Here is a 55,778-nt window from a genome sequence, read left to right on the forward strand (position 1 = left end):
CAGGCCCTGGCCGCCGCCGTCCAGGGCATCGAGGCCACCTCACGCGGCGAGGTCGGAGTCCGCTCCCTGCAGGAACACGCAGAACACCTCACCGCTGCGAGAGGTCAGCTCGGAGCGGCCGGTGTCGAGGTGTCGATGGCCAGCGAGACGGCAAGCGCGCCGAGGGCCGTTCCCATCAGGTAGCGCTGGAACTTCAGCCAGGAGGGGCGGCGGGCGAGGAAGACGGAGATGGTTCCGGCCGCCAGCACGATGATCAGGTTGACGGTGAGGGCCACCACGATCTGGACGGAGCCGAGCATGATGCCCTGGAGCAGCACGTTGCTCGCCGTAGGGTCGACGAACTGCGGGATGAGCGAGAGGTACATGATGGCGATCTTCGGATTGAGCAGATTCGTCATCAGCCCCATCGTGAACAGCCTGCGCGGCGGGTCGTGCGGGATCTCCTGGGGGGCGAAGACGGACACACCGCCGGGCTTCAGCGCGCTCCAGGCGAGGTAGGCCAGATAGGCCGCGCCGGCTATCTTCACGGCGGTGTACAGCTCGGGCACCGCGATGAAGACGACCGACAGGCCGAGGTTGGTGGCCACCAGATAGACGAGGAAGCCCACGGCGACGCCGCCGAGGGACACGACTCCGGCGCGCCTTCCCTGGGTGATGCTCCGGGAGACGAGATAGATCATGTTCGGCCCGGGGGTGAGCACCATTCCCAGGGCCACCATCGCGACGCCGAGAACCCCGCTCGCCTCAACCATGGCTTCCCACCGCTTTCCGCCCGGTCCCGCGGGCTTCGTTCAGTACCTCGGAGAGGCTGTGGATGATGTCGTGGAGGAAATGGCGGGTGAGGAGGTCCAGGTTGGGCCGAGGAGCCGGGAAGCGGGGGTCCTCGTGCTCCCAGTCGTCGTCGGTGAGCACGGCCAGGCGGCCGGCCAGGGCCCCGGCGGCCCGGCCCAGCTCCTCGGATGCCCGCCGGGCGTCCTCATCGCGGTAACGCGGCGGAGGCTCCGAGCCTCCGGGTGCCGGTGCGGCCGGCGGGGCGGTTCCGAGGAACGTGTCGATCCGCCGGTGGAACAGGATGCACATGTCGCGTACATGGCATCCGTGTTCCAGTGGCGACCAGGGGAGCGTGCCGTCGTGTCGCCGGGCGGTCCCGGGAGCCGCCAGCACCTGCTGCCAGCGCGCCGCGTACTCCAGGAGCAGGTCCGCGGCCTTCCGCCGGCTGTACGGACGGGAGGTGAAGGCGCATCGGCCGCACCGGGGTAACGGAAGCGGGGGACGGTCCAGCAGTGTGCGTGCCGTGGTGTTCACCGGGCTGCGGCTACCTTCCTGGCGGAGTGTCCTGCGGCTGTCTGCCGGCTGTCTGTCCAGTGCGCCCCGAACCGTCCTGCGTCCAATGCTCGGGGCGATATCGAGTGTATGGCGGATCCCTGATCCGATCAATGCGGGGCATTGCCCTCGGTGCAATACTGTGTTTGGATGCCAGTACGCCGGGGGGAGGATGCCGTGAAGGACTACAAGAGCGTCGCCGACGCGGTCGCCGAGGAGATCAGGTCGGGCCGCCTCAGGGCGGGAGACCGGCTTCCCCCGCAGCGTGACTTCGCCCGGCAGCACGGCATCGCCGGTTCCACGGCCACCCGCGTCTACCGGGAACTCGCCCGCCGGGGCCTCACCGTCGGCGAGGTGGGCCGCGGCACCTTCGTGCGCGCCGCCTCCGGCGCGGTCCCCCCTTCCTCGCCCGAGCCCGCGGACGGCCGGGTCGACCTGGAGCTGACCCACCCGGTGGTGCCCGAGCAGGCCGGGTTGCTCTCCGCCGGACTCGGCAGGCTGCTGCGTCCCGACGCCCTGGGGCCCGCGCTGCGGCCGGTCGGCCCGGACGGCGGCCCCGCCGCGCGCGAGGCCGCCGCCGATCTGCTGATGCGCGGCGGCTGGCGCCCCGACCCCGCGCGGGTGCTGTTCGCCGGGAGCGGTCGGCAGGCGGTCTCGGCCGTCGTCTCGGCGCTGGCCCGGCCGGGCGCCCGGCTGGGCGTCGAGGAACTGACCTACCCGGCGGTCAAGGCGATCGCCGCCCGGTTCGGCATCACCCTCGTGCCGCTGGCCGTGGACGACGCGGGGCTGATCCCCGAAGCCGTCGAGGAGGCCCACGAGGCCGGGCCGCTGCACGCGGTCTACGTCCAGCCGGTCCTGCACAACCCGCTGTCGCTCTCCATGCCCGCGGAGCGGCTGGAGCGGCTGGCGGACATCCTGGCGAGGCTCGGGATCCACGCGATCGAGGACGCCGTGTGGTCCTTCCTCCGAGACGACCTGCCGCCCCTGGCGTCCCGCGCGCCCGAATGGACGATCGTCGTCGACAGCCTCTCCAAGCGGCTCTCGCCGGGGCTGTCCCTCGGGATCGTGGTGGCCCCCGCCTCCGTCGCGAACCGCGTCTCCGTGTCGCTGCGCTCGGGAGGCTGGACCCCCATGCGATTCGCACTGGAGGCGATGTCCCAGTGGCAGGCGGACGGCACGGTGCGGGCGGTCGTACGGGCCAAGCAGCGGGAGGCCGGGGTGCGGCAGGAGATCGCCCGGCGCCACCTGGGCGACTTCGTGACGCGGAGCGCCCCCTGCTCGTACTACCGCTGGTGGGAGCTGCCCCCGGCCTGGCGCGCCGACACCTTCGTCGCCGCCGCCGCGCGGCACGGCATCGGGGTCACACCCGCCGCGGCGTTCTCCGCCGGCCGTCACCGGATTCCCAACGCGGTCCGCCTGGGCCTGGCCTCGCCCGCCCCCGACACCCTCTCCCGGGCCCTCGCCACCCTGGCCGATCTCGCCCGGTCGGCTCCGGCCGACCTCGCCACCGACTGAGGGCGGGAGGTGTCGACCGGAGCCGGAGGAGCCGTCGGGCGGCCTTCCGGACGGATCCCGCGGCGTGGGCGTTGGGCGGCGGAGCGGCGATCCGGAAACCCTCCGGTTTCGGCTCAGTATCCGGGCGGATTCCGCAGGAAAAGGACCTGATATCGGATTGCGGAATCCACTGTTTGGATGCATCAGCCCCATGCCGAATCGAGGAGTGAATCCCGGGCGCAGGGGGGTGAAACCGAAAGGAAAGTGCGGGAAAAGCTGACGGTCCGAGACATATCGACACCTCACCGATGTGATTTTTCCCACGTTTGGTGGAACTCGGTTCCTGTTCGTGAAAACAACCGGACGCCGGCCTCGTGATCCAGATCCGAGAAAGCGCCATATTTATTCGTCCGGCCTCTTTGTGTGGCGGCATGTCAATCCTGTGCATATTCCCCCGGCGATGCCAGCCTGCTTGGCGTCGTAATCGCGCAAAGCGGCAACACGAAGGACGGGCAGATGTGTCGTTATCCTGAAATGGGTGCATCTCCTCGAGAGGTGCGCGTGTGCGACGAGGGGCTGCAGCTGTACCGCGAGGCACTGGAGGCGGGGACCGTATCAGGCGGCGTGCCCGAATGCCTCATCGAGTGCGGCCTTCTGAGGCCGCTGCCGGGCAGGGAGAACTCGTTCGTCCCCGTTCCCCCGAGAGTCGCGGAATCGGAAGTGACCCGTTCGGTGGAGCGCGAAATAGAGCAGTACGAGGGAATCCTGGCGGCTCTGCGTTCCTCTTTCCTCGCCGCGGAAATCGTCTACCGGGACACCCAGCGGCAGGCGGAGCCCTCCATCGAATCACTGAAAGGCGAGAAGGTGATCGGGGAGGCTCTGAGGCTGGCGGTGGAGTCGTGCAGGGAGGAACTGCTGACCGCGCAGCCGGGCGGCGGCCGGCCCCCCGCGCTGCTCGCCGAAGCGCTGCCCCGCGACCTGGCCCTGGTACGGCGGGGCCTGCGGCAGCGCACGCTCTACCAGCACAGCGTGCGCTCGCACCGGCCCACCCTGGCGTACATCGAACGGGTCCTGGCCGAAGGAGCCCAGGTCCGTACGCTGGACGAGATCTTCGAACGTGTCATCATCTGCGATCGCACGGTCGCCTTCATCCCCGGCGCCCCGGAGCGGAAGAGCGCCGCGCTGGCCATCCGCCACCCCGGTGCCATCGACTTCCTCACCAAGGTGTTCGAGCACATGTGGGAGCGCGCGGAACCCGTGTCCGTCTCCATGGACCGGCACCGCCCCGACCTGCTCACCGACTCCGTCCGCAGGACCGTGCTCCGCATGGTCGTGACCGGGCACACGGACGAGAGCATCGCGGCCCGCCTGGGCGTGAGCGCCCGCACCGTCTCCACGCACATCAAGAAGATCTCCGAGGCGCTGGGCAGCCGCAGCCGGGCGGAACTGGGCTACCTCGTCTCCCAGCGACGGCTCCTCGAAGCCGGGAACGCCTCCGCCGGGACCCCGGCCACGCCCTAGCGGTACCGCCCCGGGGTACCCGGCCGCCCGCGGATCAGTACGCCAGGCCGTGTCCGAAGGGGTAGAGGGTGCCGGTGGAGTCGAGGTCCGGGACGGCGACCGGGAGCCTGCCGGCGGGGGAGAGGTCGCCGTAGACGGTGCGGACGGCGGCCCGGAGGGAGGGGGCGCCGTAGGAGTAGGTGGCCAGGTAGGCCGGGACGCCGGGGAAGCGGCGGATGTCGTACGGGTTGCGGACGGCGACGGCGACGACCGGCGTGCCGGTGTCCATCAGGGCCCGGACCAGCCTCGCCTGGGCGGCGCCCTTCTCGGAGCCCGCCGCGGCCGCGTTGACGGAGACGATCACCAGGCCGTGGCCCGCCGCCGCGTCGGCCGCCTCCGTGATGCGGCCCGCGGAGGGGATCGCGCCCGTCTCCAGCACGGTGGCGCTCTGGCCGGGCCGCTCGGCGACGGCGTCGGCGAGGGACCGGGTGGTGCCCACTCCCCAGCCGGTCACCAGGACGGAGCGGGCGCCGGAGGAGAGGGGCAGGAGGGAGCCCTCGTTCCTGACCAGGGTGACCGTGCGGTCGGTGATGGCCTGGGCGTCGGTCCTGTGGCGCTCGGCGCCGACGGTGCGCACGGCGCGCTGCTCGTCCACGTACGGGTGCCGGAAGAGGTCCCGGCGGAGCTTGTGCGCCAGGATCCGCTCGACCGAGGCGTCCAGGCGGGAGACGGGGATCTCCCCGCTGCGCACGGCCTCCAGGACGGCGCCGTAGGCGGTGTCCAGTTTCGGCGCCAGGACGAGCTGGTCGCAGCCGGCCCTGAGGGCCTGGACCGGCGCCACGTCCGGCGGGAACTGGCCCGAGGCGCCCTGCATGTCCAGGGCGTCGGTGACGATCAGGCCCTCGAAGCCCAGCTCCTCGCGCAGCAGCCCGGTGACGATCGGCCGCGACATGGTGGCCGGGACGCCCGACGGGTCCAGGGCCGGGACGACGATGTGGGCCGTCATGATCGTGTCGACCCCGCGCGCGATGGCGGCCCGGAAGGGCGGCAGGTCGATGCTCTCCAGTTCCTCGCGGGTGTGGTCGATCCGCGGGAGGCCGGTGTGGCTGTCGGTGTCGGTGTCGCCGTGTCCGGGGAAGTGCTTGGCGGCCGAGGCGACCCGGCCGCGGTGGTAGCCGCTCACGGAGGCGTCGACCAGGGAGGCGCACAGGGCGGGGTCGGAGCCGAAGGAGCGGACGCCGATGACCGGGTTCTCGGGGTTGACGTTGACGTCGGCGACCGGGGCGTAGTTCTGGTTGACGCCCATCGCCGCCAGCTCCAGGCCGATGATCTCGGCCGAGCGCCGGGTGTCGGCGGTGGACCGGCCCGCCGCCAGCGCCATGTTCCCGGGCAGGAGGGTGGCGGGGTCGGTGAGGCGGTAGACGACGCTGCCGCCCTCCTGGTCGATGGAGACCAGCAGCGGCACGCGGGCGCCCGCGCGGCCCGCGGCCCGCTGGAGGCCGTTGGACAGACGGGCGGTCTGGAGCGGGTCGCGGACGTTGTCGGGGCCGCGGCGGGCGTCGAAGTAGATGACCCCGCCCGGCCGGTACTTGGCGATGACCTCGGCGGGGGTGTCCACGCCGTACAGGGTGCGGTTGCCCGCGGAGACCGTGTCGGCGGCCTGCCCGTAGACCTCGACGACGAAGAGCTGCCCGACCTTGTCCTCCAGGGACATGCGGCGGACCAGGGCCCGGGCCCGGGCACGCGCGCGGTCGGTGCCGGAGCCGGCGGCCGACCCCGCGGCCGCCCCGGTGTCCGCGTTCGCCGGGGAGGAGAGGGCGGCGGAGGCGGTCAGCGCCGCGGTGACACCGAACAGGCCGGTGGCGAGGGCTTGTCTGCGGCTGGGAGTCGCGGGCTGCTGCATCGGGTCTCTCCTCACATGGGCGGACGGAACGGGTGGGGCCGGTGGTGCGCGTGCGGAAGGGACGGCATGTGGGGGTGGATGCCGGAGCCGTGGCGGCCACATCGTTCCAGCGCGCCGGGCCCGCGGCCAGAGGGGTGCGGGACTGTCAGTGGTCGGGCCATTGGCAGAGGTGCGTGGGAGGCGCGGAAGGAGGGCCCGGGAACGGGAGGGTCCGGGGACGGGAAGGTCCGGGGACGGGGTCGGGAGGGTGGAGTCGGAGGGCGGCTTCGGGCGGGGCGGTTCGGGCGGGCCCACTGGGATTGTGGCCGTGGCGGCCGGGGCTGGGCGCGGCGACGCGCGGCGGGGGCACGGCACGGTGCTCCCGGAGGGTGACGCGGGACGCGTCCGTCGCGGCCGGAACCGCGAGTGCGCGCCGGACGCCTCGGCGGCGCCTCAGCAGCCCAGCGGCTTCTCGTACCAGGCCACGTCCCAGTACCGGCCGAACTTCCGGCCGACCTCGCCGTACGTGCCGATGCGGCGGAAGCCGAAGCGGGCGTGGAGGCGTACGGAGGCCTCGTTGGGCTGGGCTATGCCCGCGTAGGCGCGGTGGACGTCCTCGCCGCCGAGGGCGTCGAAGAGGTGCTCGTACAGCAGGGTGCCGACACCCCGCCCGCACGCGTCGGGGGCGAGGTAGACGCTGACCTCGACCGAGGTGGAGTAGGCGGGCTTGGGGCGGAACGGGCTGCTGGTGGCGTAGCCCAGGACGCGGTTCGATTCCGCGTCGAGGGCAACCAGAAGACGGTGGGGGCCGTCCTTGGGGTGGGAGAGCAACCAGGGACGCCTGGCATCGACGGTGAGGGGCTCGATGTCGAATGTGACGGGGGTCTCGCGGACGTAGTGGTTGTAGATGTCCGTCAGATCCGGGAGATCGCCTTCCTCGCCCGCTCTGACCTGGACTTCTCCGCGCTCCGTCATGGCCGGCCCTCTCTGTGTGGCGGCGCAGAATACCGCAAGATCCGGAAAAACGATGCGCGCCGTGGGAATTCTGTCCGGATTGAAGTCGTTGATTCCATCGGAACGGGCACCCGAACCCAGGAGACGCCGGGTGGCTGGACCGCCACCGACCAGTTGTAGACCACGACTCGCAAGGGAGTACGCATGGCAACCCGTGCCGTCGCCCGTCGTCAGGCCGATCCCAACGGCGCTGACGAGGCACGACCTGTACGTACCTCGTCGGCAGGGGATGTAGCGGACCGGGACCTGGTCGGCATGTACCTCGACGAGATCGCCCGCACCCCGCTGCTGGACGCGGCGAAGGAGGTCGAGCTCTCGCTCGCCATCGAGGCGGGCGTGTACGCCCGGCAGATCCTCGAGGGCGAGGTCGAGCCCGTCTCGGAGGACTCGCCGAGCGCGACCGCGACCCGCGAGGAACTGGAGGCCGTGGCCGCCGAAGGCGAGCGCGCCAAGGACGTCTTCATCCGCTCCAACCTGCGCCTGGTCGTCGCCGTCGCGCGGCGCTACCCCCGCAGCGGTCTGCCGCTGCTGGACCTGATCCAGGAGGGGAACGCGGGCCTGGTGCGGGCGGTGGAGAAGTTCGACTACCGCAAGGGCTTCAAGTTCTCCACGTACGCGACGTGGTGGATCCGGCAGGCCATCACGCGGTCGATCGCCGACCAGTCGCGCACCATCCGCCTCCCCGTCCACCTGGTCGAGGAACTGGGCCGGATCCGGCGTGTGCAGCGGGAGTTCAACCGCGAGCACGGCCGCGACCCCGAGCCCGCCGAGATCGCCGAGGAGCTGGGCTCCACGGCCGAGCGCATCACGGACGTGCTGGACTGGGCGCGCGATCCGGTCAGCCTGAACATGTCCGTGGACGACGAGGGCGAGACCCAGTTCGGCGATCTGCTGGAGGACACCTCCGCGACCTCTCCCGAGGACTCCGTGCTCGTGATGCTGCGGCGCGAGGAACTGGAGGACATGATCGGCCGGCTCGACGACCGGACCGCCTCCATCATCCGGGCGCGCTACGGCATCGAGGACGGGCGCGAGCGCACGCTGACCGAGGTCGGCAAGCAGCACGGCCTGACGAGGGAGCGCATCCGCCAGATCGAGAAGCACGCCCTGCTCGAGCTGAAGAAGATGGCCCATGACACGGGCTTCGACGCGGCGGCGTGACGGCGTCCGGCGCGGTGGGGCACACCGCGCCGCGACGGAGCACAACCGAAGACGACCCCTGGACAGGGACCCCGGCGCACCCCCCCCGCGCCGGGGTCCCGCTGTGTCCGGGGCTCGCGGCGCCCGGAGCACCAGCGCGGTGGCGGCGAGGCGGCGTGGTGGGGCGGTGGGACGGGCGATGCCGGGGAACGCCGGGGAACGCCGGGGAACGGAGCCACACCGGTTCAGGGGCGGCGGTAGAGGTCGTGGTACGCCGGGAACACCCCGCCCGGGCCGTCCACGCCCTCCGCGGCCCGTACCGCTTTGACCACCGCCCGCGTCAGGGTGTCGGCCCCGGCCGCCAGCACGTCGTTGACCTCCTCCGCCTCCAGCCGGCGTGCGCCGGTGGACAGGGCGAAGACGGTGTCCCCGTCGGTGAGCAGGTGCACCGGGCGGACCGCGCGGGCCAGCCCGTCGTGGGAGGTGCCCGCCAGCTTCTGCGCCTGGGCGGGGGTGAGCTGCGCGTCGGTGGCCACCACGGCCAGCGTGGTGTTGAGCGGCGGCCGTACGGAGGCGGCCGAACGGCGCTCCGACTCCTGCTGGGCGGCGGCCAGGGACCGCAGCGCCTCGGCGTGCTCGGCTTCGGAGGGGAAGACCGGACGCCTGCCGTACAGCTCGCCGTAGAGCGCGCCGGTGGCCGGGTCCAGAGTCGAGCCCACCGCGTTGACCACGGCCAGCGCACCCACCGTGGTGCCCGAGGGCAGGACCGTGCTCGCGGTGCCCACGCCGCCCTTGAGCCCGCCGGCCACAGCCCCCGCACCGGCCCCGACGTTGCCCTGGGGGACCGGCTCGCCGACGCTCGTACGGGCGGCCGCCTCGGCCGCCTCCCGGCCGAGCGCCGCGTCGGGACGGGCCCGCCAGGAGCCGCCCCGGCCCAGGTCGAAGAGACACGCGGCCGGGACCACGGGCACCACCTGGTCCGGCTCCGGGCCCACGGGGAAGCCCCTGCCGCGCTCCTCCAGCCAGGCCGTCACCCCGCAGGCGGCGTCCAGCCCGAAGGCGCTGCCCCCGGTCAGCACCACGGCGTCGATGCGCTCCACCAGATTGCGCGGGTCCAGGGCGTCGGTCTCCCGGGTGCCGGGCCCGCCGCCCCGCACGTCCACGGCGGCGGTCGCCCCGCCCTCCGGGGCGAGGACCACGGTCGTGCCCGTCAGCCAGCCGTCGCCGATCCGCTGTGCGTGGCCGACCCGCAGGCCCTGGACATCCGTCAGTGCGTCGTTGACCCTCGAGGCGTTCATGGAGGCCATGATCCTCCTCCCGGGCGCGGGCCGGGGCCGCCGTACTCTGGAGGGATGAGCACCCCCGCCACCCCCGGCGCCGCCTCCGGCCACGGTGCCGCGCCCCGCGACCCGGCCTCCGCGCTGGACTTCTCCGACCCGCTGAGCCGGCCCTCGGCCGACGACACCGACCGCGGCTGGGGCGAGCGCCCGGAGGCGGGCGGCGAAGGCGGTGCTGCCGATCTGGCCCGCTTCCTGGACGAGAAGCCACCGCACCATCTGTGAGGCGCTCCGGGGAACGCCCCGGGTCAGGCCTTCCCGGAGGGACCTCCGGACGTACCCCCGGATGTACCGGACGGCCCCTCGGAGCCCGGCCGGGCACCGCCGCCCCCGGAGGCACTGCGCTGTGCCGCCAGAAGGGCGGCGTCGGGGGCGCTGTTGCCGTCGCGCTGGGCCAGCAGCGCGTCGCGGATCTCGATGAGCAGCTCCACCTCGGTCCTCTGGGCCGGAGTCGCGGCCGCTTCCGCCGCCTCCTGGGCGCTCAGCGCGTCCAGCCGCTCCTTGAACTTGTTCATCGGCACGATCATCAGGAAGTAGACGACCGCGGCGGTGATCAGGAAGGTCAGGGCGGCGCTCAGCACCAAGCCCCACTTGATCGCGATACCGCTGACGGCCGCACCGGTCGCCACATCGAACTCGCACGGGCCCTGGAGGCAGGACTGGTAGCGGTCGAGGTCCTTGGGACCGATGGAGCCCACCACCGGGTTGATGACACCCTCCACCACCGAGTTCACGATCTTGGTGAAGGCCGCCCCGATGACGACGGCAACGGCCAGATCGACCACGTTGCCCCGCATCAGGAATGACCTGAACCCGGTCAGGACGCCCTGCTTCTCGCTCAACGGACTGCCTCTCTCCGCACACGTGCTCCGGCCTCCGCCGGGTGAACGCAGCACACGCTGCACGAACTCCGCGCGGGCTGTCCAGTCCGGCCCCCGGAGGGCGGTGGTCAGCACAGTGTCACCGCCAGATGGGAGTGCGCCGCCGCTCCGGCGAGCCGGGCGGCCGTAGGCCGGGGCACCGAGAGCACCACCAGCGCCCCCTCCTGGCCGCCGGAGCCCGCCTCCGGGCCGGAGGCCGGATCCGGTACGGCCGCCACCGGCACGTTCCGGGCGATGGTCCGCGCGCGATCCACCGGACCGGCGTCCGGGGCGCCGGCGGGTGTGGCCAGCACGTCCACCCTGTCCCCGGGGCGCAGCAGTCGCACCGCCTCAGCGTCCGGGATCCGCACCGGGGCGTCCACCGTCGTGCCGTCCTCCCTCTCGTCCGGGGACGCGGGCGGGGCCGGGCCCGCCGGTGCTTCTCCGGACGCGGGCCGGGCCGCCGGGAGCGCGCGGCGCCCGTCTCCGCCCACGTCTCCAGGCGCTCCCCAGAGGGCCGCGCCCGCGGAGACGACGGCCAGCAGCAGCGCCACCGTCCGGAACCACCGGCCCGCCGCCCGGAGGGGGCCGAGGGGGCCCCGCCCGGCACGCACCGGCTCGAACTCCGGCACGGGACCGGCGGCTGGAGGGCACGACGGTGGAGGAGGACAGTGGGGCGTGGAGAGGGAGGGGGACGGAGGGGGAGCGGAGGAAGGACAGGACGACGAGGGCGAGAGGGGTGGGAAGGGCGTGGCAGGGGGTGCGGACTGAAGGGACGAAGAGGACATCGGGGTCACCGCCTTGTGCTGGAAGCACCCCAACGATGTCCGGCCCCGCGGGAATCCGCCGGGCCCTGTGGGCTACCCACCGGTTGTGGACAACTCGCTCACCCACACGAGGCACAGGAACCGCGTAAGCCGCACGAGCAGCACAAGCCGCACGAGCAGCACAAGCCGCACGGCCCCCTGTGTCACCCCGGGCCGTCCCCACCGCCCGCCGCTCCCGCGGCGCCACCGGCCGGCTCCCGGAGAACCCCCTAGGGAAGCTCGATCCCCAGGTTCAGCCCGTCCAGCGCCGTCGCGCAGGCGCAGTCCCGCTCCGCCGGCAGCCCGGCCACCGTGTCGAAGAGCACCTCGCGCAGCCGCCCGACGTTCTGCGCGAAGACCTGGAGCACCTCCTCGTGCGAGACGCCCTCGCCGGTCCCGGCGCCGGCGTCCAGGTCGGTGACCAGCGCCAACGAGGAGTAGCACAGGCCCAGTTCGCGGGCGAGGACGGCCTCGGGGTGCCCGGTCATCCCGACCACCGACCAGCCCTGCGCCGCGTGCCAGCGCGACTCCGCGCGGGTCGAGAAGCGCGGCCCCTCGATCACCACCATGGTGCCGCCGTCCACCGGCTCCCAGCCGCGCCCGCGCGCGGCCGCGACGGCCGCCGCCCGGCCCGCCTCGCAGTAGGGGTCGGCGAAGGACAGGTGCACCACGTTCGGCACCGTGCCGTCGGGCAGCGCCTCGCCGTCGTAGTAGGTCTGGACGCGCGACTTGGTGCGGTCCACGAGCTGGTCCGGCACCACCAGCGTGCCGGGCCCGTACTCGGGCCGCAGACCGCCCACCGCGCACGGCCCCAGCACCCGCCGTACGCCGACCGAGCGCAGGGCCCACAGGTTGGCCCGGTAGTTGATGCGGTGCGGGGGCAGATGGTGCTTGCGGCCGTGCCGGGGCAGGAAGGCCACCCGGCGCCCGGCGATCTCGCCGATGAAGAGGGAGTCGCTGGGCTCGCCGTACGGCGTGTCCACCGCGACCTCCATCACGTCGTCCAGGAACGAGTAGAACCCGGATCCGCCGATGACGCCTGTCTCCGCCTGTGCGCTCATGGCCGAACACACTAGCCCCCGACGCCGCGGCCCCGTGGCGGTGCGTACCGCGACGGGGCCGGGACAGGCGGGTTCCGGCCCCGGGCCGGAGGGCGGGACCGGGTCAGGCCGCCGAGGAGCCGGCCTTGGACGACGAACCGCCGGACGAGCCCGAGCTCTTCTCGGAGGAAGAGGAGGCAGACGAAGACGACGACGCCGCGGACGAAGACGACGACGGAGAAGAGGACGACGACGGGCTGCCGGACGAGGAGCCGCGGCTGTCGTTCCGGTAGAAGCCGGAGCCCTTGAAGACGATGCCGACCGCGGAGAACACCTTCTTCAGGCGGCCCTTGCAGCTCGGGCACTCGGTGAGTGCGTCGTCGGTGAACTTCTGAACCGCTTCCAGGCCCTCGCCGCACTCGGTGCACTGGTACTGATAGGTCGGCACTTGCTCCTCCTGGCACTCTTCCCTGTGGAGTGCTAACGACGCACCATGGTGCAGTATTCCGGCGGCTTAGTCCACCGGGAGCGGCGGACGGTGACCCTCGCCACGCCCCGGCGCCCCTTCTCCGTCCTCCGTCCGGCGCCCTCCGTCACCCGGTTCGCGGCCCCTCCCCGTCGCCCGGTCGCCGGTCGCCCGGCCGCCCGTCGCCGGCCTTCCCGCCGTCCGTCTGCCCGTCCCCCTCCTGTCCGCCGTCCGGCTTCAGCCATCCGCGCAGTGCCGCCACCGTCACCAGCGCCAGCGCTGTGGCGGCCAGCGGCACCGTGAATCCGGCGCTCGCCCCGAAGCCGTCCGTCAGCTGCCCGGCGGCCGACGCGGCGACGGCCTGCCCCAGCGCCACCGCACCGGCCATCCAGGTGAACGCCTCGGTGCGCACACCCGCCGGAACCAGCCGCTCCACCAGGGTGAAGCCGGTGATCAGACTCGGCGCGATGCCCATGCCGGTCAGCAGCCCGAGGACGGCCAGCAGCGGGACCACGTCCACCGCCCACAGGGGCGCGGTGGTCAGCGTCAGCAGCGCGTACGCCGCCAGCAGCCGGCGCTGCGGGGCCGAGCGCCAGGTCAGGGCGCCGAAGACGAGACCGGCGAGCATGTTGCCCGCGGCGAAGATCCCGTACAGCACGCCGTTGAGGCCCGGCTGCCCGATGGAGTCGGTGAAGGCGGCCATCGACACCTGCATCCCGCCGAAGACCGCGCCGATGCCCAGGAAGGCGACGATCAGCACCCGTACGCCCGGAACCGACAGCGCCGAGGCGTGCGGCGCGCCGTCCGCTCCCCGGGCGCGGCGGTGGGCGGGGGGCGCGGTACGGCGCTGGGCCGCGAAGAGCAGTCCGCCGACGACGGTCAGGGCCGCCTCGGCGGCCAGCCCGGCGGCCGGGTGCACCCCGGTGCACAGGGCGGTGGCCAGGACCGGGCCGATGACGAAGGTGAGCTCGTCGGTGACCGACTCGAACGCCGCCGCCGTCGACAGCAGCCGGGCCCCGCCCGGCCCGCCCGGCGGGCCCGATCCGTCCGGTGAGCCCGGCCCGCCCCTGAGCAGGTGCGCCCAGCGGGCCCGCACCATCGGGCCGACCTGCGGCACCGAGGCGCCGGCCGGCACGGCCGCCAGCAGCAGTGCCCACAGCGGCGCCCGGGACAGCGCCAGGGCCGCCAGTACGCCCACGGCCGCGGCGTGCAGCAGCACCCCGGGCACCAGGACCGCGCGCTGGCCGAAGCGGTCGGCGAGCCGGCCGCTGCGGGGTGCGAACAGGGCCATCGACACGCCGGTCACGGCGGAGACGGCGCCCGCCGTGCCGAACGATCCGGTGGTGTCCTCGACCAGCAGCACGATGCCGAGCGTCAGCATCGCGAAGGGCTGGCGGGCCAGGAAGCCGGGCAGCAGGAACGTCCACGCACCGGGCGTGCGCAGCAGGTCCCGGTAGCCGGGCTTCCGGTTCGTGACGGGAGTGACCGTGGTGGCCACGGCCGTACCTTTCTGCCGCCTGGTAGCGCGCCGCGGGCCGTACGGCGCGCGGTGTCGCGGTACGGCGGTGGCACGCCGAAGGCCGTCCTCTCGCACGGACCGCGGCGTGTGGTCGCCCGGGCGGCCGTGCCGGCCCTGCATCAGGCGGGGTCGAAACTCCGGTAGCTCCGAAAGTCGGACAAACGTACGGCCTCAGGGTAGCCGATCACCCCGCAGGCCCGGTCGCGCCCCGCCCGTGCCCCCGCCGTGCCCGCCCTCGTTCCGCCGTCCCACCGCCCCGCCCCGCCCCGCCTTCGTCCCCGTCCCCGCCCGCCTCAGCTCTTCCGCAGCGCCGAGCTGCCCGCCGTCCCCAGCCAGCCCGCCAGCTTGCCGCCCCGGCCCACGGCCATCAGCCGCCGCTCGGCGGCGTCCCGCACCGCGTCGGTGGCGACCACCAGCAGTTCGTCGCCGTGCCGCAGGACGGTCGACGGCGAGGGCACGAAACTGCTGCCCTCCCGCACGACCAGGGTGACCGCCGCGCCCTTCGGCAGCCGCAGCTCGGCCACCTCCACGCCCTGCATGCGCGAGGCGTCGGGGATGGAGACCGCGATCAGATGCCCGCGCAGCCGCTCCAGCGGGGCCGACTCGATGTCCAGGTCCTGGGTGCCGTCGGCCTTGTCCAGCCCGAGCCGGCGGGCGACCCAGGGCAGGGTCGGCCCCTGGAGCAGGGTGAAGACCACGACCAGCACGAAGACGATGTTGAAGATCCGCCGGCTGCCCTCCACCTGGCCGACCATGGGGATCGTCGCCAGGATGATCGGCACCGCGCCGCGCAGCCCCGCCCACGACATCAGCGTCTGCTCCCGCCAGGGGAGCCGGAAGGGCAGGGTGCACAGCACCACGGACACCGGCCGCGCCACCAGCGTCAGCACCAGTCCGACCGCCAGCGCCGCCCAGAAGTCGCGCAGCAGCTCCGAGGGGGTCGCCAGCAGGCCGAGCAGCACGAACAGGCCGATCTGCGCGATCCACGCCATGCCGTCGGCGAACCCCCGGGTGGCCGGGCGGTGCGGCAGCCTGGAGTTGCCGAGGACGACCGCGCTGACGTAGACCGCCAGGAACCCGCTGCCCTGCGCCAGTGCGCCCCCGGCGTACGCCAGCACGCACAGCGCCATCACCGCGATCGGGTACAGGCCGGACGCGGGCAGCGCGACCTGCCGCAGCCCGTACTCGCCCAGCTTGCCGACGGCCAGTCCCACCGCGAGCCCGATGGCCAGCTGCAGCGCGATCTGCCCGACCAGGACGTACCACGACTCCATCGGGCCGGCCGAGGCGAAGGCGACGACCAGGATCACCACCGGCGCGTCGTTGAACCCGGACTCCGCCTCCAGCATCCCCGTCAGGCGGGGCGGCAGCGGCACCTTGCGCAGCACGGAGAAGACCGCCGCGGCGTCCGTCGAGGAGACGACCGCCCCCATGATCAGCGCCGGCCGCCAGTCCAGCCCCACCAGGTAGTGGGCCCCCGCGGCGGTGACGCCCACGCTGATCGCGACGCCCGCGGTCGCCAGTACGGCCGCGGCGGGCATCGCCGGGCGGATCTGGCGCCACTTGGTGCCCAGACCGCCCTCGGCGAGGATCACCACGAGCGCCGCGTAGCCCAGCACCTGGGTCAGTTCGGCGTTGTCGAACTCGACCCCGAGCCCGTCCTGCCCGATGACGAGTCCGATGCCGAGGTAGATCAGGAGGCTGGGCAGCCCCGTGCGGGAGGAGAGCCGGACGGCCGCGACGGCGACGAGCAGCACGAGCGCGGAGACCAGCATGAGTTCGTTGAGGCGGTCGACAGTCAGAAGCCGATCCTTCCGTGGGCATGCGGAGACGGCGGCCGGGACCCGGCCGCCGGGAAGTCATTACATTGCCTAACAATTTACCATCGCTTGAATCTTCGGCTCCCGATGCGCAGACTCCCTGCCGACCGGTGACCCGGCTCGTCCTATGGTTGCTCCAGCACCTCTGGTCCCACCCTGCCCTCGAAGGACAGCGATGCCCGCCAAGAAGACCCCGCGACGCGCCCGCCTTCTCGTGATCGCAGTCGTGCTGCTGCTCGTGGCGGGCGTCGGCTACGGCGCCTACTGGAGCGTCGGCACCGTCCGCGCGTCCTTCCCCCAGACCACCGGCTCGGTACAGCTCGACGGCCTCTCCGCCCCGGTCACCGTCAAACGCGACGAGCACGGCATACCCCAGCTCTACGCCGACAGCGCCGAGGACCTCTTCCGCGCCCAGGGCTACGTCCACGCCCAGGACCGCTTCTGGGAGATGGACGTACGGCGGCACCTGACGGCCGGCCGGCTGTCGGAGATGTTCGGCGAGAGCCAGGTCGAGACCGACGCCTTCCTGCGCACCCTGGGCTGGCGGAAGGTGGCGCAGGAGGAGTACGACACCAAGCTGTCGGAGACGACCAAGAAGTACCTGCTGGCCTACGCCGAGGGCGTCAACGCCTACCTGGGCGGCCGCAGCGGCGCGGAACTCTCCCTGGAGTACGCGGCCCTCGGCTTCGTCAGCGACTACAAGCCGCACAAGTGGTCGCCGGTGGACTCCGTCGCCTGGCTCAAGGCCATGGCCTGGGACCTGCGCGGCAACATGCAGGACGAGATAGACCGGGCCCTGCTCTCCAGCCGCCTGACGAACAAGCAGATCGAGGCGCTCTACCCGGACTACCCCTACGACCGGAACAAGCCGATCGTCCGGGACGGCGCCGTCAGCGCCCTCGACGGCGCCTACGACCCGAAGGGCACCGCTCCGCAGGACGGGGGCGCCGCGCAGAACGGCACCGCGGACCCGGGTACCGCGGACCCCGGCACAGCCGTCCCCGGCGGGACCGCCTCCCCCGGCGGCGCCGCCCAGGACGCCCCGGCGGACCAGACCGGTCAGGGCGTGCAGACCCAGCTCGCGGCCCTGGCCGCCTCCCTCGACTCCATCCCGGCCCTCCTCGGCCCCAGCGGCGACGGCATCGGCTCCAACTCCTGGGTCGTCTCCGGCGAGTACACGACCACCGGCAAACCGCTGCTCGCCAACGACCCGCACCTGGCCCCGCAGCTCCCTTCCCTCTGGTACCAGATGGGCCTGCACTGCAACTCGGTCGGCGAGGCCTGCCCCTTCGACGTCGCGGGCTTCACCTTCTCCGGCATGCCCGGCGTGATAATCGGCCACAACCAGGACATCTCCTGGGGCTTCACCAACCTCGGCGCCGACGTCACCGACCTGTACCTGGAGAAGATCGAGAACGGGACGTACCTCTACGACGGCAAGAAGGTCCCGTACGACACCCGCGAGGAGGTCATCAAGGTCGCGGGCGGCGAGGACCGCAAGATCACCGTCCGCTCCACCCGCCACGGCCCCCTCGTCTCCGACCGCAGCGGCGAGCTGGCCGGCGTCGGCGACCACGCCCCCGTCGGCGACGTCGCCCCCGACCGCGGCAAGGGCTACGCCGTCGCGCTGCGCTGGACGGCGCTGGAGCCCTCCAGAACGATGGACGCGGTCTTCGAGCTGAACGCCGCCGGCGACTTCGACGGATTCCGCGAGGCGGCCCGGAAGTTCGCCGTCCCCTCCCAGAACCTGGTCTACGCCGACACCGAGGGCAACATCGGCTACCAGGCGCCCGGCCGCATCCCGGTCCGCGCCGAGGGCCACGACGGCCGCTACCCGGCGCCCGGCTGGGACTCGGACTACGAGTGGGAGAGCTACATACCGCAGGAGGCCCTGCCCTGGGAGTACAACCCGGAGCGCGGCTACATCGTCACCGCCAACCAGGCCGTGATCGACGCCGGGAAGTACCCCTACCCGCTCACCGAGGACTGGGGCTACGGCGCGCGCAGCCAGCGGATCGACGACCTCATCCAGTCCAAGATCAAGGACGGCGGCAAGGTCTCCACGGACGACATGCGCACCATGCAGCTGGACAACAGCAGCGAGATAGCCAAGATCCTGGTGCCCTACCTGCTGAAGATCGACGTCAAGGACCCCTACGTCCGCCAGGCGCAGGAGCTCCTGGAGGGCTGGGACTACACCCAGGACGCCGACTCCGCGCCCGCCGCCTACTTCAACGGCGTGTGGCGCAACCTCCTCAAGCTCGGCTTCGGCAACAAGCTCCCCAAGGAGGTCCGCGTCGAGGGCGAGTGCCTGCGGGTCCGCCCGGCCGACGAGTCCGGGCCCATCGAGGACCTGAGCGGCAACCCGCGCACCGTCCGCGAGTGCGGCACCCGCGCCCCGGAGTCCGCGCAGCCCGACGGCGGCGACCGCTGGTACGAGGTCGTGCGCACGCTGCTGGACGAGCCCGACAGCGGCTGGTGGACCCCGGGCAGCCGCTTCGAGGAGGGCGAGGGCGACCGCGACGCGCTGCTGGCCCGCGCCATGAAGGACGCCCGCTGGGAGCTGACCACCAAGCTCGGCAAGGACATCGAGACCTGGAGCTGGGGCCGTCTGCACCGGCTGATGCTCCAGAACCAGACCCTGGGCACCGAGGGCCCCGGCTTCGTCCAGCACCTGCTCAACCGCGGTCCCTGGGACCTCGGCGGCGGCGAGGCGGCCGTCAACGCCACCGGCTGGAACGCGGCGGGCGGCTACGAGGTGGTCTGGGTGCCGTCGATGCGGATGGTGGTCAACCTGGCCGACCTCGACGAGTCGAGCTGGATCAACCTCGCCGGCGCCTCCGGTCACGCCTACCACGCCAACTACGTGGACCAGACGGACATCTGGGCCGAGGGCGGGCAGCTGGACTGGGCGTTCAGCCCGGACGCCGTCGAGGACGCCACCGAGGACACCATGGCCCTCACCCCGTGACGTCGTGACCCCGCGGCGCCGCGACCGCGGCGCCGTCACCAGCGGCCCGGCCGGCCGGGCCCACCGCCCGGACCCCGCCGCGAGCCCCGCGCCCGCCGGTCTCACGCCGTGAAGCGGTGCACCCCCTCGGGGGTCACCGCGGCGTGCACCGGACGGTCGTGGGGCTCCGCCGGCACCCGGCGCAGGTACTCGCCCGAGTGCAGCAGCACCACCAGCGCGGGGGCGGCCCCGGACGCCTCGATCCGGGCCAGCGCCCGGTCGTAGCTGCCCCCGCCGCGCCCCAGGCGCATTCCGCGCCGGTCCACCGCCAGGCCCGGCAGCAGCACGACATCGGCCCCGGTCACGGCCTGCGGCCCGAGCCGCGGACCGGTGGGCTCCAGCAGCCCCCGGCGGGCGGGGGAGAGGTACTCGGCGCCCTCGTACGCGGCCCAGTCCAGGTCGTCGTCCGGCAGCAGCACCGGAAGCAGCACGCGTACGCCGCGCCAGTGCAGTTCGTCCACCAGCGCGCGGGTGTCGGGCTCGCGTCCCACCGAGACGTACGCGGCGACGGTGCGCGCCCCGGCCAGTTCGGGCAGTTCCAGGGCGTGCCGGGCGAGCGCGCCGGCGACCCGGTGGACGCCGTCCTCCGGCAGGTGGGCCCGCGCCGCCAGAAGTGCGCGCCGCAGCGCCCGCTTCTCGCCGGCCGCCGTCCCCGGTGCCGTTTCCGCCGCCGCCTCCGGTGTCGTCTCCGGTGCCGCCCGCGTACCCCGGTGTGCTCCGGTGGTTCCGTCGTCCTTCACGCGGTGTTCATCTCCCCGGCTCGATTACGCCAGTCCCTCGCCATGGCAGGCGCATTATCATCCTGATGGCGCGCCAGCGCGGCCCCGAGCGCCGGGACGACTCCCCGTGAACCGCAACGGACCAGTCAGACATGCGCGTTACGTCACAAACCAACGGCTATGGTGCAGACATGACTACCTCGCGTACACGGCGGATCACCAAGGCCGTCATCCCGGCCGCCGGGCTCGGCACCCGCTTCCTTCCGGCGACGAAGGCCACCCCGAAGGAGATGCTGCCGGTCGTCGACAAGCCCGCGATCCAGTACGTGGTGGAGGAGGCCGTCACCGCCGGCCTCCCCGACGTCCTGATGGTCACCGGCCGCAACAAGCGCCCGCTGGAGGACCACTTCGACCGCAACTACGAGCTGGAGGAGGTGCTGCGCAGCAAGGGCGACGAGACCAAGCTCACCCGCGTCCAGGAGTCCACCGACCTGGCCACCATCCACTACGTGCGCCAGGGCGACCCCAGGGGCCTGGGCCACGCGGTGCTGTGCGCCGCCCCGCACGTCGGCGACCAGCCCTTCGCCGTCCTCCTCGGCGACGACCTCATCGACGCGCGCGACCCGCTGCTGTCGAGGATGATCGAGGTCCAGGAGACCTACGGCGGCAGCGTCGTGGCGCTGCTGGAGGTCGACCCGGACAGCATCCACCTCTACGGCTGCGCCGTCGCCGAGCCCACCGGCGACGACGACGTCGTGCGCGTGTCGGACCTGGTGGAGAAGCCCTCCCGCGAGGACGCCCCCAGCAACCTGGCCGTCATCGGCCGCTACGTCCTGGACTCGGCCGTCTTCGAGGTGCTGCGCAAGACCGAGCCCGGCCGCGGCGGCGAGATCCAGCTCACCGACGCCCTCCAGACCCTCGCCGCCGACCCGTCCATCGGCGGCCCGGTCCACGGTGTGGTATTCAAAGGCCGCCGCTACGACACCGGCGACCGCGGGGACTACCTCCGCGCCATCGTCAGGCTGGCGAGCGAGCGCGAGGACCTGGGCCCGGACTTCCGCGCCTGGCTGCGAGACTTCGTCAAAGAGGAGCTGTAGGCACTTGAGCCGTACCTGGTCCGTCGACGAGCACCTGGCCGACGTCCTGCGGTCGGTGGGCCCGCTGGAGCCCATCGAGCTGCACCTGCTCGACGCCCAGGGCTGCGTGCTCACCGAGGACGTCCTGGTACCCGTCTCCCTGCCGCCCTTCGACAACAGCTCCATGGACGGCTACGCGGTGCGCGTCGCCGACGTGGAGAAGGCGGGCGAGGACGCCCCGGCGGTGCTGGAGGTCGTCGGCGATGTCGCGGCGGGCGCAGGCCGGCTGCCCGAGGTCGGCCCCGGCCAGGCCGCCCGCGTGATGACCGGCGCGCCGCTGCCGCCCGGCGCCGAGGCCGTCGTCCCCGTGGAGTGGACCGACGGCGGCGCCGGCGGCGGCCCGGCCGACGCCATGGCCGCCCACAGCGCCGACCCGTCCGGCGCGGCCGGCGAGGTCCGCGTCCACCGCCCGGTGACGGCGCGGCAGTACGTGCGGGGCAAGGGGAGTGACGTACGCGCCGGCTCCGTGGCCCTGGAGGCCGGCACCGTCCTGGGCCCGGCGCAGATCGGCCTGCTGGCCGCCGTCGGCTGCGGCACCGTCACCGTACGGCCGCGCCCGCGCGTGGTGGTGCTCTCCACCGGCAGCGAACTGGTCCGCCCCGGCGCGCCGTTGGGCCCCGGCCAGATCCACGACTCCAACAGCTTCGCCCTGACCGCCGCCGCCCGCGACGCCGGCGCCATCGCCTACCGCGTCGGCGCGGTCGCCGACGACGCGGCCGCCCTGCGCACCGTCATCGAGGACCAGCTCGCCCGTGCCGACGCCATCGTGACCAGCGGCGGCGTCAGCGTCGGCGCGTACGACGTGGTCAAGGAGGCGCTCACCGGCCTGGAGGGCACCGTGCTGGGCGGTGCCGAGCCGCCGGGCGACGGGGACGGCGGAGAAGACGGGGACGGCGGGGGCGCCGGGGAGTCCGGGGTCCCCGAGGCCTCCGAGGGCGCCACCGGCACCGACGGCGCGCCGCGGTCCCCCGGCGCGCACCGCACGGGCCGGCCCCCCGCCCACGTGGAGTTCCGCCGCCTGGCCATGCAGCCCGGCAAGCCGCAGGGCTTCGGCCTGGTCGGCCCCGACCGGATCCCGCTGTTCGCCCTCCCCGGCAACCCGGTCAGCTCCTACGTCTCCTTCGAGCTGTTCGTCCGCCCCGCCCTGCGCGCCCTGATGGGCCTGGAACCCGTCACCCGGCGCACGGTCACCGCCCGCCTGGAGTGCGAGGAGCCGATCGCCTCCCCGGAGGGCAAGCGCCAGTTCCTGCGCGGCCGGTACCGGCCCCCGGCCGCCGGGGAGGAGCACGGCACGGTCCGCCCGGTGGGCGGCCCCGGTTCCCACCTGCTGGGCTCCCTGGCCCGCGCCGACGCCCTGGTCGTCGTACCCGAGCGGACCACGGAGGTCGCCCGGGGCGACGAACTGGAGGTCGTGCTCCTGGACTGAGGCGGCGGTGCCCGCGCCGCGGCGGGTACCGTTGTCGTCCGGAGCGGACCGACGCGGGAGAGCGATGAGCAGCGCGCGACAGGGGAGTCCAACGGACGGGGCAGCCGGCCTCACCCACATCGACGAGGCGGGCGCGGCCCGGATGGTCGACGTCTCGGCCAAGGACGTCACCGCCCGCACGGCGCGCGCCACCGGCCGCGTACGCGTCTCCCCCAGGGTGGTGGAGCTGCTGCGCGGCGAGGGCGTGCCCAAGGGCGACGCGCTCTCGGTCGCCCGTATCGCCGGGATCATGGGCGCCAAGCGCACCCCCGACCTCGTACCGCTGTGCCACCCGCTGGCGCTGTCCGGAGTGAAGGTCGACCTCGCCGTCGCCGACGACGCGGTGGAGATCGCGGCCACGGTCAGGACCACCGACCGCACGGGCGTGGAGATGGAGGCGCTGACGGCCGTGTCGGTCGCGGCGCTGACGGTCGTCGACATGGTCAAGGCCGTCGACAAGGGGGCCGTCATCACGGACGTGCGGGTGGAGGAGAAGACCGGGGGAGCCTCCGGGGACTGGAGCCGCGGCCGATGACCGAGCCCGCACCCGCCCAGGCGCCCGCGCCCGCTTCCGGCCCCGTGCCCATGGGCCGCCGAGCCCTCGCCGTCACCGTCTCCAACCGCGCCGCCGCGGGCGTCTACTCCGACACCACCGGCCCGCTGCTGGCCGAGGCCCTGCGAGCGCTGGGCTTCGCCACCGACGGCCCGCGCGTCGTCCCCGACGGCGAGCCCGTCCAGGACGTGCTGCGCGAGGCCGTGGCCGACGGCTACGCCGTGGTGCTCACCACCGGCGGCACCGGCATCTCGCCCACCGACCGCACCCCGGAGATGACCCGGGCCGTGCTCGACCACGAGGTCCCCGGCATCCCCGAGGCCATCCGCGCCGCCGGGAGGCCCAAGGTGCCCACCGCCGCCCTCTCGCGCGGCGTCGCGGGCGTCGCCGGCCGCACCCTGATCGTCAACCTCCCCGGCTCCACCGGAGGCGTACGCGACGGCCTGGCGGTCCTGGAGCCCCTGCTGCCGCACGCCGTGGACCAGATCCACGGCGGCGACCACCCCAGGAAGGACGCACCCCACTGAACGCACCCTGGCCGGTCGAGCTGACGGACGGTGACATCACCCTCCGCCCCATAAGGCTGCGCGACCACCGCGTCTGGCGCGAGGTGAACCAGCGCAACCGCGACTGGCTGCGCCCCTGGGAGGCCACCGTCCCGCCCGCCCTGCCCGGCCGCCTGCCGCCGCGCCGCCCGACGTACCGGCAGATGGTCCGGCATCTGCGGACGGAGGCGCAGGCGGGCCGGATGCTGCCCTTCGTGATCGAGTACCGCGGTCGGCTGGTCGGCCAGCTCACCGTCGCGGGCATCACCTGGGGCTCGATGTGCTCGGGCCACATCGGTTACTGGGTGGACCGGGAAGTGGCCGGACGCGGTGTGATGCCGACGGCCGTCGCGCTCGCCGTGGACCACTGCTTCCGCACCGTCGGACTGCACCGTATCGAGGTCTGCATCCGCCCGGAGAACGGGCCGAGCCGGCGGGTGGTGGAGAAACTCGGATTCCGCGAGGAAGGACTGCGGACGCGTTATCTGCACATCGACGGCGCCTGGCGCGACCACCTGGTCTACGCGCTGACCACGGAGGACGTCCCCGAGGGCCTGCTGAACCGCTGGCACCGGCGCTCTCTTCCCGGCGCCTCGCAGAAATAAAATAAATGTTCGATATTGCCTGAGGGCAAGACACCCTACAGTCATCGGCCGGACACATTCGCGGAGGCAGGCCGCCGTAATCACGAAAAACGGTTGAGATATCAGCCGGATCGTGCGACACACCGCGCCAATTGGCGTATCACCTTCGCGAAACCCCTCTACCGTGTGGTGGGTGAGCAGCAGCGGCCTCATCTACGCAGTCATCGTCGGGGCCTGGGCCGCCTACCTGGTGCCGATGTGGCTCCGCCGGCAGGACGAACTCAACGAGGCTCGTCCGACGGAGCGCTTCGGCACCGCCATCCGGCTGCTGTCGGGCCGGGCGGGCATGGAGCGCCGGTACGCCAGGAACCTCAGGGGGGCGTCCGGGGACGGCGGCCCCGCCGACGGTGACGACCAGGGTGCCCCGGGCGTCGACGTCCGGGCCCTCGCCGACCCCGTGACCGAGCACATCACGGTCCCCGGCCCCGCGACGGTCGCGCGCGCCGAGGCACCCACCGAGGTGCGCCGCCCCCGGCAGGACCAGCAGGACCGACAGGACCGGCCGGGCCGGCCGGGCCAGGTGAGCCAGCCGAGCCAGGTGAACCAGCCGAGCCAGCCGAGCCAGTCGAACCAGGGGCAGAAGGGCCGGGCCAAACTCCTCGCCCGCCGCCGGCGCACCACGATGGTGCTCTTCCTCGCCTTCACCCTCGGCGCGATCGTCGCGGCGGTCGGCGGCATCGCGTTCCTGTGGGCCCCGGCGATCCCGGCCGGGCTGCTGAGTGCCTACATCGCCCATATGCGCGCCCAGGAGAGGCGCCGCTTCGAGTTCGTGATGGACCGGCGCCACGCCGAGGCCGCCGCCCGCCACCTGCGCGAGCGCCGTGCGGAGCGGGCCGCCGACCGTGCGGAGCGGGCCGACCGTGCCGCCGGCGGCCGTGCCGCCACCGGCCGGGGTGCCTCCGGCCGTACCCGGGAACCGGCCCTCGAGCCCGCCTCCGACCCCGAGGCGGACGAGCGGCGAGCCCTGGTGGAGCAGACCGACCACGCCGAGTGGGTGGACGCCCAGCGCCGCGAGCGCACCCCCGCACCGGTGGAGAGCGGCTGGGAGCCCACCCCCGTACCGCTGCCCACGTACGTCAACGCCCCCGTCGCCCCGCGCACCGCCCGGAGCGTGGACCTGGAGGCCCCGGACGCCTGGAGTTCCGCCCGCTCCACCACGGCCTCCTCCGAGCCCGCCCGGCCCTCCGCCCCGTCCTCCTCGCACTCGTCCTCGCCGCGCCACCGCACCCCGCTCTTCGACCAGTACGCGGACGAGGACCGCCCCCGCGCGGCCAACGAGTGACCCGCCCGCCCCGGGTGCCCCCCGGCTACCCGCCCACCGTGACCAGCGCGGAACGGATTTCCGCGCACGGGCATGGGGATGCTAGGGTTTCACCCGTTGCAAGGGCCTGTAGCGCAGTCCGGTAGCGCACCTCGTTCGCATCGAGGGGGTCAGGGGTTCAAATCCCCTCAGGTCCACACCGCAGCAGGAAGCCCCTCCCGGAATCCGGGAGGGGCTTCTTCGTTTTCCGCGTTCACCGGCCCGCAGAGTTGGGTGTTCGAGCCACGATGACGGCTCTGGGCCCTCGGTGCTCCCGCCCGACGGCAGCGTGGGGTGAGTGTGTCCGCGCGCCTCTGCGTCACGGAGTCCCCGGAAGGCCGGGCCGCGGCACGGCGGCCCGGGTCCGGGTCGTGTCAGGCGCAGTTCGGGCCGCAGCCGCATCCGTCCGCGTCGGCCGGGCCGGGGGCCGCCGCGGTGGGGAGGGAGGGAGCGCAGCAGTTCTCGCCCCGCCAGGCCTCGCGGCCTTCCTTGACCGCGACGGCGACGATGACCAGGGCGGCGACGGGGTCGGCCCAGGACCAGCCGAGAGTGGCGTTGAGGAGCAGGCCCACCAGCAGGACGGCCGAGAGGTAGGTGCACAGCAGGGTCTGTTTGGAGTCGGCCACCGCGGAGGCCGAGCCGAGTTCGCGTCCGGCCCTGCGCTGGGCGAAGGAGAGGAACGGCATGATCGCCAGGGACAGGGCGGCCAGCACCACCCCGGGTACGGAGGGTTCGGCCTCACCGGCACCGGTGAGCGCCCGGACCGCGTCGACGGTGACGTAGGCGGCGAGCGCGAAGAAGGAGACCGCGATGATGCGCAGGGTCCTCTTCTCCCTGGCCTCGCGCACCTGGTGGTCGCGAGCGGAGAACTGCCAGGCGACCGCCGCGGCGGAGGAGACCTCGACGGCGGAGTCCAGGCCGAAGCCGATCAGCGCGGCCGAGGAGGCCAGCGTTCCGGCTGTGATCGCGACGATCGCCTCGACGACGTTGTACGCGATGGTCACGGCGACCAGGAGCCGTATGCGGCGGGCGAGGGCGTCGCGCCGGGGAGAAGGCCCCAGGGACAGGGCGGTCATGGGCAGCACCCCTCCTCGTCGGTCTCGACGCAGGTGCGGTCGCTCTCCACCGCCACCACCGCGGTGCGCAGGTCGTCCAGCGCGTGACCGAGGCGCTCGTCGGCCAGTTCGTAGCGGGTGCGGCGTCCGTCCGGCACGGTCACGACCAGGCCGCAGTCGCGCAGGCACGCCAGGTGGTTCGACAGCCGGGTGCGGGAGATCCCGAGGGAGTCGGCGAGGTCGGAGGGGTAGGCCGGGGCTTGCCGCAGGGCGAGCAGGAGCCGGCAGCGGATCGGGTCTGCGAGCGCGCGGCCGAACCGGGCCAGCACCTCGATGTCGGAGGCGACGGTCAACACGCCACGACAGTACACGGAACCTTGAATTCAGAGAAGTGTGAACTCTCGGTCGGGGTGGGGCGCCGCCCGGCCGGGCAGGCTCCGGTGTCCCGTCCGGCGTTCGGCGCCTCAGGTGTCCCAGCGCACGAGGGAGAGTTGCGGGCCGCCGGTGAGGTAGCCGCGGAGGGCGCCGGCGGTGGAGGGGACGAAGTTCCCGGGGATGGCGTCGGTGGGGGTCCAGCGGACCTGGGAGTGCTTGCCCGGTTCGCGGTTCTCGGGCTCGCCGGACCACTCGTGGGCGGCGAAGACGACGGTGAGGTAGCCGTTCGGGGACTCGACGCCCCAGGCCCCGTGGACGACATGGGCCAGGCGCAGGTGTTCGGCCTTCACGATCAGGCCGGTCTCCTCGCGGAGTTCGCGTACGGCGGTCCCGGTGACGGGTTCGCCGGGGTCGCTCTTGCCGGTGGGCAGGTCCCACATCCCCCGCGCGAACCTGGCCCGCGGGCCGCGCTGGAGGAGGACGACGCGGTCGGCGGCCCGGTCGTGGACGATGACGGCCGCGGCCAGCAGGGTCATCGATTCGAGCGCGGGCGGGAGAGCGGTGCGGGTCTCGTGCTCGGGCTGTGCCACGGTCGTCCCTTCGGCGGTCGGACTTCCGAGCATGTCAGGCCGGACGGCCCGGCGGCCGGGGTTCCGCCGGGGCGGTCAGCAGGCCGAGGGCGTCGCGCAGGCCGCGGGGACGGGCCGCGCCCGGCAGACGCAGCCCCCGCCAGCCCGGCCCGGCGACCAGTACGGCGGGGCGCACCCGGGCGCCGCGCACGCCCCAGGCGGTGGCGCGCACCCGGCGCACCAGGGCGGGATCGGCCGTACGGCGGGTCTGGGACCACAGGACGACGGCGGACGGCCCGGTGCGGCGTACGGCCTCCTCCATCGCCCCGGCCGGGACGGAGGCGCCGAACATCCGGATGGCGACGCCGTGTTCGGTCAGCGCGGCGGCCAGGACCTCCAGCGGGAGGGTGTGCGTCTCCTCGGGCGCGCAGGCCAGCAGCACCGGGGCGGAAGGCCCGGGGGGCGCGGGGGAGGCGGCGGACGCGGGGCGCGGCCGGGCCGCCACACGGCGCAGGGCCGAGGAGACGTGCCAGGACAGCAGGTGCTCCACCTCCACGTAGCGCTCCCCGGAGGTGACCCACTTGCGGCCCGCCGCCCGCAGGGTGGGCATGATCACCTCCTCCCAGGCGCCGGCCACGCCGTGCGCGGCGATCGCCCGGTCCAGCAGGTCGTCGAGGGCGGGGGCGTCCAGGCGTACGGCCGCGCGGGCCAGGCCCCGGCACTCCCGGCTCACGCTGCTGCCCACGGGAAGGGTGTTGCCGCCCCCCGCGCGGGCCGGCACGGAGGGTGGTCCGGCGGGTTCGGCGGGTGGTGCGGGTCCGGCTTCGTCGGGTGGCGCGGGCGCGGGTCCGGCGGACGGTGCGGGTTCGTCGGATGGTGCGGGTTCCGCGGGGGCGGGCTGCGCGGGAGCGGGAGAGGACGGCCCGGGCGAGGCGGCGGTGCGCGCCCGGCGGGCGGCCTCCGCCGGGGGCACGCCGGAGGCGGTCAGGCGGCACATGGCCTCCAGTGCCGCGATGTCCCGCGGCGACCACCGCCGGTGACGGCCGTCCTCGCGGACGCTCGGCCCCAGCCCGTACCGCCGGTCCCACGAGCGCAGGGTGGTGGGCGCGACGCCCAGCCGCCGGGCGACGGCGCCGGTGCTGAGTCCCGCCTGCCCGGGCGGGGGTTCCAGAGGGTCCGCCATGCTTCCAGGGTAGTCGACGCAGAAACGATGCAACTTGCTGTCAACCGTCATGCGCTCCACCGTGGCAGTACCGAAGCGCACCCCGCGCCCGGTGGGAGGAGCGAAGCCATGACGCTTGCGACGGTCCAGGCGGCGGCCCCTCGTCCGGAGGCGCTCGCACAGCCGCGCCGGCCGGCCCCCGGCGGCGCGACCGCGGCCGAGGAGGAGGTGGCCCGGGCCCTGGCGCGCGGCGAGGAGTGGGCCCTGGCCGAGCTCTTCGAGCGCTGGGGCACGCTCGTCCACACCCTGTCCGCCCGCGTCCTGGGCGACACCCAGGACGCGGAGGACGTCACCCAGCAGGTCTTCCTGGCCGCCTGGCGCGGCCGGGGCACCTACCGGCCCGAGCGCGGCTCGCTGCCGGGCTGGCTCGTCGGCATCACCCGCCGGGTGACGGCCGACGCGCTGTCCGCCCGCGCCCGGCGCCGTGAGCCGGCCGCGGCGGGCTCCACGTTCCCACCCGCCGCGGCCGGACCCCATCCGGACGAGGTCCTGGACCGCCTCCTGGTCGCCCGCGCGCTGGCCGGACTGCCCGCCGTCCAGCGCCGGGTGCTCTTCCTGGCCTTCTACGAGGACCTCACCCACACCGAGATAGCCCGCCGCACCGGCCTGCCCCTGGGCACGGTCAAGGCGCACGCCCGCAGGGGGCTGCTGCGGCTGCGCCGGCGGATGGAGGCCGTCCGGTACACCCCGTGACCCTCCGCGAACTCCCGTGAGGAGACGGTGAACCATGAAAATCCGCGACGAACTGCCCATGGACCACCGGCTGGCCGGTGTCTACCGCTACGGCGCGGCCGTCAGCGGCGTCGTCCTGCTGGCCTTCGGAATCCTCGGATTCGCCAACCGGCTCGACTTCTTCGACACCACCGGCTCCCGGATAGCGGGGCTGTCCAGCAACGGCCTGCTGAGCCTGATCTCCGTGACCGTCGGGGCACTTCTGGTGTCCGGAGCGGTCATCGGCGGCAACTTCGCCTCCACCCTCAACATGACGGTCGGCGCGCTGTTCATCCTCAGCGGCTTCGTCAACCTGGCCCTGCTGGAGACGTCGGCCAACATCCTGGCGTTCCGCATGCCCAACGTCATCTTCAGCTTCCTCATGGGCCTGGTGATCCTCACATTCGGGATGTACGGGCGGATAAGTGGCGGACTGTCCCACGACAACCCATACTGGCTCAGGCGCCACCCCGAACAGGCCGCCGCCGAGGAGGAGCGCAGGCGCCGCCTGGCAGCGGCGGGGATCGGCGCGGCGGGCCGCACCCCCGAGGCTCTCGGAGCGCGGGGGAACGGCCCGAACCGGCCCGCTCTGAACCGTGACAACGACCGTGGAAGCGCCCGCGGAAGGGCGTAGCGGCAAGCCGACCGACCGACCCCCCACAACAGGCGACGGGTAATCAGTTCGCGAAACCCGCCGCCAACCGCATCCGAAAGGGCCGGCAGTCCGGAAGAGAGGGTGAAGCCCCGCGTCCGAGCGGGGCTCCCACGAAGGGAAATCCCGATGATGAACTCGCGCAGCAGGAAGATCGTCTCCGTCACCGCCGGCGCGTGCGCGCTGTCCCTGGCCGTGGCCGTACCCGCCTCCGCGGACGCCCATGAGCAGGGCGGGAAGGCGTCGGTCTCGGTGTTCCACGGCGTCCCCGGCCTCACCGTGGACGTCTACGCCAACGGAAACGAACTGCTCCCCGACTTCGAGCCCGGCACCCTGACCGAGCCTCAGTCCCTGGACCCGGGCACCTACGACATCGAGGTCTTCGCGGACGGCGAGGGTCCCGACGGCGATCCCGCCATCCAGAAGAGCGTCGAGGTACCGGCCGGTGCGAACGCCACGCTCGCCGCGCACCTGAACGCGGAAGGCGACCCCGTGCTCACCGCCTTCGTCAACGACACCTCCAAGGTCCCGGCCGGGCAGTCCCGGCTGACCGTCCGCCACGTGGCCGCCGCTCCCGCCGTGGACGTCCGCGCGGGCGGGGAACCGGTCATCGAGGGCCTGACCAACCCCAACGAGGAGTCGCTGGAGGTGCCCGCCGGCACGGTCAGCGCCGACGTGGTCCTCGCCGGCACCGAGACGGTGGCCATCGGCCCCGCCGACCTGGAGCTGGCCGAGGGCGCCAACACCGTCGTCTACGCCTGGGGCAGCGCCGAGGACGAGAACCTCGCGCTGAAGACGCAGACGATCAGCGGCATGGCCTCCGCGCCGGGCGGCGTGAACGCCGGTGAGAGCGGCGCGATGGCCGCGGACAACGAGTCCGCCACCGCCTGGCTCGCCTGGGGCACCGCGGGCGCCGTCGCGGTCGCCGGTCTGCTGGCCGCCCGTCGCCGCTACGCCCGGGACAACTGACGGCCATGCGTGCCTCCATCAGGGGCGGGCGGCCCTCCGCGGCGGCCGTGACGGCCGCCGCGGTGGTCGCCGCCGTCCTGGCGGCGCTGCTGGCCTGGTCTCTGCGGCCTTCCGGGGCCGCGGAGCCGCAGGGCTTCGGCGAACGGCCGCGGGACCAGGAGCCCGCGGCCGGTGCGCCGTTCGAGATCCACGACAGCGAGGCGGACGGCGCGGGGAAGGCGTCCGCGGCTCCCGCGCCCGAGCCGACGGCACTGAGCATCCCCCGGCTCTCCCTGGACGCCCGCGTCCAGGGCGTCGGGGTCGAGGACGACGGCACGGTGGAGGTCCCCGGGAACGCCGGGCAGGCCGGCTGGTACCGCTACGGCCCGGCGCCGGGCGCCCCGGCCGGATCCGCCGTCATCGTCGGCCACGTCGACGACCGCACCGGCGATCTGGGCGCCTTCGCCAAGCTGTACGGCGTCCGCGAGGGCGACGACGTCACCGTCGAGCGGGAGGACGCCCCGCCGCTGCGGTACGAGGTGACGGCCAGTGAGGTGGTCGGCAAGGACGCGCTCCCCGAGGAGGTGTTCCGGCGCGACGGGCGCCCGGTGCTGACCCTGGTCACCTGCGCGCCCCCGTACGACCGCGAGCGCGGCGGTTACCAGAGGAACCTGCTGGTCTACGCCGTCCCGGCCGGGAGCTGAGACCTGAGCCCGGGGCGGGGACCGGGACCATACGGGGCGGCGGGCGCGGTACGGTCCGACGGGAGGGCCGCAGCGGAAGGCGGCGAGGCAGCAGGGCGAGAAGGCGAGGAGGGCGGCGTGGACCACTGCGATCCCGTGCTGCTGGCCGCACTCGCCTTCCGCGAGGCCTCCGAGCAGGAGAACCGTGCCGCCGAACGCCATCTGGAGCACTGCGCCGCCTGCCGCGAGGAGCTGAGGGCCCTGCGGGAACTGGCGGACACCGCCCGCCGCGCCGCACCCGCCGACCGCGTGCCCGTACGGCCGCCCCCGCGCGTGTGGGAGGCCATCGCGGCCGAGCTCGCCGCCGAGCGGCGGGACGGCACGGGGAACGACAGGGGGAACGGCACGGGAGGCCGCCCGCGGTGACGCCGGTCAGCCGGCGGGGATCAGCGTGAGGTAGGCCATCCCCAGCACACCCCGGTAGTGCAGCCAGGCGGACCGGTGCCTCTCCACCCGCTCCCCGACCCCGGCGGCCGACGGGTGGTCGCCGTGGCTCGCCAGCCACTCCTCGGTGTCGGCCAGATAGCCCGACTCGAACTCCTCCCACTCGTCCTCGTTCGCCGTCTCGATCCACTCGACCCGGAAGCCGGCGCCCACGGCGGCGTCCACCAGACCCGCCAGGGGAAGGTGGTCCGAGGCGGAGGCCCCCGGCCACATGCCCGAGAGCTCCGCGGCTGTGGGGGTGCGCTGCCAGAAGCCCTCGCCCAGCAGGACGCGCCCGCCCGGGGAGACCAGCCCGCGAAGCTCCGCGAGAGCGGGAGCGGTGTGGTCGGGCGGCTCGGCCGAGGTGAGGGCGTGGCTCGCCCCGAGGCACAGGACGAGGTCGGCGGGGCCGCGCGTGGTGTGCTCGGCGGACTCCCGGACGAACTCCACCCGGTCGGCCAGGCCGCGCGCCCCCGCGCTCCGGCGGCCGCGCTCCAGGTCCTCGGCGCGGATGTCCAGGCCCGTGCCCGTGGCGCCGGGCACGGCCTCGAGCACACGCAGCGTCATCTCGCCCCAGCCGCAGCCGATGTCCAGGACGGTGGCGGGGCGGTTGCGGGCGAGGCGTCCCGCGATGCGTTCGGCCCGCGCCCCGGAGAGGGGCCCGTGGAAGGTGAGACGGGTCAGGCGGGGCGGCGCGTCGGTGTCGGTCACGCCGGGAACGCTAGCGACGCGGATGGCGGCGGGACAGCGAATATCGGCGGCCACGGCGGAAGCCGGCGCGCGGCGACGAGGCGTACCGCGGGTAACCGAAACGAGACCGGGACGTGACCGCACCGTGGGCAACCCCGCCGGGGGGCCGGAGGTCGGGAAACCCGGGCGCCGAGTACGCGGCACGCGCATCGCGTACGCGCCGTGCGCGCCCGGACACTTCCGACCACCGAGGAGATGCGAAGAGTGCGACGCCACTCGAGGCACAGACTGTGGCAGCGGGCCGTCGGCGGCCTGACCGTCGCCGGAATGCTGGCGGCCGGCGCCGTCGGCACGGCCAACGCGGAGGAGCCCGGGGGCGCCGCGCCGATCCCGGTGGCCTTCACCGGACCCGACTCGTTCGACCTGTCGCTCCAGGCGGGGGAGCCCGCCGAGGGCGAGGCCCAAATCGAGGTGGGGCTCAAGGGGCCCGGCGAGGCCGATCCCGACCACGAGGGCGTCATTCTCCCCATTCACCAGGGGAAGTACACCGTCACCATCGACGCGACCGGCCTGGAGGGCGTCGCGGACGTGGACCTGCCCTGCGACGCCGACGGCCTGGTGGCCGTCTGCACCGAGTACGAGCTCTACGCGGGCGACGTGTACAACCAGAACTGGGACATCGGCCTCGCGCCCGGCGCGGAGAGCGAGGCCGGGGACACCGGCACCATCACCGTCACCGGTGAGGGCGAGGGGCTGGAGTTCACCGAGCACGGCATCGACGTGCTCGTCGGCGGCCCCGAGTTCCGCATGCGCGCGCTGACCGAGCCCGAGGGCTTCGCCGCCGGCGACACCTTCGAGGCCCCGCTGGGCTTCCGCAACGTCGGCGGTGTGGCCGCCGACGGGGTCATCCTGCGGTTCACCGGCTCGCGCGGACTGTCCTTCCCCCAGGAGTACGGCAACTGCGCGTACGCCGTGGAGAACGAGGGCAACCTGATCCGGATGCGGCGCGTCGCCCTGTGCGCCTTCGAGGGCACCTTCGAGAAGGGCACCTCCTACGAGGTCGGCGAGCCGGTGAAGGTGAGCACCGCCGACTTCGCGCTCAACGACGTCTTCTCCTACAGCTTCACCGCCCTCTCCCCCGAGGAGGCGGACCGGCTGCGCGCGGGCGGCGACTACCGCCAGGGCAAGGGCGCCGAACTGACGCTCAGGCAGGCGAAGGGCGACGGCGACCACGTCCGGTACGCCGAGCTCGACTTCCCGACGAAGAACACCTACGACCTGGACCTCACCGGCGACCGGGCGGACGGGAAGAAGGGCGAGACGGTGGCGGTGGACGTCACCATGCACAACCGCGGCCCGGGCTGGATCGGATCGCTGCGCGCGGGCGGCGAGCCCATCGGCTTCACCGTGGACATCCCCGAGGGCGCGACGGTGGCCAAGGCGCCCAGGGCCTGCGGTCCGCACAACGTCGAGGGCGTGGAGCAGCCCGGCAGCTACCTGTGCTGGGCCGGCACCCCGATGCTGGAGGACAGCCGGGAGGACTTCGCCTTCGAGCTGCGGATCGACAAGGTCGTCGAGGGCGCCAAGGGCCGGATCCACATGCCCAAGTGGGACAACCCCTGGGAGGGGAACCCCGCCAACGACGACGGCTGGATCGTGCTGAACGGCACCGGCGACGAGGAGACCCCCGGGGACGGCGACTCCAACGGCTCCACCGGCGGTACGGGCGGCTCCGGCTCCGAGGGCAAGGGCGGCGACGGCGAGGACGGCGGTGAGGGCGACGGCGACGGCGGTTCCACCGGTTCCACCGGGACCTCCGGCGGCGAGAGCGCGGACGGCAGGCTGGCCTCCACCGGCACGACCGCGCTGACGGCGGGCGGCCTCGCCCTGCTCCTGCTGGCCGCGGGCGGCACGGCCGTGGTGACCGTGCGCCGCCGCCGTGCGGCGGGAGCCGGTGCGGGCGGTGCGGGCGGCGCGGCGGCCTGACCGCAGGCGCTGCCGAAGCACGAGGGGGTGGGCCCGCCGGTTCCGGCGGGCCCACCCCCTTTCGCACCCTCTTCGTGCCCCTGCCCCGCCCCCGCCCGTCAGCCGGCCGGTACGCCGACCGGGCCGTCGGCGGGGAGGCGCTCCACGGCGCCGGCGAGCGCCTCGGCGTCGGCCGCGTCGAGCCCGATGCCGAAGACGTCCCCCAGCACCTCGGGCACCTCGCGCGGCTTCAACTCCCGCGTCAGGCGGGAGCCGTCCGCGCGGGCGGTGGTCACCCAGGTCGCGCCGTACAGCGCCTGGCGGACGTCCGGGCCGGTGCGCTGGACGATCGGGCGCCGGACGAACGGCGAGCGGGGATGGGTGGAGACGTAGTGGTTGCCCACCGCCCAGTCGATCGCGTACTGCGGGTTCAGGGTGAAGGCGTGCAGGTCGGACCAGTCCTCCCCGGCCCCGCGCCGCTCGTGGAGCGTCCACTCCTCGGCCTCCGCGGTCGCGCCCAGGGGCGTGGCGGTCCGCTCCAGCCGGAACTCCCAGCCGTCGGCGGAGGTCCGCGCGCCGTCGGCCAGTTCGAGCGGTTCCAGCGGGCTGCCGCCGAAACCGACGTCGCAGATCCACACCCGCCCGGTCTCCGCGGTCTCGGCCGTCTCCACACGCAGGACGGCGTGGGTGGCGGGGCGTACGCGGCCCGAGCCCATGCCCACGCGGGAGGTCAGGCCGCCGACGCCGAAGCCCAGCCGCTCCAGGGCGGCGGCGAAGAGCCGGGCGTGCTCGAAGCAGTAGCCGCCGCGCGCCCGGCGCACGATCTTGTCCTGGAGGGCGGGCAGGTCGAGCGGGACCGGCCGGCCCAGGACGATCTCCAGGTTCTCGAAGGGGACGCCCAGCACGTGCGCGCGGTGCAGGGCGCGCAGGGTCGCCTCGGTCGGTGAGCGGTCCCCGGCGTGGCCGATCCGGGCCAGATAGGCCTCCAGGTCCAGCTCCGCGCCGTCCCAGCCCCGGTCCGGGCCGGGCTCGCCCGTGCTCTCCGCGTCCGTCATGGCCGTACGCCTCCCCGTCGCTTCCGTCCGTGCCGGCCGGTGGGAACCGGCCGGTGGAAACGAACCTAGGGCCTCAAGCGGGCTTGAGGTCAAGCGACGGCAGGAGGGCGTCCCGGCCCGGCCGCCCGGCGCCCCCGGCGCGGCGGCCCGGCCGGCGGCTCAGCGCAGCGGCTTGGCGTAGCAGCGGCTGTTGGGCTCGTGGCGGTAGACCCCGAACTTCTCGGTGGGCGAGTAGCCGCTCGACTCGTACAGCGCCATCGCCTCCGGCTGCTTGGTGCCGGTCTCCAGCACCATCCGCAGCCGTCCCGCCTGCCGCGCGTCCTCCTCCAGCAGGGCCAGGATGCGGCGGGACAGGCCCTGGCGCCGAGCCTCGCGGACCACGAACATCCGCTTGAGCTCGGCGTCGCCGTCGCGGTAGTTCTCCCCGTTCTCGTCCATCGCCCGCCAGCCGCCGGTGGCGACGGGCCGGTCCCGCTCGTCGTACGCGATCAGGAACAGGCCGCTGGGCGGCGAGAACATCCCGGGGGCCAGCGGTGTGACGTCGCCCTCACCGCCGTAGCGCTCGGCGTACTCCAACTGCACCAGGTCGGTGAGCTTCGCGGCGTCGGGATGGTCGTAGGGGACGGGCGTGATGCGCATGCCCGCATCGTAAGGTGCCGGGGTGCTGACGATTTCGACGGTCAATGTGAACGGGCTGCGCGCCGCCGCGAAGAAGGGCTACACCCAGTGGCTGGCCGCCACCGACGCGGATGTGGTCTGCCTGCAGGAGGTGCGCGCCGAGCCGGACCAACTCCCCGGCGAGGTACGCGATCCGGAGGGCTGGCACGCGGTGTACGCCCCCGCCGCCGCCAAGGGGCGCGCGGGCGTGGCGGTGCTCACCCGGCGTGCGCCGGAGGAGGTGCGGGTGGGGTTCGGGGTGAGCGAGTTCACGGACTCCGGCCGCTATCTGGAGGTGGACCTGCCGGGCCTGACCGTCGCCAGCCTCTACCTGCCCTCGGGCGAGGTCGGCACCGAGCGGCAGGAGGAGAAGGAGCGCTTCATGGAAGCCTTCCTGCCCTACCTCGCCGGACTGCGCGAGCGCGCCGCCGCGGCCGGCCGCGAGGTCCTGGTCTGCGGCGACTGGAACATCGCCCACCGGGAGGCCGACCTGAAGAACTGGAAGGCCAACGGGAAGAACTCCGGCTTCCTGCCCGAGGAGCGCGCCTGGCTCGGCCGGGTCTTCGACGAGGCCGGCTACGCCGACGTCGTCCGCCGCCTCCACCCCGACCAGGACGGGCCGTACAGCTGGTGGTCCTACCGGGGCCGCGCATTCGACAACGACGCGGGGTGGAGGATCGACTACCACGTCGCCACCGAGCCGCTGGCGCAGCGGGCGGTGAAGGCGTACGTGGAGCGCGCGGCCGACCACGCGGGCCGGTGGAGCGACCACGCGCCGGTGACGGTCGTCTACGCGCCCTGACGGCCCGGGGCGCCGTCCCCCCCGCCGTCCCCCCCGCCGCCCTCGCCGCTCCCGCCCGGCAGGAGCGTGGTGGCCAGACGGCGGGCCTCCGCCAGGAGGGGGCCCAGCACCGCCAGGCCTTCGGGGACCGCGGCGGCGTTCCGGGGGAGCTCGGCGCGGAGCCGGTCCTGCTCGGCGCGGACCTCCCCGACGGCCTCGCGCAGTTCGCGGCGGGCGGCCTCCGGGTCGTCGCCGGTGACCGTGCGCCCGTAGGCGTCCAGGGCGGCGGCCACCTGCCGCAGGAAACCGGCGTACGGGCGGGTGACCTCGTGGCCGGGGCGGGGCACCTCGTCGCTCTCGTCGGCCGCCTCCAGCAGGGTCCGGGTCAGGGCGACCAGGCGCTCGGCGACGTCCTCCAGCGTGGGCAGCGTCTCCTCGTACACCGCCGCCAGCCGCGCCGCCTCGGCGCGGCGGCGGCTCTCGGGGTTGAGGCGGAGGCTCTCGCGGCTCCAGCCGATCGAGGACTCCACGCCGCGGATCAGCCGGGGCAGGCGGCAGGCCCGGTCGTACCAGGTGCGGATGCGGCCGTACTCCCAGGGCTCGTCCAGCCCCTCCGCGACCTCGGTCACGATCTCCCGCGCCTCGCGGACGGCGGAGTCCACCGCGTCGCGCGCGCTGCGCAGATGGACGGGCGGCAGGACCAGCGCGTTGACGCCGACGCCGACGGCGGTGCCGAGGAGGGCGGCCAGGACGCGGGAGACGGCCGAGTCGAGCGTGGCCTCGCCGGGGACGAGGGTGAACAGGGCGGCCGTGGAGGCGTAGATGCCCTGGGCGCCGAAGCGGGGCCAGTTGCCCAGCAGGGTGGTGACGGGCAGGACGAGGACCATCACCAGCACCGGATGGCCGAGGGGGATGACCAGGGCCGCGGCGAGCACCGTGCCGACGGTGATCGCCATCGTCTGCTGGAGCCCCTGCCACACCGAGCGGTAGATGGTCGACTGCACCAGGACCACCGCCACCCAGGGCGCCATCAGGGCGAAGGCGTCGGGCAGCAGCCAGGCGGCGGCCAGCCAGGCCAGGACGGCGGCGAGCGCGGCCTTGAGGGACTGGACGACCGCGTCGCGCTCCCGGCCCGGCCCTTGCAGGGCACGGCGCAGGGAGCGGGCGCCCCAGGCGGCCTCGGCCCGCACGGCGCGCACGGTACGGGTCGCGAGGGAGGGGCGGTCGGACTGTGCCGCGGATGCGGACTGTGCGTGCACCATCGAGGTACGGGTTGCCGTGCGGGCGGCGGCCATACATGCGTGTACGGCGCTTCGCGGGCACGGCGCCGTGAACAGGTCACGGGGCGGCCGCGCGGCGGCCGTCGGGTGCCGTGCCCGGTCGGCCGTGCCCGAAGGCCGGGCCGGCCCGGTCAGTCGCCGCGGCCCTGCGGCTCCCCGTCCGGCCCTCCGGGTCCCCCGTCCGGTCCCCGCCGCTCCTGCCGTTCCGCACCCGCCTCCTCCTCCGGGCCGTCCGGCCGCGACCAGCTCTCCAGTTCCGCGCGGACGCGGCGGTCCATGGCCAGTGCCAGTTCGACGTCGACCACCTGCTTGGCCAGCGGGCGCAGCCGGTCCATCACTTCGGACAGGCGCCGCAGGTCCTCCGGGGAGAGCTCGCGGACGTCGGTGAACAGACGGGCGCGGACGAGGTTGGTGAACAGGTCGGCGACGGCGTCGGCGTGCTCGCGCACCACGCGGCCGGCCTCCAGCACGGCCTCCAGCGGGATGCCCTCGCCCACCAGGGCGGTGGACGCGTCGAGCAGGCGGCGGCTGACGTGGACGACCTCGTCGCCGTCGACGGCGACGTAGCCCAGGTCCAGGGCGGCGGCGAGGTTCTCGGAGGTGACCTCGTCGGGGAAGTGCGCGGCGAGGTCCTCGGGGGTGAGGCGGACGGGGGTCTCCTCCGACCAGGGCGAGACCAGGGTGCTCTCCAGGCCGAGCAGTTCGGCCGCGCCGCCCGCGTCCCGGCCCTTCTCGAAGGCGTCGATCAGGTCGGCGATCCCGCCGAGGGTGTGGCCGCGGGACAGCAGTGCGGAGATCGTCCGCAGCCGGTTGAGGTGGTGCTCGTTGTACCAGGCGATACGGCCCTCGCGGCGCGGCGGCGGGAGGAGTCTGCGCTCGCGGTAGAACCGCAGGGTGCGCACGGTGATGCCGGCGGCCCTGGCGAGTTCGGCCGTGCGGTACTCGGCGGGCGGGGCCGTGCCGTCTTCCTCCGGCCCGGCCTGTGCGTGTGCCGCGCCGTCCGCCCGTCCGCTGTCCGCCGATGATCTGTCCGCCACACCGGAGAGCCTATGCGGCGGCGGTGGCCGGATGTCCGGACCAGGGGTGCAACCGGCGGTAACTTTCCCTCGCCGCACCCCTACCCATCGGTATGTTCCTGCTCTACCCTCCAACCATGCCAGTGATTACTGGCGTGTTTCATGTGCGAGGACACACCGGAGTCGGGAGGCGGCATGGCCGGACACGAACACGTACGGGTGGCGGTGATCGGATCGGGGTTCGGCGGCCTGGGCGCCGCCGTACGACTGCGCCGCGCGGGCGTCACGGACTTCGTCGTACTGGAGCGCCGCGACTCCGTGGGCGGCACCTGGCGCGACAACAGCTACCCCGGGTGCGCCTGCGACGTGCCCTCCCACCTCTACTCGTTCTCGTTCGCGCCCAACCCCGACTGGCCGCGGAACTTCTCCGGGCAGGAGCACATCCGCGCCTACCTGGAGAAGGTCGCCGACACCTTCGGGCTGCGCCCGCACATCCGCTTCGACTCGGAGGTGCTGCACGCCCGCTGGGACACCGGGGCGCTGCACTGGGAGATCGAGACCGGCCGCGGGACCCTGACCGCCGACATGCTCGTCTCGGCCACCGGCCCGCTCTCCGACCCCAAGATCCCCGACGTCCCCGGCCTGGACGGCTTCACCGGCAAGGTCTTCCACTCCGCCCGGTGGGACCACGACTACGACCTGCGCGGCAAGCGCGTCGCCGTGATCGGCACCGGCGCGTCCGCCATCCAGATCGTCCCCTCGATCCAGCCGCTGGTGGACAGGCTCACCCTCTTCCAGCGCACCCCGCCGTGGGTCATGCCGCGCATGGACCGTGAGATCAGCAGGGCCGAGCGCTGGCTGCACGCCAAGGTGCCCCCCACGCGCGCGCTGCGCCGCCGGATGCTCTGGCTGATCAGGGAACTCCAGGTCGGCGCCTTCACCAAGCACCCCGCGCAGCTCGGCCTGGTGGAGAAGCTGGCCAGACACCACATGACCAAGGTCGTCAAGGACCCGGTGCTGCGCGCCAAGCTCACCCCCGACTACCGCATCGGCTGCAAGCGCATCCTGCTGTCCAACACCTACTACCCGGCGCTGGTCAAGCCCAATGTGGACGTGGTCGCCTCCGGTCTGGAGGAGGTGCGCGGCAACACCCTGGTGGCCGCCGACGGCACCGAGGCCGAGGTGGACGCGGTCGTCTTCGGCACCGGCTTCCACGTCACCGACATGCCGATCGCCCAGCGCATCACCGGCGCGGACGGCATCACGCTGGCCGAGGCCTGGAAGGACGGCATGGAGGCGCTGCGCGGCTCCACGGCCGCGGGCTTCCCCAACTTCATGACCGTCATCGGTCCCAACACCGGCCTCGGCAACAGCTCGATGATCCTCATCATCGAGGCGCAGCTGAACTACATGGTCGACTACCTCGGGCAGTTGGGGACGCTCACCGCCGGATCGGGCGGCCGGGCCGCGCTCGACGCCCGCCCCGAGGCGGTGCGCTCGTGGACCGACCACGTCCAGCGGCGGATGGCGCGCACCGTGTGGAACACCGGCGGCTGCGACAGCTGGTACCTGGACGCGAACGGCCGCAACACCACCGTGTGGCCGGGCACGACCGGTGAGTTCGCGAAGGTGACCAGGCGCGTGGACCTGGCCGAGTACGAGGTGCTGCGGGCCCCGGCCCGCGCCGGACAGCGGAAGGCGGAGGCGACCCGATGAGCCGTGGACCCCGTACGGCGGGCGGCGCGTACGCCCCGCCCGCCCCGCGCCGCGAACTGACCGTCACCTCCGCCGACGGCTCCCGGCTGCACGTCGAGGAGCACGGGCGCGAGGACGGGCCCACGGTCGTCCTGGTGCACGGCTGGACCTGCTCGACCGCCTTCTGGGGCCCCGTGGTCCGGCGGCTGGCCGACGAGCACCGGGTGTTCGTCTACGACCAGCGCGGCCACGGCCGCTCCCCGGCCGTCGGCCCCGGCGGCTACAGCACCGACGCCCTCGCCGACGACCTGTGCGCCGTCCTGGACGCCGCCGGGTCCCGGGCGGTCGTCGCCGGGCACTCCATGGGCGGCATGACGGTCATGGCCGCCGCCGGGCGCCCGCAGGTGCGCGAGCGCGTCGCCGCCGCGCTGCTGTGCAACACCGGCAGCTCCCGGCTGCTGCACGAGTCCACCGTCGCGCCGCTGAGAGCGGGCGGGCTGCGCTACCGGATCCAGAAGGCGGTCCTCGGCTCCAGCCTGCCGCTGGGGCCGGTGACGCCGCTGGGCATGCGCGTCCTGCGGTACGCCACGATGGGGCCCGGCGCGACGAAGGAGCAGATGGAGGTGTGCGCCCGGATCGTGCACGCCTGCCCGCGCGCCGTACGCGCCTCCTGGGCCCGGAAGGTCCTGGCAGTGCTGGACCTGGACGCCAACCTCGCCTCCCTGGACCTGCCCGTCGGCGTCATCGCCGGCGAGAAGGACCGGCTCACCCCGCCGGTGCTCTCCCGCCGCCTCGCCGAGGCGCTGCCGAACTGCACCGGCCTGACCGAACTACCCGGCCTGGGGCACATGACGCCCCTGGAGGACCCCGACGCCGTCGCCGGCGAAGTGGCCGCGCTGGTGCGCGGCCACCTGGCGGGCGGCGTACGGCAGGAAGCCGCACAGCGGAAGACACCGCCGGCCGAGGCGCCGGCCGGGAAGGAGAGCGCGTAATGGCACGCAGGGACCTCCGGGGCCAGGTAGCGGTGGTGACGGGCGCGGCCCGGGGCGTGGGCGAACTCCTCGCCCGCAGGCTGGCGGCGCGCGGCGCACGGCTCGCGCTGGTCGGGCTGGAGCCGGACGAGCTGAAGAAGGTCGCCGAGTCGCTGCCGACGGACTCCGCGCACTGGCACGCCGACGTCACCGACCACCCGGCCATGTCCCGCGTGGCCCGCGAGGTGCGCGAGCGCTTCGGCGCGGTGGACATCGTCGTCGCCAACGCCGGGGTGGCCACCGGCGGCCCCTTCACCGACTCCGACGAGACCGCCTGGCGCCGGGTCGTCGAGGTCAACCTGCTGGGCAGCGCCACCACCGCCCGCGCCTTCCTGCCCGCCCTGATCGAGTCGCGCGGCTACCTGCTCCAGATCGCCTCGCTCGCCGCGATCACCCCGGCCCCGATGATGACGGCGTACTGCACCTCCAAGTCGGGCGTGGAGGCCTTCGCCCACAGCCTGCGCGCGGAGGTCGGCTACCAGGGCGTGCGCGTCGGCGTCGGCTACCTGAGCTGGACCGACACCGACATGGTGCGCGGCGCCGACCAGGACGAGGTGCTGCGCGACCTGCGGGCCCGGCTGCCCTGGCCGAGCAACAAGACGTACCCGCTGGGCCCGGCCGTGGACCGGATCGTCGTGGGCATCGAGCGGCGCTCGTTCCACGTCTACGGGCAGTGGTGGCTGCGCGGCATGCAGTCGGTCCGCGGCTACCTGCCGGGGATCATCGGCCGGGTCGGGCAGCGCGAGATGAAGCACTTCGCACCCCGCCTGGCCGCCTCCGGCGGCCCCCGCGGACTGGTCGGCGCGGGCGGCGCGGCGGACGAGAAGGAGCGCACCGAGGGCTGAGCGGGCCCTCCCCGTCCGGGGGCCCTCCCCGTCCGGGGGCCGGCGCGGTGGCTGTGCCACCGCGCCGGCCCCCGCCTCACGTACCCGCCGGGCCCCCGGCGTCACGGCCGTCCTCGTACGAGCCGAACACGTGCACCACGAGACCGGTCTCGCCGGGGGCGGCCGGCACGTGCAGGGTCTCGTAGTCCAGGGTGAGCAGCCCGGCCGTCGGGTGCCGCAGCCGTTTGCGCCCGGCCGCGCACATCACGACCTCGCCGGTGGCCCAGATCCGCCGGAAGTCGGCGCTGCGGGCGGACAGTCCGGCCAGGAGCGCGGCGAGTTCCGCGTCGTCGGGGTAGCGGCCCGTGGCGACCCGCAACTGGCCCACGGCCTCCGCCGCCCTGTCCTCCCAGTCGGGGAAGACGGTCCGGGAGGCGGGGTCGAGGAAGAGGTACCGGGCCTGGTTCCGGTCGCGGCGGCCGGGGTCGCCCAGACCGCCGATCAGTTCGGCGCCCAGCTCGTTCCAGGCCACCACGTCGGTGCGGTGGTTCGTCACGAAGGCCGGCAGGCGGCCCATGGAGTCCAGGATCCGCCGCAGCAGCGGGCTGACCCTGGCCCTGGGCGCGGGACCGCGCCTGGCGCCGACCAGGGTGCCCAGGTGCCTGCGCTCGGCCGCGTCCAGGCCCAGCGCCCCGGCGAGCGCGTCGAGCACCTCGGGGGACGGCTGGGTGGCCCGGCCCTGTTCGAGGCGCACGTAGTAGTCCACGCTGATCCCGGCGAGCTGGGCCAGCTCCTCGCGGCGCAGCCCGCGCACCCGCCGCCGGCGGCCGCCGGGGAGGCCCACCTGCTCCGGTGTGACGCGCCCCCGGCGGGCGCGCAGGAAGGAGCCGAGCGCCCGCCGGGCGTCGCCTATCCCGTCGATTCCGTCGATCCCGCCGACTCCGCCGGCGTCTTCGGTCCTGCCGGTCCCGTCGATGAGTTTCCCGCCGTCCATGCGGTCCAGTATGGGTGGCCCTCGCGGTACCAGGACCGCCGTTCCGCCGGCCGAACCGGGTACTGGCTGCCCGTACGCGCCCGGGGGAACGTGGCGGCATGACCGAAGCCGTACCGAAGCAGTCCAGGAAGATCCTCGTCGTCAGCGCCCACCCCGACCCCCGCTCGCTCACCGCCTCCCTGACCGCCTTCGCGGTCGGGCACCTGCGCGAGGCGGGGCACGAGGTGCGGGTGTCCGACCTCCACGCGATGAAGTGGAAGGCGGTGGTGGACGCCGACGACTTCCCCGACCGCCCCGCGGACCGGCGGCTGGACCTGCTGACCGCCGCGGAGGAGGCCGCCCGGACGGGGCGGCTGTCGCCGGACGTCGCCGCGGAGCAGGAGAAGGTGCGCTGGTCGGACGCGGTGGTCCTGCAGTTCCCGCTGTGGTGGTTCTCGGTGCCGGCGATCCTGAAGGGCTGGATGGACCGGGTGTTCGTCCGCGGGTTCGCCCACGGCCCGGGGCTTCCACCGCCCTACGGCGAGGGCGTTCTGGCGGGGCGGCGGGCGCTGATGTCGGTGACGGCCGGCGCCCGGGAGTCGTCCTTCTCCGACCGGGGCGTCCACGGGCGGCTGGCGGACCTCCTCCACCCGTTCCAGCACGGCCTGTTCTGGTTCACCGGCATCGCGCCGCTCGAACCCTTCGCGGTGTACGACGCGAACGTCCTGCCCGGGGACCGGTTCGAGGCGGCGAAGCGGGAGTACGGGCGGCGGCTCGACCGGCTCTTCACCGACGAGCCGGTCCCGTACCGGTCGCTCACCGGCGGCGACTACGACCGCGACATGCGGCTGCTGCCGGGCGTGGAGGCGCCGGGGACGAGCGGCCTGGACCTGCACGTCCGTCCGCGCGGCTGAACGCCCGGGTCCGGCGGGCACCCGCCCGCCGGACCCGGTCCCGGACGCGGACGGCCGTCCGCGTGCCTAGGCGTTCGGCCTGTCCTCCTCGTCCCACTCCGCAGGGCTGTCCTCGTGGGGGTGGAGCTTCCAGTCCTCCTGCTCGCGGTCGCGGGTCTCCGGCCGCCGGGAGCGGTCATCGCCCTCGCGGGGACCGCCCCCCTCGCGGGAGCCGCCCCGCGCCGTCTGGCGCCGGTCCCTGATCTCGCTGAAGTCGTCCGAGTGCTTGTCCGACTTGCCCATGCGCACTCCCGGAAGTCGTCGGGACGGTCGGGTCACCACCAGGCTGGCACGCCCGCGGGCACCCCGCACATCGAGCGGTTCACGGCCGCGGCGGCAGCGGGGGACGGCTGCGGTCGGGGACGTCGTCGTAGCCGGGCGGGGCGGCGGCCGGGTGGCGTTCCAGCAGGTCCAGCGCGGTGCGCACCGCCGTCTCCAGCATCGGGTGGTGGTCCTCGGCCCAGTCCGTCGGGGTGCGCAGCACCTCGATGTCGGGCTCCACGCCGTGGTTCTCCACCGACCACTTGTACTCGTCGAACCACGCCGCGTTCATCGGCACCGTGATGACCGTGCCGTCGCCGAGCCGGTGGCGCCCGGTCATGCCGACCACCCCGCCCCAGGTGCGGGCGCCGACCACCGGGCCGATGCCCAGCAGCCGGAACGCGGCGGTGATCATGTCCCCGTCGGAGGCGGTGGCCTCGTCGGCCAGGGCCACTATCGGGCCGCGCGGGGCGTTGGACGCGTAGCTGACCGGCCGGGCGTGGCGCACCAGGTCCCAGCCGAGGATGGTGCGGGTCAGCGCCTCGACGACCAGCTCGCTGATGTGGCCGCCCGCGTTGCCGCGCACGTCCACGATCAGCGCGGGCCGGGAGACCTCCATGCGCAGATCGCGGTTGAACTGCGCCCAGCCGGAACCGCCCATGTCGGGGATGTGCAGATAGCCGCACCGGCCGTCGCTGAGCCTGCGCACCACCGCGCGCCGCCGGCTCACCCAGTCCTGGTAGCGCAGCGGGCGCTCGTCGATGAGGGGGACGACGGCGACGCGGCGGGGGCGGTGCGGGACGGCGTCCGGACCGTCGCCGGGCTCGGTGGTCAGGAAGGCCAGCTCGACGGTGGTGCCGCCGGCCGCCGCCAGCAGCGGGAACGGTCCGGCGTCCGGGTCCACCGGGCGGCCGTCGACATGGGTGAGCACCGAGCCCTCGCGGATGCCGGAACCGGCCAGCGGGGAGCGGGCCCGGGAGTCGGAGGAGTCGCCGGGCAGGATGCGCCCCACCCGCCAGCGGCCCTCCCCGTCGCGGGCGAAGTCGGCGCCCAGCAGCCCGATCGGCCGCTGGTAGTGGGCCGGGCCCTCGTTGCGCCGGGCCGGCGAGACGTAGGCGTGGGAGGTGCCCAGCTCGCCCACCGTCTCGCGCAGCAGGTCGGCGAACTCGTCCGGGGAGGCCACCCGTTCGACCAGCGGGCGGTACTGGTCCAGGATCGCGTCCCAGTCCACGCCGGACATGCCCGGGTCCCAGAAGTAGGACCGCATGATCCGGCCCGCCTCGTCGAACGCCTGCCGCCACTCGGCGCGCGGATCGGCGTCGTGCAGGATGCGGCGCAGGTCGAGGTGGGTGGTGGAGTCGGAGTCGGCGTGCTCGTTGGCGGGGACGGCCCGCAGGTCGCCGTCGTCGTTGACCACCAGGCGGGTGCCGTCGCCGCTGACCGCGAACCAGTCGATGTCGCTGGTCAGTTCGGTGCGCTTGGCCTTGACCAGGTCGAAGTGCTCCAGGGTGGGGCGGCCGGAGGTGTCGGCCGGGTTGGCGAAGGTCTCGCCCAGCGCCCCGGAGATCGGCCAGCGCAGCCAGACCAGCCCGCCGCCGCTGACCGGATGGAGCGAGGAGTACTTCGAGGCCGCCACGGGGAAGGGCGTGACGCGGCTGGCCAGCCCCTCGGCCTCCACCAGCACCGTCCCCTCCTCCCCGGCCGCCTCGCCGAGGGCGTCCGGGTCCAGTCCGCCGGCCGCCGGGCGGCCCTCGGGGGAGAGGGCGAACGGCGAGGGCGTGGCCGACGACAGCGGCACCAGGTACGGGCGGCAGCCCAGCGGGAAGGACAGGTCGCCGGTGTGCACGTCGTACACCGGGTCGAAACCGCGCCAGGAGAGGAAGGCGAGATAGCGGCCGTCGCGGGTGAAGACGGGCTGCTCGTCCTCGAAGCGGCCCTCGGTGACGTCCAGGATGGTGCGGTCGGACAGACGGGCGATCCGGATGCGGGTGAGAGCGCCGTCGGTGCCGGGGTGGGCCCAGGCCAGCCACTGGGAGTCGGGGGAGAAGGCGAGGTGGCGGACGGGGCCGTTGACGGAGCCGACCAGCTCGGCGACGCCGGCGGCTCCGGTTCCGGCACCCTCCGGCCCGGCACCCTCCGGCCCGGCGGCCTCCCCGCCTCCGGCGCCACCGCTCCCGGCGCCCCCGCCCCCGCTCCCGCTCTCGTCCCCGGCGTCCACCAGCAGCAGCCGCCCGTCGTGCGAGGCGACGGCCAGGGTGGCGCCGTCCGGCGAGGCGATCAGCTCGTGCACCCGCCCCAGCCGCCCCGCGGCGAGCCGCACCGGCTCGCGGGCGCCGGTGGCCCGCGGCAGGTCGGCGATCTCCACCGCGTCCTCGCCCTCGGCGTCGGTGACGTAGGCGATCCGGCCGGTCGAGCCGAGCATCTCCGGCAGCCGCACCCGCACCCCCGGGGTGTCGGCGATCACCCGTGCCGGGCCGTCGCGGTGGGTGAGCCAGTACAGGCTGCCGCGCACCCCCACCGCGCTGGCGCGCCCGGTGGTGTCCACGGCCAGGGAGTTCACATGGCCCGCGGCCGACACCTGGTAGACACGGCGCCCGGCGCGCGGCCCCGCCAGCCGCACCGGCAGCCGGCGCGGCCTCGCGCGCGGCGAGAAGTCGTCCACCAGCCACAACTCGCCCGCGCACTGGTACACCACGCGCTCGCCGTCGGTGGAGGCGTGGCGGGCGTAGAAGTCGGCGTGATCGGTGTGGCGGCGCAGGTCGGTGCCGTCGGGCAGGCAGGAGTAGAGGTTGCCCACCCCCTCGTGGTCGGAGAGGAACGCGATCCGGCCACCGACGATCATCGGGCAGTCCAGATGCCCGTACAGCTCGGGCACCAGGCGCTCGCCCTCCAGCCACAGCCGTCCCATCGCGCCGCCGCGGTAGCGCTTCCAGGAGGCCGGCTCGTGGGGCGGGGTGCCGGTCAGCAGCAGGGTGCGCCGCTCGCCGCCGAGATCGGCGACGGCGAGGTTCGACACCGGGCCCCAGGGCAGCTTCTCGCCCGGACCGCCGCCCGCCGGCAGCCGGTAGGCCCAGGCGAAGTGCGAGAACGGCTGGCCGTGCGAAGCCACGGCCAGGATGTCCCCCTCGGGCGTCCAGCCGCAGACCTGGGTGTCCACCGCGCCCCAGTACGTCAGTTGCCGCGACGGCCCGCCGTCGACCGGCGTCAGGTGCACCTCGGGGTCCAGGCTGCGCCAGTTCGTGTACGCGATGTGGCTGCCGTCGGGGGAGAAGCGCGGGTGCCCGATGCGGGTGCGGTCCACCGTCAGGCGCCAGGCGCGCGGTGGTTCGGCGGCCCCGGGCGCGAGCGGGGCGATCCACAGATCGTCCTCGGCGGTGAAGCAGAGCAGGTCGCCGCTGAGGTGCGGAAACCTGAGGTACGCCCCGGAGGGGTCCGGGGAGGGGGGAACGGAGGTGCCTGGGGATCCGGAGGTCGCGGTCATCTCTCCCATGGTCGGCAGCCGGGCGGCGGGCGGCAACTCCTGGGAGCGGCGCGGCGGTCGGCGCTCCGGGTCTCACCGGCGGGAGCGGGCCGCGCCGCGCGGCGGCGGGGCCGGGAGACCGGCCTGGTCCGGTGCGGGCCGCGCTGTCCGCGGGGGAGTGCGGCCCGGGGTTCTGCGCGCCGTGCTCCGGGCTCGCGCTCCGGGTTCGTGTCCCGGGCGGGGCCGCGGGGCCGGATGACGGCACCGGCGGGCATGCGCGCGGGCGGGCGGGTCGGTCCCTGCCGCGTCCGCGGGGTTCTTCCGGAGGGGCCTGCGGGTTCTGCGGGGTTCTGCGGGTCGTGCGCGGCTCTTGTGCGGTCTGCCGCGTCCTGCGGTTTCCGTTCCGGCCGTTTCCCGGCGCCTGCTTGCCGAAGCGCCGGACGCGCGGCCGCCGCCTCAGCCCAGCAGGGAGGTCAGTCCGCGGTCCAGGTCCAGCTCCAGGTGCTCGGAGCCGTCGGGCACCACGCCGTACGTGCCGTGCAGGAAGCGCAGCAGACCGGTGGTGTCGAACTCGATCACCGCGACCCCCTCCGGAGCGCGCAGCTCGATGACCGTCCGCTCGGGTCCGGACGGCCGGATGTGCACGTCCCCGAGGCCGACCGCGGCCCGCAGCCCGTCCTCCAGCAGCTCGCGGGAGAACACCCAGACGACCTCCTGCCCGTCCAGGGAGACGTCGGAGGGGAATACCAGACTGACGGCGAAGGGATCGTGGCGGTCGTAGCGCAGCCCGACGGTCACCTCCCGGGTGACCGAGGGGACGGTGATCAGACGTGCCTGGACGCTGTGGTCGACGACTGCGCGCATGGGGTGCTCCTTTTCCGGGGGGCCTTTTCTCCTACGACCCCGTCAGAGCGTTTTCATGACGGCATACCGCAGGTAATCGATGTGAATTCTGCAACAGTTCCGTGAAGGTCCGACATTGATGGCGTCTTCCCTCGGACCGGGCAAGTATCCCGATCCACCGGCAACCGGACGGGGTGGAAACGCTGGGTCTTCGAAACTGTCGCACTCGGTGACGTCTGCCCGCCGCGCCCCTCGTCACCCACCCGCCGGCGACGGGGGCGCTCTTGCAAAGAGGTTGCAACTACTCCTTACCATCGGGGTGTAGAGCCGCCCCGGCTCTCCGCACCCTCCGGCCGCGGTGCGGCGGGGCCGCGGCGGTCGTGGAAGCCCGAGAAGCGGAGTCCTGCCATGCATGTGCCCGACGGATTTCTCAACGCCCCGGTCTCGGTGGCCACCGGCGCCGTCGCCGCGGCCGCCGTCGCGGTCAGCCTGCGCGGCGCGCGCCGCGAACTGGCGGGCACCGCCGCGTACCACGGAGCGGAGCGCACCGCGCCGCTGGCCGGCCTCGTGGCGGCCTTCGTCTTCGCCGTGCAGATGCTCAACTTCCCCGTGGGCGCGGGCACCAGCGGCCATCTGATGGGCGGGGCGCTGGCGGCGATACTCGTCGGCCCCTACACCGGAGTGCTCGCCCTCTCCGTCGTCCTGCTGATGCAGGCACTGCTCTTCGCCGACGGCGGCCTCACCGCACTGGGCACCAACATCACCCTGATCGGCATCGTCACCGTCGTCGTCTCCTACGCCGTCTTCCGCGCCCTGGTACGGGTCCTGCCGCGCCGCCGCGGCTCGGTCACCGCCGCCGCCTTCGTCTCCGCCCTGCTCTCCGTACCGGCCGCCGCCGCCGTCTTCACCGGCCTGTACGCGCTCGGCGGCACCGCCGAGGTCCCCCTGGGCAAGGTCCTCACCGCGATGCTCGGCGTCCACACCCTGATCGGCGTCGGCGAGGCGCTCATCACCACCGCCACCGTCGGCGCCGTCCTGGCCGTACGCCCGGACCTGGTGTACGCCGCCCGTGGACTGGCCCGCCCCCTCGTCCTGCGCAGCGGCCCGGTCGCCACCCCCGGCTCGGGCCCCGCCCCGCGAGCCACCGCCGCCACCTCCACCGACTCCGCCGCCGGGCCCGCCCCGGCCCCCGCGCCCGCCGCGCGCCCCGCCTCCGCCCGGAAGGTCTGGGCGGGCGGGCTGGCCGCCACCCTCCTGTGCGCCGGCGTCGTCAGCTTCTACGCCTCCGCCGCCCCCGACGGCCTGGAGAAGGTCGCCGGCGAGTACGGCATCTCCTCCCAGGAGGAGGAACACGGACTGGCCGACTCCCCGCTCGCCGACTACGGCGTGGCGTCCATCGCCGACGAGCGCCTCTCCGGCGGGCTCGCCGGGCTCATCGGCGTCGGCACGACGCTGGCCGCGGGCGCCGGGGTCCTCGTCGCCGTACGCCGCCGCGGGAACGCCGGAGCGGCCGGCGCACCGGCCGCGGAAGGGAGCGGCGGCCGCGCGGAGAACGCGGAGGACGGTGCCGGCCGCACCCCCGCCGGGAGCGCATGAGATGGGCTCCGGACACGCCCACCGGCTCTACCGCCACGGGCACTCGCCCGTGCACCGCCTCCCCGCCCACACCAAGATCGCGGCCGTTCTCGCCTTCGTCCTCACCGTCGTCGCCACCCCGCGCGAGGCGGTGTGGGCCTTCGGCGCCTACGCGCTGCTGCTTGCCGCCGTCGCCGCGCTCTCCCGCGTCCCCGCCCGCCACCTGCTGACGCGCATGCTGATCGAGGTGCCCTTCGTCGCCTTCGCGGTGCTGATGCCCTTCGTCGCGGAGGGCCCGCGCGTGGAGGCGCTGGGCATGTCGCTGAGCGAGTCCGGCCTGTGGGGCGCCTGGAACGTCCTGGCCAAGGGCACCCTCGGCGTCGCCGCCTCCGTCCTGCTGGCCTCCACCACCGAACTGCGCGAGATCCTCCTGGGCCTCCAGCGGCTGCGCATGCCCCCGCTGCTGGTGCAGATCGCCTCCTTCATGCTCCGCTACGGGGACGTGATCACCGACGAGATGCGCCGGATGCGCCTGGCCCGCCTCTCCCGCGGCTTCACCGCCCGCGGCGTGCGGCAGTGGGGCGTGCTCGCCAAGACCGCCGGGGCGCTGTTCATCCGCGCCTACGAGCGCGGCGAGCGCGTCCACCTGGCAATGCTCAGCCGCGGCTACACCGGCACCATGCCCGCCACCGACGAGACGGCGGCCACCCGCGCCCAGTGGACGTCCGCCGCCGCCCTCCCGCTCGCCGCGCTCGCGGTCTGCCTGATGGGATGGTGGACACTGTGACAGCAGCCGACCCGCGAACCGACCCGCGAGACGAGCCCGCCGCGCCCCCCTCCCTGGAGGTCCGCGGCCTCGCCTACGCCTACCCCGACGGCCACCAGGCCCTCTTCGGCGTCGACCTCACGGTGGCGCGCGGCGAGCGCGTCGCGCTGCTCGGGCCGAACGGCGCCGGCAAGACCACCCTCGTGCTCCACCTCAACGGCATCCTCACCGGCGGCGCGGGAAGCGTCACCGTGGCCGGACTGCGCGTGGACCCGGCGGACAGGGGAGCCCTGGCCGAGATCCGCCGCCGCGTCGGCGTCGTCTTCCAGGACCCGGACGACCAGCTGTTCATGCCCACCGTCCGCGAGGACGTCGCCTTCGGCCCCGCCAACGCCGGGCTGCGCGGCGCCGAACTGGCGGCCCGGGTGCACGAGGCGCTGGCCCTGGTGGGGATGGAGGAGTACGCCGACCGGCCCCCGCACCACCTCTCCTTCGGCCAGCGGCGCCGGGTGGCGGTGGCCACCGTGCTGGCCATGCGGCCGGAGATCCTCGTCCTGGACGAGCCGTCCTCCAACCTCGACCCCGCCTCCCGCCGCGAACTGGCCGACATCCTGCGGTCGCTGGACGTCACCGTGCTCATGGTCACCCACGACCTGCCCTACGCCCTGGAGCTGTGCCCCCGCTCGGTCGTCCTCAGCGAAGGCGTCATCGCCGCCGACGGCCCCACCCGGGACCTGCTGTGCGACGAGGCGCTGATGCGCGCCCACCGCCTGGAGCTGCCCTTCGGATTCGACCCCCGGTCGGTGACGCTGCCACACGCGTAGCACCATGTACGACGGCACACATCGGTGCACGCATCACCTTTCGACCGGCGGGAGCACGAAGACAGTGGTGGACGTCCAGGGCACGGTGGCGGACGGCTACGAGCCGGTCCGTGACGCCTTCCGCGCCAACCTGACCGAGCGCGGCGACCGGGGCGCGGCCGTGGCCGTGTACCGGGACGGGCACAAGGTCGTCGACCTGTGGGGCGGCTTGGCCGACCCCCACGGGCGGGAGCCCTGGGCCGAGGACACCGCCCAGGTCGTCCGCTCGGTCACCAAGGGCCCGGCCGCCGCCGTACCGCACCTGCTGCACCAGCGCGGACGCCTGGACCTGGACGCGCCGGTGGGCACCTACTGGCCGGAGTTCAAGGCCGCGGGCAAGGAACGCGTACCGGTGCGCCACCTGCTCACCCACCGCGCCGGGCTGCCCGCCCTGGACACCCCGCTGACCCCGCGGCAGGCGCTCGACGGCGTCTCCGGCCCGTGCGCCGTCGCGGCGCAGGCGCCCGCCTGGGAGCCGGGCACCGCGCACGGCTACCACGCGCAGACCTACAGCTGGCTGCTGGGCGAACTGGTGCTGCGGGTCACCGGGCGGAGCCTGGGCCGCTGGTTCGCGGAGGAGGTAGCCGCACCGCTCGGCCTCGACCTGTGGATCGGACTGCCCGCGGACCAGGCGCACCGGGTGGGCCGGATCGCGGAGGTGGACGCCCCGCCCGCGCCCGCCTCCGCCGGGCTGCGGGTGCGTCCCAAGCGCGAGGTCGCCGACGCCTGGCGCGACCCGCACTCCCTCACCCGCCGGGCCTTCGGCGCCATCGACCCGCAGCCCGACGAGAACGACCCCGCCTACCTGGCCACCGAGCTCGCCGCCTCCTCCGGCGTGGCCACCGCCCGCTCCCTGGCCCGCTTCTACGCGGCGCTCATCGGCGACCTCGGCGACGGCACCCGCCGGCTGTACGCACCCGCCACCCTCACCCAGGCGCGTACCGAGGAGTCGGCCGGACCCGACCGCGTCCTGCTGGTCGCCACCCGCTTCGGCCTGGGCTACATGCTCCACGGGCCGTCCTCGCCGATGCTGGGCCCCGGTTCCTTCGGCCACCCCGGGCGCGGCGGCTCGCTGGCCTTCGCCGATCCCGAGACGGGACTGGCCTTCGCCTACGTCACCAACTCCCTCCAGAAGTCGGTCACCTCCGACCCGCGCGCCCAGGCCCTCGTACGCGCGTTGAGGAAAGCGGCGGCGGACGGGGACAGATGACCGGCCCGGGATCTACGCTGGCCCGATGCGGCGGGTCGAGGGACGTCTGACGGGTTACGCGGCGCTGGTCACGGGCGCGGGGCGGGGCATCGGCGCGGCGGTCTGCCGGCGGCTGGCCGCCGAGAGCGCCCGGGTGCTGGTCACCGACATCGACGGCGAGAGCGCCGAACGCACGGCCCGGGAAGTGGCCGAGGCGGGCGGGCAGGCCTGCCACACCGTCTGCGACGTGGGCGACGACGACTCGGTGCGGGCGGCCGTCGCCCACGCCGTGGAGCGGTTCGGCGGCCTGGACGTCCTGGTCAACAACGCCTACGGCATCCACGCCGAGCCCCCGCTCTTCGAGGACATCTCGGAGGCGGAGTGGCAGCGCGGTCTGGACCTCACCCTCACCGGCGCCTTCCGCTGCGTCCGCGCGGCCCTGCCCCATCTGGCCGCCGCCCCGGACCGGCGCGGGGCCGTCGTCTGCGTCGGCTCCGTCAACGGCGAGCGCGACTTCGGCGGGCACGCCTACAGCGCCGCCAAGGCGGGGCTGGCCTCGCTGACCCGCACCCTGGCCGGGCACGCCGCCCCGCGGGGGGTGCGGGTCAACCTGGTCGCGCCGGGGACGGTGGCCACCCGGGCGTGGGAGGGGCGCGACGGGCTGCTGGAGCGCGCGGCCCGCGAGTATCCGCTGGGCCGGGTGGGCCGCCCCGAGGACATCGCCGCGGCCGTCGCCTTCCTCGCGTCGGCCGACGCTTCCTGGATCACCGGCCTGACCCTTCCCGTGGACGGCGGGCTGCTGATCTCCAACCTCGGGCTGCGCCGCGCGCTCAACGGGGAGGAGTCCGGCTGACCGGACGCACCCCGCGGCCCGGAAGCACCGGTGTCCCGGCCGTGTTGACGCAGCGGAGGCGTTGCGGTACTCAGCCGGCCGGGCGGACCACCGTCGCGCCCGGCGCCGGGCTCGTGGCGGTGTGGGCGGTGCGGCAGACGCCCGAGGCGCGCAGCGCGAAGGCGACGTCCGACGCCGCCGCGGCGTCCTCGGCCAGGAAGGCGCAGGTCGGGCCGGAGCCGGAGACCAGCGCGGCCAGCGCGCCCGCCTCCGTGCCCACCGCCAGGGTGTCGTCCAGGGACGGCAGCAGGGAGACGGCCGCGGGCTGGAGGTCGTTGGACAGGTGCCCGGCGAGCAGGGCTGCGTCCCCGGCGCGCAGCGCGGCCAGCAGCGCGGGGGACGCCTCGGGCGCGGGCACGGCGTCGGCGCCCGCGCCGCCGCCGCGCGCCTCGCGCAGCCGGTCGCACTCGCGGTAGACGGCCGGGGTGGACAGCCCGCCGGCGGCGACGGCGAACACCCAGTGGAAGACGCCGCCCACCTCCAGCGGCGTCAGCAGCTCGCCCCGGCCCCGGCCCAGCGCCGCGCCGCCGACCAGCGAGAAGGGCACGTCGGAACCCAACTCGGCGCAGATCTCCAGCAGTTCCTCGCGCGAGGCGCCCGTGCCCCACAGCGCGTCGCAGGCCAGCAGCGCGCCCGCCGCGTCCGCGCTGCCGCCTGCCATGCCGCCGGCGACGGGGATCTCCTTGCCGATGTGCAGATGGACGTCCGGCACGATGCCGTACCGCGCGGCGAGCGCGT

General features: G+C 74.3%; 54 protein-coding genes and 1 tRNA gene (1 of these 55 running past the window's edge). 29 read left to right on the forward strand and 26 right to left on the reverse strand.

Going from position 1 to position 55,778, the window contains the following annotated elements:
* A partial coding sequence (locus tag BMY40_RS29160; protein ID WP_143071790.1) for a hypothetical protein occupies positions 1-183 on the forward strand: 183 nt, incomplete at its 5' end.
* Here the strand turns inward: BMY40_RS29160 and BMY40_RS17820 are convergent.
* Together BMY40_RS17820 and BMY40_RS17825 are read right to left on the reverse strand one after the other, a co-directional pair.
* The gene (locus BMY40_RS17820; protein WP_093660747.1) at positions 105-752 is read right to left on the reverse strand and encodes a LysE family translocator; all 648 of its coding nucleotides are present in this window, start codon (positions 750-752) and stop codon (positions 105-107) included. The two genes, BMY40_RS29160 and BMY40_RS17820, sit on opposite strands and share 79 nt — an antisense overlap.
* On the reverse strand, positions 745-1,305 hold the full coding sequence (locus BMY40_RS17825) for a hypothetical protein (RefSeq protein WP_093660749.1): 561 nt from the start codon (positions 1,303-1,305) through the stop codon (positions 745-747). The genes BMY40_RS17820 and BMY40_RS17825 overlap by 8 nt, the downstream gene beginning before the upstream one ends.
* A gap of 195 nt (positions 1,306-1,500) precedes the next feature.
* Between BMY40_RS17825 and BMY40_RS17830 the strand changes: the two genes are divergently transcribed.
* Complete coding sequence (locus BMY40_RS17830; protein WP_093660751.1) at positions 1,501-2,838, forward strand: aminotransferase-like domain-containing protein; 1,338 nt, start codon at positions 1,501-1,503, stop codon at positions 2,836-2,838.
* Between the two features lie 699 nt (positions 2,839-3,537).
* Positions 3,538-4,338: a helix-turn-helix transcriptional regulator gene (locus BMY40_RS17835; protein WP_245770154.1), complete on the forward strand. Its 801-nt coding sequence runs from the start codon at positions 3,538-3,540 to the stop codon at positions 4,336-4,338.
* Positions 4,339-4,372: 34 nt separating this feature from the next.
* Here the strand turns inward: BMY40_RS17835 and BMY40_RS17840 are convergent, their stop codons facing one another.
* Both BMY40_RS17840 and BMY40_RS17845 read right to left on the reverse strand, forming a co-directional pair.
* Positions 4,373-6,220, reverse strand: coding sequence for a glycoside hydrolase family 3 protein (locus tag BMY40_RS17840; protein WP_093660753.1), 1,848 nt, complete (start codon positions 6,218-6,220; stop codon positions 4,373-4,375).
* A gap of 432 nt (positions 6,221-6,652) precedes the next feature.
* Complete coding sequence (locus BMY40_RS17845; protein ID WP_093660755.1) at positions 6,653-7,174, reverse strand: GNAT family N-acetyltransferase; 522 nt, start codon at positions 7,172-7,174, stop codon at positions 6,653-6,655.
* Positions 7,175-7,357: 183 nt separating this feature from the next.
* Between BMY40_RS17845 and BMY40_RS17850 the strand changes: the two genes are divergently transcribed.
* Positions 7,358-8,374, forward strand: coding sequence for a sigma-70 family RNA polymerase sigma factor (locus BMY40_RS17850; protein WP_093660757.1), 1,017 nt, complete (start codon positions 7,358-7,360; stop codon positions 8,372-8,374).
* A gap of 224 nt (positions 8,375-8,598) precedes the next feature.
* On the opposite strand, the gene BMY40_RS17855 is transcribed toward BMY40_RS17850, so the two are convergent.
* Positions 8,599-9,651 carry a P1 family peptidase gene (locus BMY40_RS17855; RefSeq protein WP_093661045.1) on the reverse strand — a complete coding sequence of 351 codons (1,053 nt, stop codon included), beginning with the start codon at positions 9,649-9,651 and terminating at the stop codon, positions 8,599-8,601.
* A 54-nt stretch (positions 9,652-9,705) separates the two neighbouring features.
* Here BMY40_RS17855 and BMY40_RS17860 point away from each other — a divergent pair, with 54 nt between their 5' ends.
* On the forward strand, positions 9,706-9,915 hold the full coding sequence (locus tag BMY40_RS17860; RefSeq protein WP_093660759.1) for a hypothetical protein: 210 nt from the start codon (positions 9,706-9,708) through the stop codon (positions 9,913-9,915).
* A gap of 23 nt (positions 9,916-9,938) precedes the next feature.
* On the opposite strand, the gene mscL is transcribed toward BMY40_RS17860, so the two are convergent.
* The 6 genes from mscL to BMY40_RS17890 form a co-directional block, all read right to left on the reverse strand.
* The gene (mscL, locus tag BMY40_RS17865; protein ID WP_093660761.1) at positions 9,939-10,532 is read right to left on the reverse strand and encodes a large conductance mechanosensitive channel protein MscL; all 594 of its coding nucleotides are present in this window, start codon (positions 10,530-10,532) and stop codon (positions 9,939-9,941) included.
* Between the two features lie 107 nt (positions 10,533-10,639).
* The gene (locus tag BMY40_RS17870; protein ID WP_342745080.1) at positions 10,640-11,104 is read right to left on the reverse strand and encodes an RcpC/CpaB family pilus assembly protein; all 465 of its coding nucleotides are present in this window, start codon (positions 11,102-11,104) and stop codon (positions 10,640-10,642) included.
* A 482-nt stretch (positions 11,105-11,586) separates the two neighbouring features.
* Entirely contained in the window at positions 11,587-12,417 is an 831-nt protein-coding gene (locus BMY40_RS17875; RefSeq protein ID WP_093660765.1) for an S-methyl-5'-thioadenosine phosphorylase, read from the reverse strand.
* Positions 12,418-12,520: 103 nt separating this feature from the next.
* Positions 12,521-12,844, reverse strand: coding sequence for an FmdB family zinc ribbon protein (locus BMY40_RS17880; protein ID WP_093660767.1), 324 nt, complete (start codon positions 12,842-12,844; stop codon positions 12,521-12,523).
* Between the two features lie 145 nt (positions 12,845-12,989).
* Positions 12,990-14,360 (reverse strand): MFS transporter, encoded by a 1,371-nt coding sequence (locus BMY40_RS17885; RefSeq protein ID WP_245770155.1) that lies wholly within the window; start codon positions 14,358-14,360, stop codon positions 12,990-12,992.
* A gap of 314 nt (positions 14,361-14,674) precedes the next feature.
* Positions 14,675-16,156 (reverse strand): potassium/proton antiporter, encoded by a 1,482-nt coding sequence (locus BMY40_RS17890; protein ID WP_093660771.1) that lies wholly within the window; start codon positions 16,154-16,156, stop codon positions 14,675-14,677.
* A gap of 220 nt (positions 16,157-16,376) precedes the next feature.
* On the opposite strand from BMY40_RS17890, the gene BMY40_RS17895 reads away from it, so the two are divergent.
* Positions 16,377-19,172 carry a penicillin acylase family protein gene (locus BMY40_RS17895; RefSeq protein ID WP_093660773.1) on the forward strand — a complete coding sequence of 932 codons (2,796 nt, stop codon included), beginning with the start codon at positions 16,377-16,379 and terminating at the stop codon, positions 19,170-19,172.
* Positions 19,173-19,273: 101 nt separating this feature from the next.
* Here the strand turns inward: BMY40_RS17895 and BMY40_RS17900 are convergent, their stop codons facing one another.
* Positions 19,274-19,837 (reverse strand): 5-formyltetrahydrofolate cyclo-ligase, encoded by a 564-nt coding sequence (locus tag BMY40_RS17900; protein ID WP_093661047.1) that lies wholly within the window; start codon positions 19,835-19,837, stop codon positions 19,274-19,276.
* Between the two features lie 284 nt (positions 19,838-20,121).
* On the opposite strand from BMY40_RS17900, the gene galU reads away from it, so the two are divergent.
* The 7 genes from galU (at position 20,122) to BMY40_RS17935 (ending at position 25,731) form a co-directional block, all read left to right on the forward strand.
* The gene (gene galU, locus BMY40_RS17905) at positions 20,122-21,027 is read left to right on the forward strand and encodes a UTP--glucose-1-phosphate uridylyltransferase GalU (protein ID WP_093660775.1); all 906 of its coding nucleotides are present in this window, start codon (positions 20,122-20,124) and stop codon (positions 21,025-21,027) included.
* A gap of 4 nt (positions 21,028-21,031) precedes the next feature.
* Complete coding sequence (locus BMY40_RS17910; RefSeq protein WP_093660777.1) at positions 21,032-22,492, forward strand: molybdopterin molybdotransferase MoeA; 1,461 nt, start codon at positions 21,032-21,034, stop codon at positions 22,490-22,492.
* 64 nt (positions 22,493-22,556) lie between these two features.
* On the forward strand, positions 22,557-23,066 hold the full coding sequence (moaC, locus tag BMY40_RS17915; RefSeq protein WP_093660779.1) for a cyclic pyranopterin monophosphate synthase MoaC: 510 nt from the start codon (positions 22,557-22,559) through the stop codon (positions 23,064-23,066).
* A 50-nt stretch (positions 23,067-23,116) separates the two neighbouring features.
* The gene (locus BMY40_RS17920; protein ID WP_093661049.1) at positions 23,117-23,611 is read left to right on the forward strand and encodes a MogA/MoaB family molybdenum cofactor biosynthesis protein; all 495 of its coding nucleotides are present in this window, start codon (positions 23,117-23,119) and stop codon (positions 23,609-23,611) included.
* Entirely contained in the window at positions 23,608-24,234 is a 627-nt protein-coding gene (locus BMY40_RS17925; RefSeq protein ID WP_093660781.1) for a GNAT family N-acetyltransferase, read from the forward strand. Before BMY40_RS17920 ends, BMY40_RS17925 begins: the two co-directional genes overlap by 4 nt.
* Before the next feature lie 172 nt (positions 24,235-24,406).
* Positions 24,407-25,555, forward strand: a complete 1,149-nt coding sequence (gene sepX / locus BMY40_RS17930) for a divisome protein SepX/GlpR (RefSeq protein WP_093661051.1) — start codon at positions 24,407-24,409, stop codon at positions 25,553-25,555.
* A gap of 102 nt (positions 25,556-25,657) precedes the next feature.
* A tRNA-Ala gene (locus BMY40_RS17935) sits at positions 25,658-25,731 on the forward strand.
* 216 nt (positions 25,732-25,947) lie between these two features.
* Here the strand turns inward: BMY40_RS17935 and BMY40_RS17940 are convergent.
* From BMY40_RS17940 to BMY40_RS17955, 4 genes are all read right to left on the reverse strand, one after another.
* A complete protein-coding gene (locus tag BMY40_RS17940) occupies positions 25,948-26,649 on the reverse strand; it encodes a cation efflux transmembrane domain-containing protein (protein WP_093660783.1) in 702 nt (233 codons plus the stop codon).
* Positions 26,646-26,984: an ArsR/SmtB family transcription factor gene (locus BMY40_RS17945; RefSeq protein ID WP_093660785.1), complete on the reverse strand. Its 339-nt coding sequence runs from the start codon at positions 26,982-26,984 to the stop codon at positions 26,646-26,648. Before BMY40_RS17945 ends, BMY40_RS17940 begins: the two co-directional genes overlap by 4 nt.
* 108 nt (positions 26,985-27,092) lie before the next feature.
* Complete coding sequence (locus tag BMY40_RS17950; RefSeq protein ID WP_093660787.1) at positions 27,093-27,626, reverse strand: NUDIX domain-containing protein; 534 nt, start codon at positions 27,624-27,626, stop codon at positions 27,093-27,095.
* Position 27,627: 1 nt separating this feature from the next.
* Positions 27,628-28,755 carry a MerR family transcriptional regulator gene (locus BMY40_RS17955; protein ID WP_093660789.1) on the reverse strand — a complete coding sequence of 376 codons (1,128 nt, stop codon included), beginning with the start codon at positions 28,753-28,755 and terminating at the stop codon, positions 27,628-27,630.
* A gap of 108 nt (positions 28,756-28,863) precedes the next feature.
* Here BMY40_RS17955 and BMY40_RS17960 point away from each other — a divergent pair, with 108 nt between their 5' ends.
* The 5 genes from BMY40_RS17960 to BMY40_RS17980 all read left to right on the forward strand — a co-directional run bounded on the left by BMY40_RS17960 (position 28,864) and on the right by BMY40_RS17980 (position 32,214).
* Positions 28,864-29,487 (forward strand): sigma-70 family RNA polymerase sigma factor, encoded by a 624-nt coding sequence (locus tag BMY40_RS17960; protein WP_093660791.1) that lies wholly within the window; start codon positions 28,864-28,866, stop codon positions 29,485-29,487.
* 34 nt (positions 29,488-29,521) lie between these two features.
* Positions 29,522-30,139 carry a DUF4383 domain-containing protein gene (locus BMY40_RS17965; protein ID WP_093660793.1) on the forward strand — a complete coding sequence of 206 codons (618 nt, stop codon included), beginning with the start codon at positions 29,522-29,524 and terminating at the stop codon, positions 30,137-30,139.
* Positions 30,140-30,286: 147 nt separating this feature from the next.
* A complete protein-coding gene (locus BMY40_RS17970; RefSeq protein WP_093660794.1) occupies positions 30,287-31,126 on the forward strand; it encodes a DUF4397 domain-containing protein in 840 nt (279 codons plus the stop codon).
* A gap of 5 nt (positions 31,127-31,131) precedes the next feature.
* A complete protein-coding gene (locus BMY40_RS17975) occupies positions 31,132-31,809 on the forward strand; it encodes a class F sortase (protein ID WP_093660796.1) in 678 nt (225 codons plus the stop codon).
* A 117-nt stretch (positions 31,810-31,926) separates the two neighbouring features.
* Complete coding sequence (locus tag BMY40_RS17980) at positions 31,927-32,214, forward strand: zf-HC2 domain-containing protein (protein ID WP_093660798.1); 288 nt, start codon at positions 31,927-31,929, stop codon at positions 32,212-32,214.
* A gap of 6 nt (positions 32,215-32,220) precedes the next feature.
* Here the strand turns inward: BMY40_RS17980 and BMY40_RS17985 are convergent, their stop codons facing one another.
* Positions 32,221-32,982, reverse strand: coding sequence for an SAM-dependent methyltransferase (locus tag BMY40_RS17985; RefSeq protein ID WP_245770156.1), 762 nt, complete (start codon positions 32,980-32,982; stop codon positions 32,221-32,223).
* A gap of 234 nt (positions 32,983-33,216) precedes the next feature.
* Here BMY40_RS17985 and BMY40_RS17990 point away from each other — a divergent pair, with 234 nt between their 5' ends.
* The gene (locus BMY40_RS17990) at positions 33,217-34,947 is read left to right on the forward strand and encodes a COG1361 family protein (RefSeq protein WP_425443136.1); all 1,731 of its coding nucleotides are present in this window, start codon (positions 33,217-33,219) and stop codon (positions 34,945-34,947) included.
* 98 nt (positions 34,948-35,045) lie between these two features.
* Here the strand turns inward: BMY40_RS17990 and BMY40_RS17995 are convergent, their stop codons facing one another.
* On the reverse strand, positions 35,046-35,981 hold the full coding sequence (locus BMY40_RS17995) for an arylamine N-acetyltransferase family protein (RefSeq protein ID WP_093660804.1): 936 nt from the start codon (positions 35,979-35,981) through the stop codon (positions 35,046-35,048).
* A 159-nt stretch (positions 35,982-36,140) separates the two neighbouring features.
* Positions 36,141-36,620 (reverse strand): GNAT family N-acetyltransferase, encoded by a 480-nt coding sequence (locus tag BMY40_RS18000; protein WP_093660806.1) that lies wholly within the window; start codon positions 36,618-36,620, stop codon positions 36,141-36,143.
* A 22-nt stretch (positions 36,621-36,642) separates the two neighbouring features.
* Here BMY40_RS18000 and BMY40_RS18005 point away from each other — a divergent pair, with 22 nt between their 5' ends.
* Entirely contained in the window at positions 36,643-37,440 is a 798-nt protein-coding gene (locus tag BMY40_RS18005; RefSeq protein ID WP_093660808.1) for an exodeoxyribonuclease III, read from the forward strand.
* On the opposite strand, the gene BMY40_RS18010 is transcribed toward BMY40_RS18005, so the two are convergent.
* Together BMY40_RS18010 and BMY40_RS18015 are read right to left on the reverse strand one after the other, a co-directional pair.
* On the reverse strand, positions 37,428-38,609 hold the full coding sequence (locus BMY40_RS18010) for an FUSC family protein (protein WP_177214049.1): 1,182 nt from the start codon (positions 38,607-38,609) through the stop codon (positions 37,428-37,430). The two genes, BMY40_RS18005 and BMY40_RS18010, sit on opposite strands and share 13 nt — an antisense overlap.
* Before the next feature lie 221 nt (positions 38,610-38,830).
* Positions 38,831-39,736, reverse strand: a complete 906-nt coding sequence (locus BMY40_RS18015) for a MerR family transcriptional regulator (RefSeq protein WP_093660812.1) — start codon at positions 39,734-39,736, stop codon at positions 38,831-38,833.
* A 174-nt stretch (positions 39,737-39,910) separates the two neighbouring features.
* On the opposite strand from BMY40_RS18015, the gene BMY40_RS18020 reads away from it, so the two are divergent.
* The 3 genes from BMY40_RS18020 to BMY40_RS18030 are packed head-to-tail and all read left to right on the forward strand — an operon-like array spanning position 39,911 to position 43,286.
* Positions 39,911-41,431, forward strand: coding sequence for a flavin-containing monooxygenase (locus BMY40_RS18020; RefSeq protein WP_093660814.1), 1,521 nt, complete (start codon positions 39,911-39,913; stop codon positions 41,429-41,431).
* The gene (locus BMY40_RS18025) at positions 41,428-42,402 is read left to right on the forward strand and encodes an alpha/beta fold hydrolase (protein WP_093660816.1); all 975 of its coding nucleotides are present in this window, start codon (positions 41,428-41,430) and stop codon (positions 42,400-42,402) included. The genes BMY40_RS18020 and BMY40_RS18025 overlap by 4 nt, the downstream gene beginning before the upstream one ends.
* A complete protein-coding gene (locus tag BMY40_RS18030) occupies positions 42,402-43,286 on the forward strand; it encodes an SDR family oxidoreductase (RefSeq protein ID WP_093660818.1) in 885 nt (294 codons plus the stop codon). Before BMY40_RS18025 ends, BMY40_RS18030 begins: the two co-directional genes overlap by 1 nt.
* 76 nt (positions 43,287-43,362) lie before the next feature.
* On the opposite strand, the gene BMY40_RS18035 is transcribed toward BMY40_RS18030, so the two are convergent.
* A complete protein-coding gene (locus tag BMY40_RS18035; protein WP_093660820.1) occupies positions 43,363-44,259 on the reverse strand; it encodes a helix-turn-helix domain-containing protein in 897 nt (298 codons plus the stop codon).
* Between the two features lie 98 nt (positions 44,260-44,357).
* Here BMY40_RS18035 and BMY40_RS18040 point away from each other — a divergent pair, with 98 nt between their 5' ends.
* Positions 44,358-45,152, forward strand: coding sequence for an NAD(P)H-dependent oxidoreductase (locus BMY40_RS18040; RefSeq protein ID WP_093660822.1), 795 nt, complete (start codon positions 44,358-44,360; stop codon positions 45,150-45,152).
* A 66-nt stretch (positions 45,153-45,218) separates the two neighbouring features.
* Here BMY40_RS18040 and BMY40_RS18045 read toward each other — a convergent pair whose 3' ends face one another.
* The 3 genes from BMY40_RS18045 to BMY40_RS18055 form a co-directional block, all read right to left on the reverse strand.
* Positions 45,219-45,434 carry a hypothetical protein gene (locus BMY40_RS18045; RefSeq protein ID WP_093660824.1) on the reverse strand — a complete coding sequence of 72 codons (216 nt, stop codon included), beginning with the start codon at positions 45,432-45,434 and terminating at the stop codon, positions 45,219-45,221.
* Positions 45,435-45,513: 79 nt separating this feature from the next.
* On the reverse strand, positions 45,514-48,933 hold the full coding sequence (locus tag BMY40_RS18050) for a S41 family peptidase (protein ID WP_245770157.1): 3,420 nt from the start codon (positions 48,931-48,933) through the stop codon (positions 45,514-45,516).
* Positions 48,934-49,368: 435 nt separating this feature from the next.
* The gene (locus BMY40_RS18055) at positions 49,369-49,776 is read right to left on the reverse strand and encodes an SsgA family sporulation/cell division regulator (RefSeq protein ID WP_093660828.1); all 408 of its coding nucleotides are present in this window, start codon (positions 49,774-49,776) and stop codon (positions 49,369-49,371) included.
* Between the two features lie 387 nt (positions 49,777-50,163).
* Between BMY40_RS18055 and BMY40_RS18060 the strand changes: the two genes are divergently transcribed.
* The 5 genes from BMY40_RS18060 to BMY40_RS18080 all read left to right on the forward strand — a co-directional run bounded on the left by BMY40_RS18060 (position 50,164) and on the right by BMY40_RS18080 (position 55,001).
* Complete coding sequence (locus tag BMY40_RS18060; protein WP_093660830.1) at positions 50,164-51,351, forward strand: energy-coupling factor ABC transporter permease; 1,188 nt, start codon at positions 50,164-50,166, stop codon at positions 51,349-51,351.
* Position 51,352: 1 nt separating this feature from the next.
* Entirely contained in the window at positions 51,353-52,117 is a 765-nt protein-coding gene (cbiQ, locus tag BMY40_RS18065) for a cobalt ECF transporter T component CbiQ (protein WP_093660832.1), read from the forward strand.
* Complete coding sequence (locus tag BMY40_RS18070) at positions 52,102-52,920, forward strand: energy-coupling factor ABC transporter ATP-binding protein (protein ID WP_093660834.1); 819 nt, start codon at positions 52,102-52,104, stop codon at positions 52,918-52,920. Before cbiQ ends, BMY40_RS18070 begins: the two co-directional genes overlap by 16 nt.
* Before the next feature lie 64 nt (positions 52,921-52,984).
* The gene (locus BMY40_RS18075) at positions 52,985-54,169 is read left to right on the forward strand and encodes a serine hydrolase domain-containing protein (RefSeq protein ID WP_245770158.1); all 1,185 of its coding nucleotides are present in this window, start codon (positions 52,985-52,987) and stop codon (positions 54,167-54,169) included.
* 25 nt (positions 54,170-54,194) lie between these two features.
* A complete protein-coding gene (locus tag BMY40_RS18080) occupies positions 54,195-55,001 on the forward strand; it encodes an SDR family NAD(P)-dependent oxidoreductase (RefSeq protein WP_093660838.1) in 807 nt (268 codons plus the stop codon).
* Positions 55,002-55,071: 70 nt separating this feature from the next.
* On the opposite strand, the gene BMY40_RS18085 is transcribed toward BMY40_RS18080, so the two are convergent.
* On the reverse strand, positions 55,072-55,778 hold the 3' portion of the coding sequence (locus BMY40_RS18085) for a 4-(cytidine 5'-diphospho)-2-C-methyl-D-erythritol kinase (protein WP_093660840.1). The gene runs 274 nt beyond the window's last position; only the last 707 of its 981 coding nucleotides appear in the window; its start codon lies off the right edge, out of view; the stop codon is at positions 55,072-55,074.

This window comes from Streptomyces radiopugnans, assembly GCF_900110735.1.
GTDB classification, from domain to species: Bacteria; Actinomycetota; Actinomycetes; order Streptomycetales; family Streptomycetaceae; genus Streptomyces; species Streptomyces radiopugnans.

Excerpts from the sequence above, each read along its gene's own strand:
- BMY40_RS17820 (WP_093660747.1), bottom strand. The coding sequence starts at position 752 with ATGGTTGAGGCGAGCGGGGTTCTCGGCGTCGCGATGGTGGCCCTGGGA.
- BMY40_RS17840 (WP_093660753.1), bottom strand. The coding sequence starts at position 6,220 with ATGCAGCAGCCCGCGACTCCCAGCCGCAGACAAGCCCTCGCCACCGGC.
- BMY40_RS17845 (WP_093660755.1), bottom strand. The coding sequence starts at position 7,174 with ATGACGGAGCGCGGAGAAGTCCAGGTCAGAGCGGGCGAGGAAGGCGAT.
- BMY40_RS17850 (WP_093660757.1), top strand. The coding sequence starts at position 7,358 with ATGGCAACCCGTGCCGTCGCCCGTCGTCAGGCCGATCCCAACGGCGCT.
- BMY40_RS17855 (WP_093661045.1), bottom strand. The coding sequence starts at position 9,651 with ATGAACGCCTCGAGGGTCAACGACGCACTGACGGATGTCCAGGGCCTG.
- BMY40_RS17860 (WP_093660759.1), top strand. The coding sequence starts at position 9,706 with ATGAGCACCCCCGCCACCCCCGGCGCCGCCTCCGGCCACGGTGCCGCG.
- BMY40_RS17875 (WP_093660765.1), bottom strand. The coding sequence starts at position 12,417 with ATGAGCGCACAGGCGGAGACAGGCGTCATCGGCGGATCCGGGTTCTAC.
- BMY40_RS17890 (WP_093660771.1), bottom strand. The coding sequence starts at position 16,156 with ATGCTGGTCTCCGCGCTCGTGCTGCTCGTCGCCGTCGCGGCCGTCCGG.
- BMY40_RS17895 (WP_093660773.1), top strand. The coding sequence starts at position 16,377 with ATGCCCGCCAAGAAGACCCCGCGACGCGCCCGCCTTCTCGTGATCGCA.
- galU (WP_093660775.1), top strand. The coding sequence starts at position 20,122 with ATGACTACCTCGCGTACACGGCGGATCACCAAGGCCGTCATCCCGGCC.
- moaC (WP_093660779.1), top strand. The coding sequence starts at position 22,557 with ATGAGCAGCGCGCGACAGGGGAGTCCAACGGACGGGGCAGCCGGCCTC.
- BMY40_RS17920 (WP_093661049.1), top strand. The coding sequence starts at position 23,117 with ATGGGCCGCCGAGCCCTCGCCGTCACCGTCTCCAACCGCGCCGCCGCG.
- BMY40_RS17940 (WP_093660783.1), bottom strand. The coding sequence starts at position 26,649 with ATGACCGCCCTGTCCCTGGGGCCTTCTCCCCGGCGCGACGCCCTCGCC.
- BMY40_RS17950 (WP_093660787.1), bottom strand. The coding sequence starts at position 27,626 with ATGCTCGGAAGTCCGACCGCCGAAGGGACGACCGTGGCACAGCCCGAG.
- BMY40_RS17955 (WP_093660789.1), bottom strand. The coding sequence starts at position 28,755 with ATGGCGGACCCTCTGGAACCCCCGCCCGGGCAGGCGGGACTCAGCACC.
- BMY40_RS17960 (WP_093660791.1), top strand. The coding sequence starts at position 28,864 with ATGACGCTTGCGACGGTCCAGGCGGCGGCCCCTCGTCCGGAGGCGCTC.
- BMY40_RS17965 (WP_093660793.1), top strand. The coding sequence starts at position 29,522 with ATGAAAATCCGCGACGAACTGCCCATGGACCACCGGCTGGCCGGTGTC.
- BMY40_RS17970 (WP_093660794.1), top strand. The coding sequence starts at position 30,287 with ATGATGAACTCGCGCAGCAGGAAGATCGTCTCCGTCACCGCCGGCGCG.
- BMY40_RS17975 (WP_093660796.1), top strand. The coding sequence starts at position 31,132 with ATGCGTGCCTCCATCAGGGGCGGGCGGCCCTCCGCGGCGGCCGTGACG.
- BMY40_RS17990 (WP_425443136.1), top strand. The coding sequence starts at position 33,217 with ATGCGAAGAGTGCGACGCCACTCGAGGCACAGACTGTGGCAGCGGGCC.
- BMY40_RS17995 (WP_093660804.1), bottom strand. The coding sequence starts at position 35,981 with ATGACGGACGCGGAGAGCACGGGCGAGCCCGGCCCGGACCGGGGCTGG.
- BMY40_RS18000 (WP_093660806.1), bottom strand. The coding sequence starts at position 36,620 with ATGCGCATCACGCCCGTCCCCTACGACCATCCCGACGCCGCGAAGCTC.
- BMY40_RS18020 (WP_093660814.1), top strand. The coding sequence starts at position 39,911 with ATGGCCGGACACGAACACGTACGGGTGGCGGTGATCGGATCGGGGTTC.
- BMY40_RS18025 (WP_093660816.1), top strand. The coding sequence starts at position 41,428 with ATGAGCCGTGGACCCCGTACGGCGGGCGGCGCGTACGCCCCGCCCGCC.
- BMY40_RS18030 (WP_093660818.1), top strand. The coding sequence starts at position 42,402 with ATGGCACGCAGGGACCTCCGGGGCCAGGTAGCGGTGGTGACGGGCGCG.
- BMY40_RS18035 (WP_093660820.1), bottom strand. The coding sequence starts at position 44,259 with ATGGACGGCGGGAAACTCATCGACGGGACCGGCAGGACCGAAGACGCC.
- BMY40_RS18040 (WP_093660822.1), top strand. The coding sequence starts at position 44,358 with ATGACCGAAGCCGTACCGAAGCAGTCCAGGAAGATCCTCGTCGTCAGC.
- BMY40_RS18045 (WP_093660824.1), bottom strand. The coding sequence starts at position 45,434 with ATGGGCAAGTCGGACAAGCACTCGGACGACTTCAGCGAGATCAGGGAC.
- BMY40_RS18050 (WP_245770157.1), bottom strand. The coding sequence starts at position 48,933 with ATGACCGCGACCTCCGGATCCCCAGGCACCTCCGTTCCCCCCTCCCCG.
- BMY40_RS18055 (WP_093660828.1), bottom strand. The coding sequence starts at position 49,776 with ATGCGCGCAGTCGTCGACCACAGCGTCCAGGCACGTCTGATCACCGTC.
- BMY40_RS18060 (WP_093660830.1), top strand. The coding sequence starts at position 50,164 with ATGCATGTGCCCGACGGATTTCTCAACGCCCCGGTCTCGGTGGCCACC.
- cbiQ (WP_093660832.1), top strand. The coding sequence starts at position 51,353 with ATGGGCTCCGGACACGCCCACCGGCTCTACCGCCACGGGCACTCGCCC.
- BMY40_RS18070 (WP_093660834.1), top strand. The coding sequence starts at position 52,102 with ATGGTGGACACTGTGACAGCAGCCGACCCGCGAACCGACCCGCGAGAC.
- BMY40_RS18080 (WP_093660838.1), top strand. The coding sequence starts at position 54,195 with ATGCGGCGGGTCGAGGGACGTCTGACGGGTTACGCGGCGCTGGTCACG.